Source organism: Clostridium sediminicola (genome assembly GCF_050402865.1).
Taxonomy (GTDB): Bacteria; Bacillota; Clostridia; order Clostridiales; family Clostridiaceae; genus Clostridium_AF; species Clostridium_AF sediminicola.
The window spans coordinates 403701-456927 of sequence record NZ_BAABMF010000003.1 but is presented as its reverse complement, the minus strand read 5'-3'; the positions used below and the strand labels follow the sequence as shown (position 1 = coordinate 456927).

The 53227-nt window shown below is 30.4% G+C and carries 49 protein-coding genes, 2 tRNA genes, 2 rRNA genes and 3 riboswitches (1 of these 56 running past the window's edge); of the genes, 46 read left to right on the top strand and 7 right to left on the bottom strand.

Annotation, left to right across the window (positions count from 1 at the left end; translation table 11 throughout):
• From ACQ3F0_RS08920 to ACQ3F0_RS08900, 5 genes are all read left to right on the top strand, one after another.
• A 23S ribosomal RNA gene (locus tag ACQ3F0_RS08920) occupies positions 1 to 84 on the top strand; the annotation flags it as partial.
• A 59-nt stretch (positions 85 to 143) separates the two neighbouring features.
• Positions 144 to 218, top strand: a tRNA-Asn gene (locus ACQ3F0_RS08915).
• Positions 219 to 233: 15 nt separating this feature from the next.
• Positions 234 to 350, top strand: a 5S ribosomal RNA gene (gene rrf, locus ACQ3F0_RS08910).
• 5 nt (positions 351 to 355) lie between these two features.
• Positions 356 to 431 (top strand) — tRNA-Lys (locus ACQ3F0_RS08905).
• A 254-nt stretch (positions 432 to 685) separates the two neighbouring features.
• Entirely contained in the window at positions 686 to 1018 is a 333-nt protein-coding gene (locus ACQ3F0_RS08900) for a rubredoxin-like domain-containing protein (RefSeq protein ID WP_428864873.1), read from the top strand.
• Positions 1019 to 1141: 123 nt separating this feature from the next.
• Here the strand turns inward: ACQ3F0_RS08900 and ACQ3F0_RS08895 are convergent, their stop codons facing one another.
• Positions 1142 to 1303 carry an aspartyl-phosphate phosphatase Spo0E family protein gene (locus ACQ3F0_RS08895; RefSeq protein WP_428864872.1) on the bottom strand — a complete coding sequence of 54 codons (162 nt, stop codon included), beginning with the start codon at positions 1301 to 1303 and terminating at the stop codon, positions 1142 to 1144.
• A gap of 478 nt (positions 1304 to 1781) precedes the next feature.
• On the opposite strand from ACQ3F0_RS08895, the gene ACQ3F0_RS08890 reads away from it, so the two are divergent.
• From ACQ3F0_RS08890 to ACQ3F0_RS08865, 6 genes are all read left to right on the top strand, one after another.
• Positions 1782 to 2924, top strand: a complete 1143-nt coding sequence (locus tag ACQ3F0_RS08890; protein WP_428864871.1) for an ABC transporter substrate-binding protein — start codon at positions 1782 to 1784, stop codon at positions 2922 to 2924.
• Between the two features lie 302 nt (positions 2925 to 3226).
• Positions 3227 to 4369, top strand: coding sequence for an ABC transporter substrate-binding protein (locus tag ACQ3F0_RS08885; protein ID WP_428864870.1), 1143 nt, complete (start codon positions 3227 to 3229; stop codon positions 4367 to 4369).
• A 71-nt stretch (positions 4370 to 4440) separates the two neighbouring features.
• The gene (locus ACQ3F0_RS08880) at positions 4441 to 5322 is read left to right on the top strand and encodes a branched-chain amino acid ABC transporter permease (protein ID WP_428864869.1); all 882 of its coding nucleotides are present in this window, start codon (positions 4441 to 4443) and stop codon (positions 5320 to 5322) included.
• A 9-nt stretch (positions 5323 to 5331) separates the two neighbouring features.
• A complete protein-coding gene (locus ACQ3F0_RS08875) occupies positions 5332 to 6297 on the top strand; it encodes a branched-chain amino acid ABC transporter permease (RefSeq protein WP_428864868.1) in 966 nt (321 codons plus the stop codon).
• Between the two features lie 2 nt (positions 6298 to 6299).
• Positions 6300 to 7058, top strand: a complete 759-nt coding sequence (locus ACQ3F0_RS08870) for an ABC transporter ATP-binding protein (protein WP_428864867.1) — start codon at positions 6300 to 6302, stop codon at positions 7056 to 7058.
• Positions 7059 to 7069: 11 nt separating this feature from the next.
• Positions 7070 to 7774 (top strand): ABC transporter ATP-binding protein, encoded by a 705-nt coding sequence (locus tag ACQ3F0_RS08865; RefSeq protein WP_428864866.1) that lies wholly within the window; start codon positions 7070 to 7072, stop codon positions 7772 to 7774.
• Between the two features lie 107 nt (positions 7775 to 7881).
• Here the strand turns inward: ACQ3F0_RS08865 and ACQ3F0_RS08860 are convergent, their stop codons facing one another.
• Positions 7882 to 8373, bottom strand: coding sequence for a MogA/MoaB family molybdenum cofactor biosynthesis protein (locus ACQ3F0_RS08860; RefSeq protein WP_428864865.1), 492 nt, complete (start codon positions 8371 to 8373; stop codon positions 7882 to 7884).
• A 263-nt stretch (positions 8374 to 8636) separates the two neighbouring features.
• Between ACQ3F0_RS08860 and moaC the strand changes: the two genes are divergently transcribed.
• Together moaC and moaA are read left to right on the top strand one after the other, a co-directional pair.
• Positions 8637 to 9122, top strand: a complete 486-nt coding sequence (moaC, locus tag ACQ3F0_RS08855; RefSeq protein ID WP_428864864.1) for a cyclic pyranopterin monophosphate synthase MoaC — start codon at positions 8637 to 8639, stop codon at positions 9120 to 9122.
• Between the two features lie 219 nt (positions 9123 to 9341).
• Positions 9342 to 10328, top strand: coding sequence for a GTP 3',8-cyclase MoaA (gene moaA / locus ACQ3F0_RS08850; RefSeq protein ID WP_428864863.1), 987 nt, complete (start codon positions 9342 to 9344; stop codon positions 10326 to 10328).
• A gap of 47 nt (positions 10329 to 10375) precedes the next feature.
• On the opposite strand, the gene ACQ3F0_RS08845 is transcribed toward moaA, so the two are convergent.
• Positions 10376 to 11059, bottom strand: a complete 684-nt coding sequence (locus ACQ3F0_RS08845) for a hypothetical protein (RefSeq protein WP_428864862.1) — start codon at positions 11057 to 11059, stop codon at positions 10376 to 10378.
• A 198-nt stretch (positions 11060 to 11257) separates the two neighbouring features.
• Between ACQ3F0_RS08845 and ACQ3F0_RS08840 the strand changes: the two genes are divergently transcribed.
• From ACQ3F0_RS08840 to mocA, 16 genes are all read left to right on the top strand, one after another.
• The gene (locus tag ACQ3F0_RS08840; RefSeq protein ID WP_428864861.1) at positions 11258 to 11917 is read left to right on the top strand and encodes a nitrite/sulfite reductase domain-containing protein; all 660 of its coding nucleotides are present in this window, start codon (positions 11258 to 11260) and stop codon (positions 11915 to 11917) included.
• A 76-nt stretch (positions 11918 to 11993) separates the two neighbouring features.
• Complete coding sequence (locus ACQ3F0_RS08835) at positions 11994 to 12347, top strand: carboxymuconolactone decarboxylase family protein (RefSeq protein ID WP_428864860.1); 354 nt, start codon at positions 11994 to 11996, stop codon at positions 12345 to 12347.
• A gap of 285 nt (positions 12348 to 12632) precedes the next feature.
• Positions 12633 to 14198: a ClC family H(+)/Cl(-) exchange transporter gene (locus tag ACQ3F0_RS08830; protein WP_428864859.1), complete on the top strand. Its 1566-nt coding sequence runs from the start codon at positions 12633 to 12635 to the stop codon at positions 14196 to 14198.
• Between the two features lie 404 nt (positions 14199 to 14602).
• Positions 14603 to 15934 carry an FAD-dependent oxidoreductase gene (locus tag ACQ3F0_RS08825; RefSeq protein WP_428864858.1) on the top strand — a complete coding sequence of 444 codons (1332 nt, stop codon included), beginning with the start codon at positions 14603 to 14605 and terminating at the stop codon, positions 15932 to 15934.
• 380 nt (positions 15935 to 16314) lie between these two features.
• Complete coding sequence (locus ACQ3F0_RS08820; protein WP_428864857.1) at positions 16315 to 17580, top strand: Glu/Leu/Phe/Val family dehydrogenase; 1266 nt, start codon at positions 16315 to 16317, stop codon at positions 17578 to 17580.
• Positions 17581 to 17760: 180 nt separating this feature from the next.
• Positions 17761 to 19827, top strand: a complete 2067-nt coding sequence (locus tag ACQ3F0_RS08815) for a sigma-54 interaction domain-containing protein (RefSeq protein WP_428864856.1) — start codon at positions 17761 to 17763, stop codon at positions 19825 to 19827.
• Between the two features lie 61 nt (positions 19828 to 19888).
• On the top strand, positions 19889 to 20884 hold the full coding sequence (locus ACQ3F0_RS08810; RefSeq protein ID WP_428864855.1) for a D-cysteine desulfhydrase family protein: 996 nt from the start codon (positions 19889 to 19891) through the stop codon (positions 20882 to 20884).
• Positions 20885 to 21087: 203 nt separating this feature from the next.
• The gene (locus ACQ3F0_RS08805) at positions 21088 to 22260 is read left to right on the top strand and encodes a MalY/PatB family protein (RefSeq protein ID WP_428864854.1); all 1173 of its coding nucleotides are present in this window, start codon (positions 21088 to 21090) and stop codon (positions 22258 to 22260) included.
• A 105-nt stretch (positions 22261 to 22365) separates the two neighbouring features.
• Complete coding sequence (locus ACQ3F0_RS08800; RefSeq protein ID WP_428864853.1) at positions 22366 to 23796, top strand: Na+/H+ antiporter NhaC family protein; 1431 nt, start codon at positions 22366 to 22368, stop codon at positions 23794 to 23796.
• Positions 23797 to 23937: 141 nt separating this feature from the next.
• Positions 23938 to 25143 (top strand): methionine gamma-lyase, encoded by a 1206-nt coding sequence (gene megL, locus ACQ3F0_RS08795; RefSeq protein ID WP_428864852.1) that lies wholly within the window; start codon positions 23938 to 23940, stop codon positions 25141 to 25143.
• A 147-nt stretch (positions 25144 to 25290) separates the two neighbouring features.
• A complete protein-coding gene (locus tag ACQ3F0_RS08790) occupies positions 25291 to 25668 on the top strand; it encodes a RidA family protein (protein WP_428864851.1) in 378 nt (125 codons plus the stop codon).
• Between the two features lie 468 nt (positions 25669 to 26136).
• Entirely contained in the window at positions 26137 to 26925 is a 789-nt protein-coding gene (locus tag ACQ3F0_RS08785) for an FAD binding domain-containing protein (protein WP_428864883.1), read from the top strand.
• Positions 26916 to 27365 carry a (2Fe-2S)-binding protein gene (locus ACQ3F0_RS08780; protein WP_428864850.1) on the top strand — a complete coding sequence of 150 codons (450 nt, stop codon included), beginning with the start codon at positions 26916 to 26918 and terminating at the stop codon, positions 27363 to 27365. The genes ACQ3F0_RS08785 and ACQ3F0_RS08780 overlap by 10 nt, the downstream gene beginning before the upstream one ends.
• Entirely contained in the window at positions 27366 to 29654 is a 2289-nt protein-coding gene (locus ACQ3F0_RS08775) for a xanthine dehydrogenase family protein molybdopterin-binding subunit (RefSeq protein WP_428864849.1), read from the top strand.
• An 18-nt stretch (positions 29655 to 29672) separates the two neighbouring features.
• Positions 29673 to 30413, top strand: coding sequence for a selenium cofactor biosynthesis protein YqeC (yqeC, locus tag ACQ3F0_RS08770; RefSeq protein WP_428864848.1), 741 nt, complete (start codon positions 29673 to 29675; stop codon positions 30411 to 30413).
• A 15-nt stretch (positions 30414 to 30428) separates the two neighbouring features.
• Positions 30429 to 31004, top strand: a complete 576-nt coding sequence (gene mocA, locus ACQ3F0_RS08765; RefSeq protein ID WP_428864847.1) for a molybdenum cofactor cytidylyltransferase — start codon at positions 30429 to 30431, stop codon at positions 31002 to 31004.
• A gap of 182 nt (positions 31005 to 31186) precedes the next feature.
• Here mocA and glpK read toward each other — a convergent pair whose 3' ends face one another.
• From glpK to ACQ3F0_RS08750, 3 genes are all read right to left on the bottom strand, one after another.
• The gene (gene glpK, locus ACQ3F0_RS08760; protein ID WP_428864846.1) at positions 31187 to 32677 is read right to left on the bottom strand and encodes a glycerol kinase GlpK; all 1491 of its coding nucleotides are present in this window, start codon (positions 32675 to 32677) and stop codon (positions 31187 to 31189) included.
• 71 nt (positions 32678 to 32748) lie between these two features.
• Positions 32749 to 33453, bottom strand: a complete 705-nt coding sequence (locus tag ACQ3F0_RS08755; RefSeq protein ID WP_428864845.1) for an MIP/aquaporin family protein — start codon at positions 33451 to 33453, stop codon at positions 32749 to 32751.
• 330 nt (positions 33454 to 33783) lie between these two features.
• The gene (locus ACQ3F0_RS08750) at positions 33784 to 35010 is read right to left on the bottom strand and encodes a cofactor-independent phosphoglycerate mutase (protein WP_428864844.1); all 1227 of its coding nucleotides are present in this window, start codon (positions 35008 to 35010) and stop codon (positions 33784 to 33786) included.
• 162 nt (positions 35011 to 35172) lie between these two features.
• Here ACQ3F0_RS08750 and glgB point away from each other — a divergent pair, with 162 nt between their 5' ends.
• The 14 genes from glgB (at position 35173) to thiI (ending at position 49223) form a co-directional block, all read left to right on the top strand.
• Complete coding sequence (glgB, locus tag ACQ3F0_RS08745) at positions 35173 to 37137, top strand: 1,4-alpha-glucan branching protein GlgB (protein WP_428864843.1); 1965 nt, start codon at positions 35173 to 35175, stop codon at positions 37135 to 37137.
• Positions 37134 to 38036: a metal ABC transporter solute-binding protein, Zn/Mn family gene (locus ACQ3F0_RS08740; protein ID WP_428864842.1), complete on the top strand. Its 903-nt coding sequence runs from the start codon at positions 37134 to 37136 to the stop codon at positions 38034 to 38036. The genes glgB and ACQ3F0_RS08740 overlap by 4 nt, the downstream gene beginning before the upstream one ends.
• A gap of 64 nt (positions 38037 to 38100) precedes the next feature.
• Positions 38101 to 38198: riboswitch (SAM riboswitch) on the top strand.
• A gap of 65 nt (positions 38199 to 38263) precedes the next feature.
• Positions 38264 to 38362: riboswitch (SAM riboswitch) on the top strand.
• 84 nt (positions 38363 to 38446) lie between these two features.
• A complete protein-coding gene (locus tag ACQ3F0_RS08735; RefSeq protein ID WP_428864841.1) occupies positions 38447 to 39454 on the top strand; it encodes a methionine ABC transporter ATP-binding protein in 1008 nt (335 codons plus the stop codon).
• On the top strand, positions 39455 to 40117 hold the full coding sequence (locus ACQ3F0_RS08730) for a methionine ABC transporter permease (RefSeq protein ID WP_428864840.1): 663 nt from the start codon (positions 39455 to 39457) through the stop codon (positions 40115 to 40117).
• A 16-nt stretch (positions 40118 to 40133) separates the two neighbouring features.
• Positions 40134 to 40961: a MetQ/NlpA family ABC transporter substrate-binding protein gene (locus ACQ3F0_RS08725; RefSeq protein ID WP_428864839.1), complete on the top strand. Its 828-nt coding sequence runs from the start codon at positions 40134 to 40136 to the stop codon at positions 40959 to 40961.
• Positions 40962 to 41125: 164 nt separating this feature from the next.
• Complete coding sequence (locus ACQ3F0_RS08720; RefSeq protein WP_428864838.1) at positions 41126 to 41473, top strand: DUF1292 domain-containing protein; 348 nt, start codon at positions 41126 to 41128, stop codon at positions 41471 to 41473.
• Positions 41474 to 41677: 204 nt separating this feature from the next.
• Positions 41678 to 42346, top strand: coding sequence for a DUF2726 domain-containing protein (locus tag ACQ3F0_RS08715; protein ID WP_428864837.1), 669 nt, complete (start codon positions 41678 to 41680; stop codon positions 42344 to 42346).
• A 70-nt stretch (positions 42347 to 42416) separates the two neighbouring features.
• A riboswitch (TPP riboswitch) is annotated at positions 42417 to 42523 on the top strand.
• Positions 42524 to 42575: 52 nt separating this feature from the next.
• Entirely contained in the window at positions 42576 to 42866 is a 291-nt protein-coding gene (locus tag ACQ3F0_RS08710) for an MTH1187 family thiamine-binding protein (RefSeq protein WP_428864836.1), read from the top strand.
• Entirely contained in the window at positions 42838 to 43593 is a 756-nt protein-coding gene (locus tag ACQ3F0_RS08705) for an ABC transporter permease (protein WP_428864835.1), read from the top strand. Before ACQ3F0_RS08710 ends, ACQ3F0_RS08705 begins: the two co-directional genes overlap by 29 nt.
• 22 nt (positions 43594 to 43615) lie before the next feature.
• Positions 43616 to 44626: an ABC transporter substrate-binding protein gene (locus tag ACQ3F0_RS08700; protein WP_428864834.1), complete on the top strand. Its 1011-nt coding sequence runs from the start codon at positions 43616 to 43618 to the stop codon at positions 44624 to 44626.
• Positions 44627 to 44638: 12 nt separating this feature from the next.
• Positions 44639 to 45400, top strand: a complete 762-nt coding sequence (locus ACQ3F0_RS08695) for an ABC transporter ATP-binding protein (protein WP_428864833.1) — start codon at positions 44639 to 44641, stop codon at positions 45398 to 45400.
• Positions 45401 to 45694: 294 nt separating this feature from the next.
• The gene (gene asnA, locus ACQ3F0_RS08690) at positions 45695 to 46705 is read left to right on the top strand and encodes an aspartate--ammonia ligase (protein ID WP_428864832.1); all 1011 of its coding nucleotides are present in this window, start codon (positions 45695 to 45697) and stop codon (positions 46703 to 46705) included.
• 233 nt (positions 46706 to 46938) lie between these two features.
• Positions 46939 to 48072: a cysteine desulfurase family protein gene (locus ACQ3F0_RS08685; RefSeq protein ID WP_428864831.1), complete on the top strand. Its 1134-nt coding sequence runs from the start codon at positions 46939 to 46941 to the stop codon at positions 48070 to 48072.
• Between the two features lie 2 nt (positions 48073 to 48074).
• On the top strand, positions 48075 to 49223 hold the full coding sequence (gene thiI / locus ACQ3F0_RS08680) for a tRNA uracil 4-sulfurtransferase ThiI (protein WP_428864830.1): 1149 nt from the start codon (positions 48075 to 48077) through the stop codon (positions 49221 to 49223).
• A 233-nt stretch (positions 49224 to 49456) separates the two neighbouring features.
• Here the strand turns inward: thiI and ACQ3F0_RS08675 are convergent, their stop codons facing one another.
• A complete protein-coding gene (locus ACQ3F0_RS08675; protein ID WP_428864829.1) occupies positions 49457 to 50248 on the bottom strand; it encodes an alpha/beta hydrolase in 792 nt (263 codons plus the stop codon).
• A 144-nt stretch (positions 50249 to 50392) separates the two neighbouring features.
• Here ACQ3F0_RS08675 and ACQ3F0_RS08670 point away from each other — a divergent pair, with 144 nt between their 5' ends.
• The 3 genes from ACQ3F0_RS08670 to ACQ3F0_RS08660 all read left to right on the top strand — a co-directional run.
• Positions 50393 to 51262 carry an AraC family transcriptional regulator gene (locus ACQ3F0_RS08670; protein WP_428864828.1) on the top strand — a complete coding sequence of 290 codons (870 nt, stop codon included), beginning with the start codon at positions 50393 to 50395 and terminating at the stop codon, positions 51260 to 51262.
• Positions 51263 to 51562: 300 nt separating this feature from the next.
• Positions 51563 to 53056, top strand: a complete 1494-nt coding sequence (locus ACQ3F0_RS08665; RefSeq protein ID WP_428864827.1) for a YjjI family glycine radical enzyme — start codon at positions 51563 to 51565, stop codon at positions 53054 to 53056.
• A protein-coding gene (locus tag ACQ3F0_RS08660; protein WP_428864826.1) for a YjjW family glycine radical enzyme activase crosses the window boundary here: on the top strand, positions 53049 to 53227 show its beginning. The gene runs 658 nt beyond the window's last position; only the first 179 of its 837 coding nucleotides appear in the window; its start codon is at positions 53049 to 53051; its stop codon lies beyond the right edge, outside the window. The genes ACQ3F0_RS08665 and ACQ3F0_RS08660 overlap by 8 nt, the downstream gene beginning before the upstream one ends.

Below are 53227 nucleotides of genomic sequence, written 5' to 3'. Positions count from 1 at the left end.
AAGACTACCAGGTTGATAGGTCAGAGGTGTAAGCGCAGTAATGTGTTAAGCTGACTGATACTAATAGGTCGAGGGCTTGATCAAATAAAAAATAAAATTCACTATGCAATTTTGAATGAATAATTCATTCAGTAAACAAATATTCCGCGGTAGCTCAATGGTGGAGCACTCGGCTGTTAACCGATAGGTTGGAGGTTCAAGTCCTCTCCGCGGAGCCAATTATAAATTATATATCTGGTGATTATAGCTTGAAGGTAACACCCGTTCCCATTCCGAACACGAAGGTTAAGCTTCAACACGCTGATGGTACTGCACGGGAGACTGTGTGGGAGAGTAGGACGTTGCCAGGTAATATGATTCACTAGCTCAGTCGGTAGAGCACTTGACTTTTAATCAAGTTGTCCGGGGTTCGATTCCCCGGTGGATCACCAAAAAGCATCTCTTATGAGATGCTTTTTTAATTATAAGTTGTAAGTGATAATAGTATTTCAGTTGAAAATTCTATAATGCTTATATTTATTTTTTAGTCTTTAATCGATAATAATTATTAAAAAATATTAATTGCACAAAAAGTTTTAGTATGTTATAATAATTATAATATTTTATTACCATTATTTGTGACATATATTTATTATGAATATATTTAGAGTAAAATAACAATAATACTTTATAGGAGGGTTAAACTATGAAAACATTTAAGTGTTCTATTTGTAATTATGTTTATGAAAGTGAAGAAATATATGAGAAATGCCCAATATGTGGTGCGCCAAAGGAAAAAATGCAAGAATTAAATGAGGAATCCAAAGATAAAATATATAAATCTGATTTAACAAATGATATTCATATGGATATTATTAATATGGCAGCTAGAATTGCAGAAATGTGTGAAGAAGGGATAGAAGAAAACTTAGATCCTACTTGTGTTAGAGCATTTAACATTTCTAAAAACTTAGCATGGCAAATAAAACAAATTTCTAAAGCTGAGCTAGAAAGTCATGTAAAAAAAGAAAAATGGTAATACATTAAAACATAATAATATTTATTATTAAAAAAGAGACTATCTTAGAATAAATTCTGAGGTAGTCTCTTTTTTAATTGTATAGAAATATATAAATTTTATCTTTAAGTGGGTAGAAGAAGATTAATTAAACTTTAAATGGTTATCAATGTACTTATAAATAAGTTTGTCCAATTCTTGACTAGCTCTAATTATCTTTGGAGATAATAGATTAAATGAATTTTGTTCTATAAGTTTGTTTAATTCGTCTTTCTTTTGATTTAATATTAAAAGGTTTCTTTGCATGTTTAAAATCCTCCCAAGAAAAGCTAAGTTTAAAATGAATTAGATACTAACTTTACTTATAATAAATACTACATAAAAGAGTCCAGTAGTAGATTTAATAATTAACAACATACAATATATTACAATAAATGATACTTAAAATCAATATTTTTCTCAAAAAAAAAAATATTTACAAAATAAAAAATTTATATGAAGAAAAATAGGTTTTACTATGAATTTATAGATAGCTAAAGAAGGTTAATTATATTTAAAAAAAGCTAAAATTAATTTATGAATAAGTTGCTAATGAAAGTGAAAAACTGAATAAATTACAAAAAAAATGCGTAAATAAAACAAATAAAGCTTAATAATTAATGAATTGCGAAAAAGTTGTTGGATAAATTTATTATTAAGCAATATTTATCGTTGAATTTTATATATTTAATATGTATAATTAACAAAATAACATATTGATTAAGAAATAAAAGGGGGAAATAGTATGTTTAAAATGAAGAAGGTAATAGCAATTATGCTTGCATTGGGATTATTAGGATCACTTTCAGCTTGTGGTAAAAAAGAGGATGTAGAAAAAGAGTCCGAAACAATAAAGTTAGGGGCGGTACTTCCAGAAACGGGAGATGTAGCTGTTTATGGATTAGCTGTTAAACATGGTTATGAGTTAGCTATAAAAAAATACAATGATGAAGGCGGAGTATTAGGCAAGCAAATAGAATTAATTGCTTATGATAATAAAGGTGATAACAGTGAAACTGTTAATGCTTATAATAAATTAGTAAGTAGCGATAAGATAGATGCATTATTAGGTGCTGTTATTAGTACAAATAGTTTAGCAATAGCACCACTGGCTGCAAAAGATGGAATTCCAATGTTGACACCTACCTCTACTGCTTGGGATGTAACATTAGCAGGAGAAAATGTTTTCCGTTCTTGTTACACTGATCCATTCCAAGGTGGAACAATGGCAAGATTTGCATCTGAAGATTTAAAAGCAAAAACAGCAGCAGTTATGTATGATACAGCTAATGATTATGCAGTTGGATTAGCTGAAGAGTTTAAGAAAGTATTTGAATCAAATGGTGGAGAAATTGTAAACTTTGAAGGATTCAATGCTAAAGATAAAGATTATAAATCAGTATTAACTAACATAAAAGGAAATAGTCCTGAAGTTTTATTTATTCCAGATTACTATAATACAGTTGCTTTAGTTGGTAAACAAGCTAAAGAAGTAGGTATAGAAGCTACTTTATTAGGTGGAGACGGATGGGATGGAGTTTTAGGTGTAGATAAAACTGCTGTAGAAGGTGGATACTTTGCAAATCATTTCGCTACAGATGATGAAGCAGAATTGATTCAAAATTTTGTGAAAAGTTATAAAGAAGCATATGATGGAGAAGTTCCAAATGCTTTGGCTGCATTAGGTTATGATGGTGCTATTACAATGATTGAAGCAATAAAAGCTGCTGGTAGTACTGATGCAGATAAGATTGTTGAAGCTATAAATAATACAAAATTAGACTTAGTGTGCGGATACACAGAATTTGATGAAAATAGAAACCCAGTTAAGAAAGTTGCTATTATAACTATCAAAGATGGAGAATATAAATTACACACAAAGAAATAGTTGTAATTTATAATGAAAAACAAGAATTTAGAAAAGAATATATAAAATTTATTGAAAGGTGTTCCTAAAAGGAGCATCTTTTTTTATCTACTAAAGAAAAATACAAAAAAATTGCTAATATAATATAATTTAGTATGAGAATTACGAAAAAATTGTTAAATACTTAATATTACATTATGAATTGCAAAAAAATTGTTCATAAGATTGACTATTGAGCAATATATATTATTGAATTTTACGAATTTAATATGTATAATTAACAGAACAATTAATACGTTGACAAAATAAAAGGGGGAAATAATATGTTTAGGATGAAGAAAATGGTGGCTAGCATGTTAGCATTAGTGGTGTTAGTATCACTTTCTGCATGTGGTAAAAAAGGTGGAGCAGAAACAGAGTCTGAAATAATAAAATTAGGAGCGATATATCCAGAAACTGGAGCAGTAGCTGTTTATGGAAATGCGGTGAAAAATGGTATTGATTTAGCAATAAAGAAGTACAATGAAGATGGGGGAGCGTTAGGTAAAACTATTGAATTAAAGGCCTATGATAATAAAGGTGATAATAGTGAAACAGTAAACGCTTATAACAAATTAATAAGTAGTGATAAAGTAGATGCTATTTTAGGTGCAGTTATTAGTACAAATAGTTTGGCTATTGCACCACTTGCAGCAAAAGATGGAATTCCAATGATAACAGCAACTTCAACAGCTTGGGATGTTACTTTATCAGGAGAAAATGTATTCCGTTCTTGCTATACTGATCCATACCAAGGTGGAATTGCGGCAAAGTTTGCAGCTGAAGATTTAAATGCAAAAACTGCAGCAGTAATGTATGACCCTGCTAATGATTACGGAGTAGGATTAGCTGAATCCTTTAAGAAAGAATTTGAGGCAAATGGTGGAAAAGTTATAAGCTATGAAGGTTTTAATGCAGCTGATAAAGATTATAAGTCAGTGTTAACTAATATAAAAGCAAAATCACCAGAAGTGTTGTTTATTCCAGATTATTATAATACTGTAGCTTTAGTTGGTAAGCAAGCTAAAGAAGTAGGAATAGAAGCTACTTTGATAGGTGGAGACGGATGGGATGGAGTAATTGGTGTTGATAAAACGGCTGTAGAAGGTGGCTATTTTGCAAATCACTATTCTACATCTGATGAAGATCCATTGATTCAAGATTTTATCACATCTTATAAAGAAGAGTATGATGGAGAAATGCCTAATGCATTTGCTGCCTTAGGATATGACTCGGCTGTAACTATGATTGAAGCAATAAAGACTGCTGAAAGTACTGATAGTGAAAAAGTAGTTGAAGCTTTAAAGAATACGGACTTAGATTTAGTGTGTGGGCATACTAAATTTGATGAAAATAGAAACCCAGTTAAAGAAGTTGCAATTATTAAGATTGAGAATGGAGAATATATATTATCTACCAAAAAGTAAATTTTTTAAGAGAAAGTTTATTAAAGAAAGGGAGATAATCTCCCTTTTTTCATATGAAAGGAAGATGTTTTATGGATATAGGAAGGTTTATTCAACAGTTATTCAATGGATTACATGTTGGAAGTATATATGCACTAATTGCATTAGGCTATACTATGGTTTACGGTATAGTTAAACTTATTAACTTTGCTCATGGAGATATTTTAATGATGGGAGCATTTTCTGTATATATGTTAATGGGCATGGGACTACCTTTTTGGTTAGTAATCATTATAACTGCACTTCTTACTGCACTAGCAGGTATTACTATTGAGAGATTTGCCTATAAACCACTTAGGTCGGCGCCAAGAATTTCTGCACTTATAACTGCTATTGGAGTTAGTCTTGCTCTTGAAAATTTATTTATGATTATTTTTAAGCCCAATCCTAGACCTTTTCCAGAAATTTATAAATTCAAGTCTATTATGTTGGGAAAAGTTACAATAAGTGGATTGACTATAGTGACTATATTTTTAGCTATAGTATTAATGATTCTTTTGGAATTATTTGTAAAGAAAACCAAAACAGGTAAAGCTATGAGAGCAGTTTCTCAAGATAAACAAGCAGCAATGCTTATGGGTATAAATGTTAATAGAACAATATCAATAACTTTTGCATTAGGGTCTGCACTAGGTGCTATAGGTGGAGTTTTATATAGTATGGCATATCCATTGATAGATCCATATATGGGAATCATGCCAGGGCTTAAAGCCTTTATTGCCGCAGTATTAGGAGGTATAGGAATTATTCCTGGAGCCATGATTGGTGGATTTATTATGGGGGTAGCTGAAAGTTTTACAAAAGGCTACATATCTAGTCAATTATCAGATGCTGTTGTATTTGGAATACTTATTCTTGTTCTTATTATAAAACCGTCGGGTATATTGGGTAAAAATGTTAGAGAGAAAGTGTAGGTGCAATAGATGAAAGGAAAATTAAAAGGATATTTAATCAATATATCTTTAATGATTGCATTATATGTAATATTTTTCGTGCTTATCAATACAGGTGTTGTTAATAGATATTATGAAGGAATTTTAATTTTAATAGGAATAAACATTATACTAGCAACTAGTCTTAATCTTGTGACTGGATTTTTAGGACAACTAGCTTTAGGACATGCTGGATTTATGGCAGTTGGAGCATATGCATCAGCTTTAGCAACTATTAATATGAATTTACCTATACCTTCAGGATTACAATTTGTAATTTCTTTGATAATAGGGGGTTTAGTAGCAGCATTATTTGGACTCATAATTGGGATACCTGCGCTAAGGTTACGTGGTGATTATTTAGGAATCATAACTTTAGGATTTGGTGAAATGATTCGTGTAATAATAATAAACCTTAAGTTTACAAATGGTGCAAGAGGTCTTAAAGGGATTTCTATGTTATCAAATTTTAGTAACGTATATTGGATAACAATAATAACTGTTGTAGTAATATATACTGTTATTCATTCACGTCACGGAAGAAGCATTCTTGCTATAAGAGAAAATGAAATTGCAGCTGATGCTGTTGGGGTACCTACAGCATTTTACAAAGTTTTTGCTTTTGTTTTAGCAGCTTTTTTTGCAGGAATAGCAGGTGGTCTTTTTGCACATTACATGTCAATAATAGATCCTAAAAAATTCACATTCATTTTTTCAGTTGAGATATTAGTTATAGTTGTTTTGGGTGGAATGGGTAGTTTAACTGGCTCTGTTATTGCAGCTGTTTTATTAACATTACTTCCAGAAGCATTGAGAGATTTCGCAATATATAGAATGCTTATTTACTCAGTATTGCTAATAATTATGATGTTATTTAGACCTTCTGGAATATTTGGTACAAAGGAACTATCAATTCAGAAACTACTAAATCGGCTAAAAGGTAAAAGGAGTGAGTAGACATGGCATTACTTGAAGCAAAGAATGTAGGTATAAGCTTTGGAGGACTTAGAGCAGTAGATGACTTCAATTTAACAATAAATGAAGGTGAATTAGTTGGCCTTATTGGACCTAATGGAGCAGGAAAAACTACTACTTTTAATATGCTAACAGGTGTATACTTACCCACTGATGGTGATATTTTAATAGATGATAAAAGTATAGTTGGAGATAAGCCATATCAAGTTGTAAATAAAGGTGTTGCAAGAACATTTCAAAACATAAGGTTATTTAGTAATTTGAGTGTTTTGGATAATGTAAAAATTGCATTCCAAAAACAAATGAAATACAGTCCATTAGCTGGGATACTTAGGCTTCCAAGTTATTGGAAAGAAGAAAAAGAAGTAGACAAAAAAGGAAGAGAATTATTAGCTCTTTTTGGTATGGAAGATCTTGCTGATGTTACGGCTAAAAACTTACCTTATGGTAAACAAAGAAAATTAGAAATCGCAAGAGCTCTTGCTACTAATCCTAAAATTCTCATGCTTGATGAGCCAGCAGCTGGGATGAATCCTCAAGAAACTAGTGAGTTAATGGATACTATTCATTTTATAAGAGATAAATTCGATATTTCAATATTGCTTATTGAACATGATATGCATTTAGTAATGGGAATTTGTGAAAGAATAGTTGTTCTTAACTATGGTGTGATTCTTGCTAAAGGAACTCCTGACGAGATAAAAAATAATCCTGAGGTTATCAAGGCATATCTTGGAGAATAGGAGGATGAGAAATGTTAAAAGTTAATGATTTAAATGTATATTATGGAGTAATACATGCGATAAAAGGAATTAGTTTTGAAGTTAAAAAAGGTGAAATTGTTACACTAATAGGTGCAAATGGAGCAGGGAAAACTACAATACTTCAGACTTTATCAGGTATGATAAAACCAAAGTCAGGAGAAATAGTATATAATGATATGAATATAAATACTATTGATTCACACAAAATAGTCGGTAAAGGACTTGCTCATGTACCAGAAGGTAGAAGAGTATTCCCTGAAATGACAGTTAGGGAAAACTTAGAGATGGGTGCTTTTTCAAGAAAAAGCAAAAGTGAAATTGAAGAAAGTTTACAAAATGCATATAAGAAATTTCCAAGATTGTATGAACGAAGAAAGCAAACGGCAGGAACATTAAGTGGTGGAGAACAACAAATGCTAGCAATAGGAAGGGCATTGATGTGTAAACCAGACATATTGCTTATGGATGAGCCTTCAATGGGATTAGCTCCTATATTAGTTCAGGAAATATTTGATATAATAAAAGAAATCAATGATTTAGGAACTACAGTATTGCTTGTAGAGCAAAATGCAAATAAAGCATTATCTATAGCGGACAGAGCTTATGTATTAGAAACAGGTAAAATAATTTTAGAAGGAAATGCTAAAGAACTTCTAGGAAATGAAGATGTTAAGAAGGCTTATTTAGGTGCTTAAAGTAAAAAGAAATTAAGAATATTACGATGTATAATCGAAATATTCTTTTTTTATTGATAATGAATTTTTAAAATATCTACTTTAATAATTTTTTGCACAAATCTGAGTTATTTAACTGCACACTCAGAAGCTTCCCCTTTTAAAATTTCAATTCCATGCTTTAAAGCAGGAAGAACAAAGTTTAAATTCTCTATCGCAGCTTTGGGACTTCCAGGTAGATTTATAATAAGAGTGTTGTTTCTAATTCCAGATATTCCTCTTGATAACATTGCTTTTGGTGTAATATCTAAAGATTTCATTCTCATTGCTTCACTTATACCAGGAACATATTTTTCGATTACTTTTTGAGTTGCCTCAGGTGTTATATCTCTTTTAGAAAAACCAGTACCTCCATTTGTTAATACTAGATCCACTTTTGAATTATCACATAAGTATTGTAGTTCTTTTACAATTATATTTAATTCATCTGGTATTATTTTATAATAATCTACATAATATTCATTTGGAGATAGAGTTTTTTTTACAGAAGGGCCTGTTACATCCTCTCGTTCTCCTTTTGAGCCTTTGTCACTTATGGTTAATATTGCTGTTTTTATCATATATATACCCTCCTCGAATTTGAATCACTTAGTTTAAATAATTATATCATGATTGAAGGATATAAGTAAATTAAATACAAATATATAACCATACTACATATGTATTTATTAAAATACCATTTATTTGACAAAAAAATAGAGGCTGATATAATAAATGTAATGAATAGTAAATAACAAAATGAAACGTGAAAGATGAATTTGTATGATTTTAATAAATAGTTACTTTAATTAGTTGAAAACCGCATGGAGAAGGGAAGAAGAGCATGAGTGATGAAATGAATCTTAACCATTTTGATGATGAAGGCAAAGCAATAATGGTAGATGTGAGCGAAAAAAAGGATACTGTAAGAATTGCTATTGCCCACGGAAAGGTATGTATGGAACCAGAAACTCTTGAATTAATTGAAAATGGTGAAATGGGTAAAGGGGATGTTTTAGGTGTTGCTAGAGTTGCAGCGATTATGGCAACAAAAAAAACACATGACTTAATTCCTATGTGCCACCCACTGATGTTATCGGCATGTACCGTTGAATTCAAAGTGAATAGAGAAAAGTCCGAGATACATATAGAAGTAACAGTTAAGACAACAGGAAAAACTGGGGTAGAAATGGAAGCTTTAACGGCTACATCAATTGCTGGGCTTACTATATATGATATGTGTAAAGCAGTAGATAAAAAAATGACTATAGGAGATATTTATCTTGAGAAAAAAACAGGAGGGAAAAGTGGTATTTTTCTTCGTGAATAAAGATAAGTTATGAAATTAAAGTATGAATGATAACATTTACATTATTTGATAAGGAGTAACTTTTGGAAAACATTAAGTTATGTTACTTTTAACTTATCAAGGGATATTTCCATAATTTTGATAGTATTATCTTTAGTTAATTTTACATTTCTTAAAAGAAATTCAGGTTATAGATGGAAGCAAAATTTGGGATAAAATAATAAGAGAGAAGGTCTAAATATGATCGATAGCCAAGGAAGAAAGATAGACTATTTAAGAATTTCAATAACTGATAGATGTAATTTGAGATGTATATATTGTATGCCGGAAAAAGGCATCGAATTATTAATGCATGATAAGATTTTGACTTTTGAAGAAATACTAAGAATAGTAAAAAATGTTGCAACACTTGGAATATCAAAAATTCGTATCACTGGTGGAGAACCTTTAGTACGGTTAGGTATTGTTAAATTAATTAAGGATATTAAACAAACGCCAGGAATTGAAGAAGTAAGCATTACTACGAATGGAATTCTTTTAGAAGATTATATAGATGAATTTATAGAAGCAGGATTGGATAGATTGAATATAAGCTTAGATACATTAAAAGAAGACACATATAAAGAGATTACTCGTAATGGCAGCCTAAAAAAAGTACTAACAGGAATTGATTTAGCTATTGAAAAGGGAATAAATAGAGTTAAATTAAATACTGTAATTATAAAGGGAATTAACTTCTCAGAGATAATGGATTTTGTGAGGTTTTCCGAAGAAAAACATATTGATGTTAGATTTATAGAATTAATGCCAATAGGAGAAGGTAGTAAATTTACTCCTGTATCTAATGATGAAATTAAAAAAGTTATTTCTAAAGAGAGAAAGTTAACACCATTTAATAATAAAATTGGTTCAGGTCCGGCTACTTATTATAAAAGTCCATTAAGCAAAGGAAGCGTAGGATTTATTAGTGCTATAAGTCATGAATTTTGTAGTAATTGTAATAGAGTGCGCCTAACAGCAGAAGGATTTTTAAAGTTGTGTTTATTTTGGGACAAAGGTATAGATTTAAAGAAATTGTTGAGAAATGGTATTGATGATGAAAGATTATTAGAAATTCTTACTCAGGCTATATTTAATAAACCAGCTAAACATGAAATGAATGGAATTAGTTTAAAAGAAGAAGATCTTGATTTAGAAAAAAGAAAAATGTTTCAAATTGGAGGGTAAAAAATTCAAATCTATTTACTGGTTTTATGTAAATAGATTTGAATTTTTTATTTGAATTCTATTCCGCTATTTTTAGTGATATCATCTGAAATTATTGCAGTACCTTGAATTTTTGTACCCTCTTTAACTTTGGGTTGAACAGAAGGATTCAGTGGATAAGTATAATTATCATATTTTAGCTCTGAAAAGAATCTTTCAATCCCTCCACCATATACATCCATAATAATGTCATTCCATCCATTAGTTTTATTTTTACTTATTATTATAGGATTGTTTACTAACGTAAATCTAGAAACAGGTTTGTATTCATCTTTTTGAGATTCAAAAATCAAAGCGCTACAGCCGCCTGTTCCACATACAGAAGGACCAACAAGGTATACAAAGGTTTCAGGTTTTTCATCTCCATTTAGATCAATTCTATTATAATAATATCTAAGTTTGTCAACACCTGGTTTTAAATCATAAACTTTAGCAAAAGCTTCTTCTAGTTTTGGATCTCTAGTCATTTCTGAAGGGATATAATTTAGTTCTGTAAGATCTAGTCCTTGCATACTTTCGAAGTTTAATAAATTATTGTTATTGTCAAGATTCTCATTTGGAGGGGCAGTTGTAGAAACATTATTTTTAACTGAATCTGATTCTGTTGAAGTTGTATTAGCAACGGTTGTTTTATTGCACCCTATAAGAAAAGCACTTAGAAGTAGTAATAGTAAATAGTTGTATTGTTTCATTTTAAAATCTCCTTTTGTCTTATTTTTCTTTATTATTATGTTATCATTAGAAACTTATTAGAGAGTAACAAAGTGGTTACATAAAGATTACATAAAAGTTACAGAACTAAATCTCTTTTCAGGTAACTAAAGTTACTGATAATCTCAAGCCAAAAGGTATATAATAATCAATATAAAGTGAAAGAAAGAGGGATGGCAATGAGTGCACATTTTGGGAATTTACAAAAAGTAAAAGATGGTAAAAGAAAATATGCTATAACTCCTCATATACCAGGTGGATTTATAACAGTTGAAAATTTGGAGAAGATAACTAAAGTAACAAAAAAATATAAAGGTGTCTTGAAAATAACGTCAGGACAAAGAATTCTAATTACTAATTTAGAAGAGAGTGATTTACCATTAATATGGAAAGAATTAGGTATGGAACCGGCGGTAAAATCTCAAAATTCAGTAAAAAATGTAGAGATGTGTCCAGCGGGTTATTGTAAGAGAGCAAAGTACAATACTATAGGTATAGGGATGAAATTATCAAAAAAATACCAATGGATGGAAATGCCATGTAGAACCAAAATAGGGGTAGCGGGATGTAAAAATGCGTGTGGCAGTGTTTATAGTAAAGATATAGGAGTAATTGCAGATAAAACAGGTATTTCTATTACGGCAGGAGGTTCAGCAGGGCACAATCCAAGGTTAGCTGATATCATTGCAACTGAATTGAATGAGGAACAGGCTTTAAAGTTGATAGATACAATTTTTGAGTATTATAAGAAGCATGCAGAAATGGGTGAAAAACTAGGCTTTTTTATAGAAAGAATAGGATTAGAAAAATTTAAGGAAGATGTAAAAAGGTGTTTGTAACATAGGTTACTGATAATTGTTCTCGAAAAGAATATAATTACTACATAAAGAAAATGTTTTGAAGGAGGAAATGAAAATGTTAAATAATAAAGATAAAGATATATTTAAAGAGGAGATTGGATTTGTACCTCCTGGAGTGATGATTGCAGAAAACTTTGGTAAAGAATTTCAAGAAGCTATAGCTGGATACCATCATCAAATATGGGGAGAAGGTGTTATTCCTCTGAAGTATAGATACATGATTGCTCTTGCGACTGCTATATTCGATAATAATGAAAAAAGAGCGAAATTAGAAATGAACAAAGCAATTAAAGAAGGTGCAACTAGGGAAGAACTGTTGGAAGTAATAAAACAACAGATATGGATGAAAGGTGCTCCTACAATAGTACAAGTAGCACCATTAATTGAAGTTTTAAATAAGAAATTTTGAGTTTATAAATGAAAAGCAATGACTACTAAATTTTGCAAAAGTAGTTGTTGTTTTTTTATATTATGTAAAATGGTTATTTATATTAGTTAAAATAGTTATTTTTCTGATTTGCTAGATAATTAGATAATTTTAAAGAAAAACAAAGTTTAAGCAAGTTAAAGAAATATATTAGAGGAATGGTTTAGAGTATACGCATTGTAAAAAATATTTTTATTGATATAATATTTATTGGGGTACATGCCCTATGGTTACAATAAATTTAGAAAGAATTGGGAGTTAAGAGAAATGAGTAATAAAAGTGATACAAGTACAACTTTATTAAAATGGCATAATTTTAGAATAAAAATTATTTTTCAAGGAGTTTTAGTGGGAGTATTCGCAGGATTGTTAATCGTTTTCTATCGATATTTAGTAGAAAAGGCATTTCATGTTACAACGGAAGGATATGCTTTTCTTCGTGAAAATACTCAGTATATACCAATAGGAATTGCTATATTAGTCATATTAGGTATTATAGTTGGTTATTTGGTTGAAAAAGAACCTATGATTTCTGGGAGTGGTATTCCACAAGTGGAGGGAGTATTACTTAGAAAATTAGATATGAACTGGGCTAGAGTTATTACATATAAATTTTTTGGAGGGCTCATAGCTTTAGCAGCTGGATTATCAGTTGGAAGAGAGGGACCTTCTATACAAATGGGTGCAGCTGTAGGAGAAGGATTTACTAAACTTACTAAAAGACCAAAAATCAAAGAAAAATACTTAATAACAGCTGGAGCAAGTGCTGGATTAGCTGCTGCTTTCAATGCACCTTTAGCTGGAGTTATGTTTTCATTGGAAGAAGTTCATAAAAATTTTTCACCTATAGTTTTAACAACTTCATTAGCAGCTTCGATAACTTCAGATTTTGTTTCAAAACATTTTTTCGGTCTTAAACCGATATTCGATTTTAATATTACACATTCTATACCATTAAAGGATTATCCATATCTGTTGGTATTGGGTATAATAATTGGTTTTGGAGGAGTTCTATTTAACAAAGGTATTCTTACGGCACAGAATTTGTATGGCAAGCAAAAGGTGTTATCAAAAAAGTATTGGCCGATTATTCCTTTTATATTAGCTGGAATATTAGGAGTTTATATACCAGAAGTTTTAGGAGGAGGACATGAATTAATTGTATCATTAACTCATAGCACACCGATACCATTGATTTCACTTGTTGTGGTTATTATTGTTAAATACTTGTTTACAATAATTAGTTATGGATCTGCAGCACCAGGTGGTATATTTTTGCCTCTGCTAGTTATAGGTGCTTTAATAGGTGCTATATACGGGATAATTTTAAGTAATTATTTTGGATTTAGTAATACATATATAGTAAATTTTATAATAATAGCAATGGCAGGATACTTTACGGCTGTAGTAAAAGCGCCTATAACTGGTATGGTTTTACTTACTGAGATGACAGGATCTTTTAGCCACTTATTATCTATTGCTTTTGTATGTATAATTGCTTACGTAATAACGGATTTATTGAATTCAGAGCCAATTTATGAATCTCTTTTTGAAAGAGTTTTATCTAAATCAGATAATATTTTCAAAGGAGAGAGCAATAATAAAGTGATAATAGAAGTTCCAGTTTGTGTAGAGTCTTTTCTTGAAGATAAAAAAATATGTCAGGTAGATTGGCCTTGTAGTTGTCTTATAGCAGCTTTAAAACGAGGAGAAAAAGAAATAATACCTAGAGGAGATACAGTTATATATGCAGGGGATTATCTTATAGTTTTAGCGAATGAAGACACCGCTTCCAGCATTCAAGAATGTTTAACAAGTTTTGGAAGTAATTAAAATATATAATCCTTCTGATATTATTGAAAATTTAGCATCCTATTCTGCTCCCTCATATCCTGTCCATGAAGAAGTAATAAATGAAATAGTTTCATTTATAGATAAAACAAAATAATATAACAATGATCTCTTATTAATATAATAGGAGATTTTTTGTATTAAGAAAGCAATATAAGGAGATATTGTTTATGTAAGGACTATTAAATCACAAAAGTTAGTTGAATTTCATCTAAGTTACTTTTCAGGAGGAAATATTATAATATATCAAAAATCAAAATTTTGTTCTGGGTTAACAAATAATAATTATGTATTGATAATAATTATTAAATAAGTTATAATATTATTATGATAAATAAGTAAATTAAATTTGATAAATAAAATTATTTGAAAATAAGGAGGATATTATGAAAGTAGCTATTATAGGTTGTACTCATGCAGGTACAGCTTCAATTGTAAATATTGCAAAACTATACCCAGAGGCAGAGATTACAGTATATGAAAGAAATGATAATATTTCATTTTTATCTTGTGGAATTGCATTATATGTAGGCGGTGTGATAAAAGATCCTAATGGATTATTTTATAGTTCTCCTAAAGCGTTAGCTGAACTTGGAGTAAAGACTAAGATGTTACATGATGTTGTTAAAATTGATATAGACGATAAGAAACTATTAGTTAAAAATTTAGAAACAAATGAAGAATTTCAAGATACATTTGATAAATTGATTATTACAACAGGTTCATGGCCTATTCAACCAAATATCAAGGGAAGTGAGCTCAGTAATATTCTTTTGTCAAAGAATTTCAACCATTCTAATACTATTATAGAAAAAGCAAAAAATGCAAAAAATATTGTTGTAATTGGAGCAGGTTATATTGGGGTAGAATTGGCAGAAGCGTTTAATATGAATGGTAAAAATGTAACTTTGATAGATGCTTTTGATAGAATTTTAAGTAAATACTTGGATAAAGAATTTACTGATATGGCTGAAAAAGCTTTCGAAGATGAAGGTATAAAACTAGCTCTAGGAGAAAAAGTTGTTGAGTTTAAAGGTTATCAAGATAAAGTGAATAAGGTTATCACTGATAAGGGGGAATACCAAGCAGATCTAGTAATTATGTGTATTGGGTTCAAACCAAATACATACTTAGTTAAGGATCAAGTAGATACACTAGAAAATGGTGCGATTATTGTAAATGAATATATGCAAACTAGTAGGGAAGATGTGTTTGCTGCAGGTGATTCCTGTGCTATAGTTTATAATCCAACTGGAAAATATAGATATATTCCACTAGCTACAAATGCAGTTAGAATGGGTACGTTAGTAGCTCAAAATTTAGTTGAGCAAAGAGTAAAATATATGGGTACGCAAGGAACATCAGGTATAAAAATTTATGATTTAAATATCTCTTCTACAGGATTAACTGAACAATCAGCATTAGAAGAAGGATTAAATATTGAGACTGTTTCTGTTAAGGACAATGTTCGTCCAGAATTTATGCCTACGTATGAAGAAGCATTATTAAAAGTGGTTTATCATAAGAAAAGCCGTGAAATTTTAGGGGCTCAAATCATATCAAAGGCTGATATGACACAATCGATAAATACTGTCTCAGTGTGTATTCAAAATAAAATGACTATTGATGAATTAGCTTTTGTAGATTTCTTTTTCCAACCACATTATAACAAACCTTGGAATTTACTTAACATGGCTGGTCAAATGTCACTTCAATAAAATGTTCTTTTATTATTGAAAAAGAAAAAAATCGTCCCAATATATATCATAACTATCGATATGTATTGGGATTTTTATAATATTTACCATTTCTTGTGACTAATAAGATAGAATGTTTTAATATAATAAATTTTTTGGTGATGAATATAATATAGAATAGTAAGGTTTTATTTTATTCTATATAAAAAATATTAGGTTAAAAGGGATAAAAGGGATTAATATTCACTTATCCCTTTTATCCCATAACACACTACATAAAGTAAACGATTACTGCGGTAGGAGGCAGTTTGGAGTAGTGATTATATTTTGATTATTTGGTATAAAAATTGCTTTTGATTTCTGTATCATGTAAATCTTTTTAAATTTTAGGAGGTATTGAAATGATAAAAAATTACGATCCATACAAAAATATGTTGGAAGTTTTAGACAAAGCAGCGGATATGTTGGGATTGAAGGAAAAGGATTATATTGCTCTTAAATCACCTGAAAGGGAACTAAAAGTATCACTTCCTATTGAAATGGATGATGGCTCAGTTAAAGTGTTTGAAGGTTATAGAGTTCAACATTCAAGCTCTAGAGGTCCATGTAAAGGTGGAATTAGATATCATCAAGATGTAAATATTAATGAAGTAAAAGCTTTAGCAGCGTGGATGAGTCTGAAATGTGCTGTTGTAAATATTCCGTATGGTGGTGGAAAAGGTGGAATCAGAATAGATCCTTCTAAATTATCTAAAAAAGAATTGAAACGATTGACAAGAAGATATACAGCAATGATACTTCCTATTATTGGACCAGAAAGAGATATCCCAGCACCAGATGTAAATACTAATGCAGAGGTAATGGGTTGGATGATGGATACTTATAGTATGTTGAAGGGATATACTGTACCTGGTGTAGTTACAGGAAAACCATTGGAAATAGGTGGTTCATTAGGTAGAAGTGAGGCAACAGGGCGAGGAGTAATGTTTGTAGCAAAAGAGATACTTCATAGACTTGGGATACCTGTTTTAGGTACAAAGATTGCAGTTCAAGGAATGGGGAATGTAGGTGGAACTGCTGCTAGGCTATTGAGTAAAGAGGGATGTAAAATTGTAGCTGTAAGTGATATGTCAGGTGGAGTATATTGTGATAGTGGTCTTGAAATTCAGGATATTTCATCATTTCTCTCTAAAAATGATGGAGCATTATTAAAAGATTATTCATTGAAAAATGGTGAGATTCGTATATCTAATGATGAATTATTGAAATTAGATGTGGATATGTTAATTCCAGCAGCTTTGGAAAATCAAATAAATGAAAAAAATGCAGATGACATTAAAGCTAGAATAATTATTGAAGCGGCGAATGGGCCTACAACAACAGAAGCAGATAAAATTTTGCAGAGAAAAGGTATTGTAATTATGCCGGATATTTTAGCTAATGCAGGAGGAGTAGTTGTATCTTATTTTGAATGGGTACAGAATATACAGTCATTAACATGGGATGAAGAAAGAATTAATCGTACATTGGAGAAAAAAATGATACAGGCATTTAATGAAGTGTGGGATAAAGCTAAAGAAAGTGAGACTACTTATAGAATGGGTGCATATATGGTAGCTATAGATCGATTAGTTAAAGCAATGCAGATACGTTCTATTTTTCCATAAAATTAAAAAAAACTGGGATCGATGATTCCAGTTTTTTTATGTAAAGAATAATTAATTACTTCACAATCCACTTTTATTTTATAAATATTTATGTTAGATTTAAGGAAGTGGTAAATATTATAAAGTAGTACATAACAAAATTTATACCTATTTAGATATCTAATAAATGGGAGGAAAACAATGAAAAAGAAAATTGCAGTTATAACTTTTTCTTATAATTCGGCAGTTTTTTACTGTGAACAATTACAGGAATTATTTGGAGAGTATGTTACTCTAGAGAAATATTCATTAGATAATAATAGTTTGAATGGAAGAATTGATGCAGATATAGTTCTGATATCAACAAATGATATTTATGGAACTGTTAAGAAATACATAAAAGATGAGTGTGAAATAATAATTAATAGCGTGACAATGACAAAAAAAGGATTAGAAAAACTAATGAAGATCCCTAAAGGTGAAAAAGTTATGCTGGTGAATTTGAGTTTAGAAATGTCAGTAGAAACAATTTCTTTGCTTTATCAATTAGGGGTGAATCATATTGAATTTGTGCCTATTTACCCAAGGATAAAAGATATTCCTAATTTAGATATCGCTGTTACTCCTGGTGAAGTTAGGTATGTTCCTAAAAATGTAAAACAAATCATAGATATAGGACAAAGAGGATTAGATATAAATACTATAATGGATTTAGCTATAAAACTGAATTTAGATGATCTGCTGAGAAAAGATAAGATTCAGAATTACTTCAAGAGTATAGTAACTAATAGATATGCAGTACAAAAACTAATGGGTTTAACTAATAGGCTTCAAAGTCAATTTAGCATTTTATTGCAAGGATTAGAGGAAGGAATTATAGGAATTGATTTAGATGGGATAGTATATTTTTATAATGAAAGTGCTGAAAGTATTATTGGTTTAAAAAAAGAAAAAGTGTTAGGTAGGCAAATTAAAGATTTAATACCAGAATTACCATTTGAAAAGGTGCTTAATACGTCATCATCAATTAAACAAAAATTGGTACGAATAAATGGTTGTGCAATTTCTGCAAATATAGATCCAATAACAAATGAAAGAACTCTTTTTGGAGCCGCTGCAATAATTAAAAGGTTCAGTGACGCAGAAAAAGAACAGCATAAACTTAGATCACAACTTATAGGAAAAGGACATCGAGCTAAGTATAACTTTGAAGATATTATTGGGCAAAGTGATGAGATTAATAAAGTTAAAGATATAGCAAGAAGGATGGCAAAATCGGATTCTTCAATATTAATTAGAGGCGAAACTGGTACTGGTAAGGAATTGTTTGCTCAAGCAATCCATAATAGTTCAAGTAGAAAGAACTATCAATTTGTTGCAGTAAATTGTGCGGCTTTGCCAGAAAGTTTGCTTGAAAGTGAGCTTTTTGGATATGAAGAAGGTGCTTTTACTGGAGCAAGAAAAGGAGGTAAGTTAGGTCTATTTGAATTAGCTCATATGGGAACTTTGTTTTTAGATGAGATTGGTGAAATGGAGTTAGGATTACAGGCTAGATTATTAAGGGTTGTTCAAGAAAGAGAAGTTATGAGAATTGGTGGTGATAGAGTAATAAATGTTGATGTTAGATTGATAGCAGCAACAAATCGAGATTTGAAAAAATTAGTTCAGCAAGGAAAGTTTAGACAAGATCTATTTTTTAGGTTAAATGTGTTGCCTCTGAAACTTGTACCTTTAAGGGAAAGAGGGGAAGATATTTTATTATTAGTTAATAAAATAAAAGCAAAGCTTGACAAAGATTTTGTTTTATCAGATAATGCTTTAAAAGCTTTATTAAACCATAATTGGGAAGGTAATGTACGAGAGTTAAGAAATTATGTGGAATATCTTGCTCATTTAGAAAAGAAAAATATTGAAGTTGAGGATTTGCCTTTTGAAACATCCAATAATAGCAATTCTGATGATTCGCTTTATTTAAGCGAATCAGAAAACAATATTTTAAGTATCTTTGAGATGCATACTAAGAATAGAATTGATAAATATAAATTTGTATTAAAAGAATTAGAAAATGGATATAGAAAAAGAAAAACAACAGGAAGAAGGAGTATTGCAGATAATGCAAAAGCAAACGGTGTTTTTTTATCAGAGCAGATGATAAGAAGGATATTTGTTGATTTAAGTAGTTATGGATTAGTAGAAATATCTAGTGGAAGAGGGGGAACGAAAATAACTGAATTAGGAATTAAGATTTTAAATCACTTGAGTAAGTAAATATGGCATGATAGTTGCTGGATATATATAGTGAATTTTTATAATATAAGGAGGGTTTTTAGTGTTTAATTATCCAAGAAGAGAAGAACTAGCGTTATTACCTACGCCTATTCACAAATTAGAAAAATTAAGTGAATTGCTAGGTGGCCCAGAAATTTATTTAAAAAGAGATGATATCACAGGTGGGGTTGTTGGTGGTAATAAAATTAGAAAATTAGAATTCGTAATCGCTGATGCGATAGATAAGGGATATGATACTCTTATTACTTGTGGTGGGATGCAGTCTAATCATTGTAGAGCTACAGCTTTTGCAGCTTCTAAATTAGGACTTGATTGTCATTTGATTCTAAGAAAAAATGAAACTCCAGTAATAGAAGCAAATTTGTTTTTGGACAAATTGGCAGGGGCGGACATTCATTATATTGATAATGAAAAATATGAAAATAATCTCCAAGGAATATTGAAGGAAGTACAAGATAAGTTAGAAAAAGAAGGAAAGAAGGCATATATTATTCCTACTGGAGCCTCTTTTGGAATAGGTAATTTCGGATACTTAAAAGCTGTAGAGGAGATAAGTAAACAATGTAAAGAAGAGGAAAATAAGTTTGATTATATAGTGACCGCTATAGGTTCAGGGGGAACATATACAGGTTTATCTTTAGGGAAGAAATTGTATTTGCCTGAAACTAAAATTGTAGGAATTAATGTTTGCGATGATAAAGAACATTTTACTGAAAGAATAAAGAAAATATGGAAAGAAAGTTTTGCTTTTATGGATAAGGAAATTCCATTAGTTGATGGAGATATCAATATTATTGACGGGTATGTTGGTCTTGGATATGCTAAGAGTACACAAGAAGAACTTAAATTTATTACAGAGATAGCTAGATTAGAAGGGGTTGTATTTGATCCTGTTTATACAGGAAAAGCATTTTTAGGTCTTGTAGACCAGATAAAAAAAGGGAGTTTTAAAAAGGGAGAGAAAATATTGTTTATTCATACTGGTGGTATTTTTGGGATATTTCCAAAAAAAGATATGTTTCAGTTTGAAAAGTAAGTAATGTTTTATAAAGATATTTGTATATAAGAAATAGGTTTAATGGGTTAACAAACACCCCATTAAACCTATTTTTTTAGAGAAAAGGGAAAAATAATGACTAAAAAGCAAGCTATATGTAGAAAAAAATATTGGCATGGTAATTGCTTTAAATAATACTGAGGGCGACAAACGTTTACAGAAAATATTGTGGAGGGTTAAATATGAAATATGATTTTGATAAAGTAATTAATAGAATTGGGACAAATACTGCTAAATGGGATGAGGTCGAAACTAAATTTGGAACAACAGATGTTCTCCCAATGTGGGTTGCAGATATGGATATTAGGGTAGCACAACCTATTATTGATGCTCTGAAAGAAAGAGCTGAGCATGGAATATTCGGATATACTAAAATGTCTGATAGTTATAAAGAAGCTGTGTGTAGTTGGATGGAAAAAAGACATGATTGGAAAGTAGAAAAAGATTGGATAATTCATAGCCCTGGAGTAGTTCCAGCTCTTAGTATTATTATAAGAGAATTTACTAATCCTGGAGATAAAATAATTATTCAATCACCTGTATATTACCCTTTCTTTGATGTTGTAAAAGAAAATGGACGTGAATTAATATGCAATTCTCTTAAAGAGGAAGATGGAAAGTATGTTATGGATTATGAAGATTTAGAAAATAAAATAGATGAAAATGTAAAACTTATGATATTATGTAGTCCACAGAATCCTGTAGGAAGAGTATGGACAAGAGAAGAACTTGTTAGACTAGGAGATATTTGTATAAAGAATAATATAAAAATTATAAGTGATGAAATTCACGCAGACCTTGTATATAAAGGTCATAAGCATATACCTTTTGCTTCTATATCTGAAGAATTTGCTCAAAATACAATTACTTGTTTTGCACCTAGTAAAACTTTTAATATTGCGGGATTACAATCAGCTTTATTGGCAATACCAAACAAAAAAGATTACGAAAAATTTGCGGCTGCTTTAGGAACATTAGATGTTCGCAGAGATAATTGTTTTGGAGCGGTTGCTACTGAGACAGCTTATACAAAAGGAGAAGAGTGGCTTGAACAATTATTAGAATATTTAGAGTCTAATTTAGACTTCTTAATTGAATATTTTGAAGAAAAAATCCCGAAAATTAAAGTAAATAAAATTGAAGGAACTTATTTAGTTTGGCTAGATTGTCGTGAGTTAGGTATGAATAGAGAAGAACTATCACAATTTATGATAGAGAAAGCTAAAGTAGCATTGGATTTTGGATTTTGGTTTGGTAATGAGGGTGAAGGATTTGTAAGAATGAATATTGCCTGTCCAAGAGCTACTCTTACTGAGGGAATTGAGAGAATTAAAAAGGCTGTAAAAGAAATTTAATGATTATTACATAAAAGGTATGGTTATTAGCACATATATCACAAATTGTCTTTATAATAACCTAACTTTTATGCTATGATAAAACAAAATTAGGAGGTTTTAATTATGGAATTTGGATTAGTAAGCTTACTACCACCGATTTTAGCAATTATTTTAGCAATTGTAACAAAACAGGTATTTTTATCGTTATTTGCAGGTATATTTCTAGGCGAAATATTGTTACATGGGTGGGCACTTTTTCCAGCACTAAATGCTTCCCTTGGTAGAATCATTGATGTGTTTGCAGAAGGTTGGGTTACAAAAACTGTATTATTCTCACTTCTTGTAGGTGGAGTTATAACCCTTGTTCAAGCTTCTGGAGGTGTTGATGGATTTGTAGATTACTTAACAGAAAAAACTAAGCTTGTTAAAAATGAAAAAGCTGCTCAACTTTTAGCTTTTATCATCGGAATCGTAGTTTTTATTGAATCATCTATAACTATTCTTACATCAGGTACAGTGGCAAGACCATTAACTGATAAGTACAAAGTATCTAGAGAAAAATTAGCATATATAATAGACTCTACTTCAGCACCAATTTGTTCCCTTATACCACTTAATGCATGGGGAGCTACATTGATGGGATTGATAGCAGTTCAAGTATCAAATGGAGTAATTGAAGGAAATCCTACTACTTTACTTATAAAAAGTATTCCTTTTAACTTTTATTCAATAATTGCAGTTTTAGCAGTAGCATACTATATATTTACTGGTAAAGACTGGGGTCCAATGAAAACAGCGGAAGAAAGAGTTAAAACTACAGGAAAGCTTATGAAAGAAGGAGCAGTTCCAGTTGTAGATGTAGAGGCTACTCAAATTCCGACTAAAGATGGAGTTCAACCAAAAGCTTCAAATATGATTTTACCAATAGCAGTTCTTATTGCATGTATGCCGATTTTCCTACTTATTACAGGTGAAGGAAATCTTTTGAATGGTTCAGGATCTACTTCAGTATTCTGGTCTGTGCTTGTGTCATTAACTTTTTCAGCAATATATTATAGAGCACAAAACATTATGAAACTAGAAGAATTTATGGGTTATGTTTATAAAGGAATTGGGTCAATGATTCCAGTAGTTACAATTTTAATATTTTCTATTGCAATAGGTAATGTAGTTAGTGATGTTGGAACAGGGTCATTCATGGCTAGTCTTGTAGAAGGAAGAATAAATGGTGGATATGGACCAGCAATTATATTTGTTATGGGATGTTTAATTGCCTTCTCTACTGGTACTAGTTGGGGAACTTTCGCTCTTATGATGCCGATTGCTATTCAGATGGCAGTAGCAATGGATGCAAATGTATTAGTTAGTATAGGTGCTGTAATCTCAGGAGCTATTATGGGAGATCACTGTTCGCCAATATCTGATACAACAATTATATCATCCATGGCAGCAGCAACTGATCATATTGAGCATGTAAAAACACAAATACCATATGCTTTGGCTAATTCAGTAGTAACACTAGTTTTATTTCTTATTGCAGGATTTTTACTTTAACTATTGTAATTAATTAAAGAATAGAAATAAAAAGTATATGAAATTGTAAAACTGGCTAATTATTAAAGAATCATTATTATGATTAGTCAGTTTTTACTTACGGGAATTGATAATATAATAAAAATTAAAGGGGAGCTATAAATGAATAGAGAAAGTATCGAGAAAATGGGTTTTGGAACACAAACAATACACGGTGGACATATAGGGGATAAACAGTTTGGGTCATTAGCTACGCCGGTATATAGGACTTCTACATTCGTATTTAATTCAGCAGAAGAAGGAGGAAGAAGATTCGCATTAGAAGAGCCTGGATATATATACTCAAGATTAGGAAACCCTACAAATGCTGAAGTAGAAGAAAGAGTAGCTATTCTTGAAAAAGCTGAAGCAGCAGTATCAACAGCATCAGGAATTGGAGCTATATCTTCATGTTTATGGACTGCGTTAAAAGCTGGAGACCATGTAGTAGCATCTGATACTCTTTATGGTTGTACTTTTGCACTATTAAATCATGGACTTACTAGATTTGGAATTGAAGTTACATTTGTAGATGTAAGTAACCTTGAAGAAGTTAAAAATGCTATGAAACCTAACACTAGAGTAGTATACTTAGAGACACCTGCAAATCCAACATTGAAAATAACAAATTTAGACGAAATATCAAAAATTGCTCATACTATTGAAAATTGTTTAGTATTTGTTGATAATACATTTTGTACACCATATATTCAAAGACCAATAGAGCATGGTGCTGATGTTGTTCTTCATTCGGCAACTAAATATTTAAATGGTCATGGAGATGTTATCGCAGGATTCGCTGCTGGTAAAGCAGATTTTATAACACAAGTTAGAATAGTTGGTATAAAAGATATGACTGGTGCTGTATTAAGTGCAGATGATGCTTATTTAGTATTGAGAGGAATGAAAACTTTAGAACTTAGAATGAAGCAACATTGTACTAATGCAATGAAAGTTGCTGAATTTTTAGAAAGTCATCCAGCAGTTGAAAAAGTTTATTATCCAGGACTTAAGAGCTTTGAATACTATGATTTAGCTAAAAAACAAATGGATTTACCAGGAGCTATGATTGCTTTTGAACTTAAAGGTGGAGTAGAAGAAGGAAGAATTGTTATGAATAATGTTCACTTAGCTGCATTAGCAGTTAGTTTAGGAGATGCTGAAACATTAATTCAACATCCAGCTTCAATGACTCACTCTCCATATACATCGGAAGAAAGAGCAGCTTGTGGAATAAGCGATGGACTTGTTAGATTATCAGTTGGTCTTGAAACTGCTGAAGATATTATTGCTGATATGAAACAAGCTTTAGATTTAATTGTTAAGTAGTAGATTATTGTAATAAATTAAAGATTTTGAAAAATAGTGTGAATAACATGTATATTTCGTTTAAACGGAGGGTATGTTAATTACGCAGTTGTTTTAAAAGAATATTCATGTTTTTCATATATCAATATAAAATTGGAGGAAGAAAAAATGGAGAAAAAAATAATATCAACTAATAAAGCACCAGGTGCTATAGGTCCGTATTCACAAGCAATAATGACTGGAAATTTAATATTTACTTCAGGACAGTTGCCTATTAATACTGAAACTGGAGAAATGCCTACTACTATAGAAGAGCAAACAAGAGAATCATTAAAGAATGTAAAAGCAATTCTCGAAGAAGCTGGCAGTAGTATGGATAAAGTAGTAAAAAGTTTAGTTTTATTAAATGATATAAATGATTTTGCTAAAATGAATGAAGTTTATCAAGAATTTTTTAAAGAAAACTATCCTGCAAGAAGTGCATTTGAAGTTGGTAGATTACCAAAAGATGCCCTAGTTGAAATAGAAGTTGTAGCTTTAGTATAATTTTATAAAAAAATAATAATAAGGTCTTTTTAGCTATGCTAAGGAGGCTTTTTTATTGTATTGAATTTATAAATTATTTTAGCAATTTGATGCTTATTAAGTGGAGCGACTTTGTGTAATATATGCCTTTATTCTTATGAATAACTTTATATTTATATTAAATTATAATAACTAAAACAAGAATGCGAATTATACATAGTGAAAATTTGTATTATAGTTCGACACGTGACAAATTATAAACAAAAACAAAAATAAAACATTCACAAACGTAAAGTACTATGTTATACTTTAATTGAAATAATGACAGAAGGTATTTTGTGAGTTGATTTCGATATGTAATTTTGTACCAGTATAAGTAGTTCTTATACTGGTTATGTTTGCGTGTAAGCTGATGTAAAATTTTGGGAAGAATTATTATATTATTAGAAGATAAAAACAAGATTAAAAGGGGGATTTTAATTGTTTACTATGCAGCAATATTTACAGCCTTCAAACTTAGATGAAGCATATAAAATATTAATGGCAAAAAAAAGTAACACTATATTAGGGGGATGTGCGTGGCTTAGGATGGGTAATAAAAGAATAGGAAATGCTATAGATTTATCAGCAATTGACCTTGATTTTATTAAAGAAAATGAAGAATTTATTGAAATTGGATCAATGACTACATTAAGAGAGATTGAAACTAATCAAATATTAAATAATTATTTTAATGGGATATTGCCCATTTCAATAGGGAATATAATCGGTGTTCAGTTTAGAAATGTTGTTACTGTGGGAGGATCTGTATTTTCAAGATTTGGATTTTCGGATTTTATTACACCTTTACTTGCCCTTGATGCTGAAGTAGAACTTTATAATGCAGGTAGGTTATTATTAAAAGATTTCTTAAAGAAACCTTATGAAAAGGACATACTTATTAAGTTAGTTATAAAAAAACAAAACAGTAAAGCTTCATATAAAATGATTAGAAATTCAGCGGGAGATTTTCCGTTATTAAACGTTGCAGTTACAGAAAAAAATGGACAGTGGAATGTAGTAATTGGTGCAAGACCTGCTAGAGCAGAAGTTGCAGAAAAAGCTTCTCTTCTACTTTCAAAAAATGAGATTAATGAAGAAAATATAAATAAAGCAATGAGCACTGCAGTAGGTGAATTGTGTTTTGATAGTAATAAAAGAGCTTCAAAAGAATATCGTGAAGAAGTAGCGAAAGTTTTAGTGAAAAGAGCTATTATGGAGGTTTTATCATGCAAATAGAAGTTAAAGTTAATGGGAATATAATGAAAATGGAAGTAGAAAATAATGAGATGCTTCTAGATGCTCTTAGAAAATATGGTTTTTTCAGTATTAAAAAAGGTTGTGACACAACTAGTTGTGGTTTATGTACTATTTGGCTTGAAGGAAAGCCTATACTTTCTTGCTCTACTTTAGCAGTTAAGGCAAATGGGAAAAATGTTACAACTCTTGAAGGAGTTCAAAACGAGGCTGAAGAATTTGGAACATTTCTTGTAAATGAAGGAGCAGAGCAGTGCGGTTTTTGTAGTCCAGGCTTAATCATGACTGTATTAGCAATGAAACGAGAGCTTTCTAATCCGTCAGAAGAAGATATTAAGCACTATTTAGCAGGAAATCTTTGTAGATGTACTGGATACATGGGACAATTAAGAGCTATCAAGAAGTATATGGGGGTGAAATAAATGAAGGTTGTAGGAAAAGGGATAGATAAAATAGATGGTATGACTCTAGTTACTGGAAAACCTGTTTATACAAATGATATAGTTCCTCCAAATGCGTTGATAGTTAAAATACTTAGAAGTCCTCATGCCTTTGCTAGGATAAAAGACATTAAGGTATCTGAAGCGGAAAATCTAGACGGTGTTGAATGTGTATTAACGTATAAAGATGTACCCAAGAATAGATTTACTCTTGCAGGACAGTCTTATCCAGAACCATCTCCTTATGATAGACTCATTCTTGATGAATATGTAAGATATGTAGGAGATGAAGTGGCAATAGTCGCTGCGGTTGATGAAAAAACGGCAATAAAAGCTATGAAACTTATAAAAGTAGATTATGAAGTTTATGAACCTATTATTAAAATTGAAGATGCAGTAGATCACAAATCTGTTATACATTCGGAAGAAGATTATCATTTGAATTTTGATATAGGTTCACAAGTTAAAAGAAATATTGTATGCTCTGATAGTTATGAGCATGGAGATATAGAGGAAGAATTTAAAAATTCTGACGTGATTGTTGAAGAAACATATTTTACACAAGCGCAAGCGCAAGCAATGATGGAGTCTTTTAGAGCTTACACTTACCTTGATCAGACCGGAAGATTAACATGTGTAAGTTCTACTCAAATTCCATTCCATGTAAGAAAAATTGTTGCTAGAGCTTTAGATATACCGAAATCAAGAGTTAGAGTTGTGAAACCTAGAGTTGGTGGGGGATTTGGGGCAAAACAAACTGCAGCAGTAGAAATATTTGTAGGTATTGTGACCTTAAAAACAGGAAAACCCGCAGCAATAACTTATGATAGAAAAGAAACTTTTAGTTGTACAACTAGCCGTCATGCTATGAAAATAAAAGTAAAGATTGGTGCAGATAAAGAAGGAAACATTAAAGCCATTGATATTAATACTCTCTCTGATACAGGAGCTTATGGTGAACATGCTCCAACTACTATAGGGTTAGTTGCACATAAAACGCTACCTTTGTATAATAAAGCAAAGGCAGTTAAATTTTCAGCAGATGTAGTATATACGAATAAAATGTCAGCAGGTGCTTTGAGGGGATACGGAGCGACACAAGGAACTTTTGCAGTTGAATCTGCAGTAAATCAGTTAGCAGCAAAGCTTAAAATAGACCCAGTTGCTATTAGAGAGAAGAACTTAGTAAAAGAAGGAGAAGTAATGCCTGCTTATTATGGCGAATATCTAGCAAGTTCAGCTTTAGAAAGATGTGTTGCTAAAGGTAAAGAACTAATTGGATGGAATGAAAAATATCCAATGAAGAAAATAAGTGATACAAAGGTTAAATCTGTTGGTATGGCTGTAACTATGCAGGGTTCAGGAATTGCAGGAATAGATATTGCATCAGCAGAAATAAAATTAAATGACGATGGTTTTTATACTTTACTTGTTGGTTCTAGTGATATGGGAACTGGGTGTGATACAATATTATCTCAGATGGCTGCAGAAATACTAGAAACAAGTATGGATAATGTAATTATATATTCTTCTGATACTGATACATCACCATATGATGCAGGTTCATACGCTTCAAGTACAACTTATGTTACGGGAATGGCTGTTGTTAAAGCAGCTGAAGATTTGAGAAATCAAATATTAGCAGAAGGTGCAAAAATATTAGAAAAATCTATAGAAAATGTAGAGTTTGATGGAGAATACATTAAATCTTGTGATGAGAAAAGTTCTATATCTTTAAATGAGCTTGCTCAAACATTAGCTTTTGGAGTAGGGAAAAATCAACTTATTGGTAAAGCAACTCATGGAAGTCCGGTATCTCCACCGCCTTTTATAGCAGGTTTCGTAGAAATTGAAGTTGACAAAGAAACTGGAAAAATTGAGCTTATTGATTATGTAGCTGTTGCTGATTGTGGTACTGTTATTAATCCAAATCTTGCAAGAATCCAAGTTGAAGGTGGAATTGCTCAAGGAATAGGAATGGCGATGTATGAAGAAGTAAGGTATTCTGATAAAGGTAAAATGGATACAGATTCTTTTATGCAGTATAAAATACCTTGCAGAAAAGATGTAGGCAATATAAGAGTTGCATTTGAGAGTAGTTATGAACCAACAGGACCGTTTGGTGCTAAATCTATTGGAGAAGTTGTTATCAATACTCCACCACCAGCTATAGCTAATGCAGTTTATAATGCTGTAGGAGTTAATATAAGGACACTTCCGATAACTCCTGAAAAAGTACTTCTAGCTATGATGGAAAATAGAAATAAATAGGTAAGGGGAGCTAAATAAATGGTGAATGGTAATAGTCTAAACAGTTTTATTAATATTTCCAAGGGCGAGTGTTTAACGTTAGTAGGAGCAGGAGGAAAAACATCCTTTATGTTGAACTTAGCATCAGAATTGAAACATTATGGAAAAGTGGCTGTTACCACTACTACTAAAATCTATCCTCCTTCAGATAAGTTTTTTAATCATCTATATATTGGCGATGAAAAACGCATTTTAAAATGTCCCTATAATAGTAATGGAGTATATGTGGTTGGTTCTTCTATTAATACAGAAGGAAAAATAATATCTGTAAAAGAATGGTTTTTAGACAAACTATTAGAAAAGCTCGATTACATAATAATTGAAGGAGATGGTTCTAAAGGGAAGCCTTTAAAAGGCTGGAAGGATCATGAACCTGTAATTCCAGATGTATCTAACAAAACAGTGGGAATATTAGATATTGAAAGTGTTGGAATGGAAATATGTGAGGAAAATGTTCATAGAAGTGGAATCTTTACATCTATTACTGATTCAAGTATAGGAGATAAAGTTACTATTGAACATCTAAAGAAAATTGTAGAACACCCTAAAGGGCTCTTTAAATTTTCAAAAGGAGAGCGTATATTATTTATAAATAAGGTCGAAAGTATGGAAAGTTATAATTTTGGGATTAAGCTTTCTGAGATGCTTAAGGATAATGTGAAAATTGATAAAATAATAATAGGCAGTATTAAAAATAGAAAGTATAATTTGATTAAATAAATGAAGGTGAGATTAATGATAAATGCAATTATTATGGCTTCTGGACTTTCACGGAGGATGGGTAGTAATAAACTATTGTTAAAATTAAATGGTAAATATTTAGTTCAACATATTATAGATAAAATCAATAATATTAGCTTTCATGATATAATAATAGTAACAAGTTATGATGATGTTTTTAAGATTGCTGAGAAGAGTAATATGAAGTATGTTATAAATAACAATGGAGAAAAAGGTATAAGTGAATCAATAAAGTTAGGTATTGTGAATTCAGCAAAGTGTGATGGATATATGTTTTTCACAGGTGACCAACCATTAGTAAGTGAAGAGACAATCATAGAATTAATGGATAATTTTAATAAGAATGAAGGGAAAATAATTATACCGGTTTATGATGGATTTAGAGGAAGTCCTGTAGTATTTCCGTCTAAATTTAAAGGGGATTTACTTTCTTTGGAAGGTGATAAAGGTGGTAAGAGTGTAATTAATAATAATTTAAAAGATGTAGTATATGTAAGTATTGAAAATGGAATCGAGAATCTTGATATAGATACTGTTGAAGACTATGAAAATATTTTGAAGCATTTATAATGGTTATTCCACAAAAAGTAATTTAGTTGAACTTCGACTACGATATATAGCGTCAGAACGCATCAATTTGCGGTAGATATTGTGGTCGATTTTAGTTCAACTTACTTTTTGTGGTTTAACCCTATAAAGAAAAATAAGAAAAAAGTCTCAAATGGTATTTTGAGACTTTTTTAATAGTTAAATTATTTCAACCATCCTGTAGATCTATTAACTGCTTTCTTCCATCCAGCTAACAATTCTTCACTTTTTTCCTTATCCATATCTGGTGTAAAAGTTCTATCAACTGACCAATTATTAACAACATCTTCTTTACTTTGCCAATATCCAACTGCTAAACCTGCTAGGTAAGCAGCACCAAGAGCTGTTGTTTCAACTACTTCTGGTCTTTGTACAGGTTTTCTTAATATTGAAGCTTGGAATTGCATTAAGAAATTATTTGCAGTAGCTCCTCCGTCAACCTTTAATGCTTCAAGTTCTATTCCTGAATCTTCAGCCATTGCATTTAATACGTCATTTGTTTGATAAGCCATAGATTCAACAGCTGCTCTAACAATATGCTCTTTTTTTGCTCCTCTAGTTAATCCTACAATAGTTCCTCTAGCATAAGAATCCCAATAAGGTGCACCTAATCCTACAAAAGCAGGTACTAAGTAAACTCCATTAGTATCTTCAACTGCTTCACAGTATTTTTCTGATTCTGGAGCACTTTCTAAGAGTTTAACCTCATCTCTTAGCCATTGTATAACAGCACCGCCTATAAAAACACTACCTTCTAGGGCGTATTGAACGTCTTCTGATGTTGATGCTGCAATAGTAGTTACTAATCCATTTTTAGATGCTACTGCTTTATTACCAGTATTCATCAATAAGAAACAACCAGTTCCATAAGTATTTTTAGCCATTCCAGGTTTGAAACATGCTTGCCCGAATAGAGCTGCTTGCTGGTCTCCTGCTACGCCAGAAATTTTAATTGGTGCACCAAAAAGTTCAGAAGCAGTTTCACCAAATACAAAACTGGATGGTTTAACTTCAGGTAACATCGAAGCGGGGATATTCAGTGCTTTATATAATTCTTCATCCCATTTTAATTCATGTATATTAAATATCATTGTTCTTGATGCATTTGTAAAATCAGTAACGTGAACTTTGCCGCCTGTCAAGTTCCAAATTAACCATGTATCAATATTACCAAAAATTAAATTTCCTTTTTCAGCTTCTTGTCTTGCACCTTCAACATTTTCTAAAATCCAATTTATTTTTGTTCCTGAAAAATAAGCATCTAAAACTAAACCAGTTTTATTTCTAACTGGGTCAGCTAACCCTTTATCTTTTAATTCGTCACAATACTCAGCAGTTCTTCTACACTGCCAAACTATAGCGTTATAAACAGGTTTTCCGGTATTCTTATTCCAAACTACAGTTGTTTCCCTTTGATTTGTAATACCAATACTAGCGATATCTTCAGGTTTTGCACCAATTTTTTCTAAGGCTTCTTTAGCAACACCTAATTGAGATTCCCAAATTTCCATAGGGTCATGTTCTACCCAACCAGCTTTAGGATATATTTGCGTAAATTCTTTTTGTGCTACAGTTACTATTTGACCTTCTTTATTAAATAAGATACATCTAGAACTTGTAGTTCCTTGATCCAATGCCATTATATACTTTGCCATAAAAAAAACCCCCTTATATTTGTTAACGATTTCAGCAATTTGAATAAAGTGAATTTAAATATAAATTATTTTTAGAACAACATTACGAAAAGCGAAGCACCCAAGATAGCACCAACTATAGGTCCTAAAGTTGGAACCCAAGAATATGCCCAGTCAGAATCACCTTTCCCTGGTATAGGTAATATAAAATGAGCTATACGAGGACCTAAATCTCTAGCAGGATTCAATGAATACCCAGTTGGTCCACCAAGGGCTAATCCTAATACAAAGATTAACAAACCAACTGCTAAAGCGCTGACACCAGCAACCATTTCTGCTTGGCCTAAACCTAAAATACCGAATAAAAGTAATGCAGTTGCTAATACTTCACATAAAAAGTTAGCTCCGTAGCTTCTTATTGCAGGACCAGTTGCGAATACGCCTAATTTTGCTCCTTTATCTTCAGTTGCTTTAAAATGAGGTAGATAAGAAAGATAAACTAGAACAGCACCTAAAATTGCACCTATCATTTGAGCAGTAATGTATGATGGAACGTCCGCCCATGCAAATTTACCAACTACTGCTAAACTAATTGTAACTGCAGGATTTATATGAGCGCCACTTATTCCACCAAAAATAAATACTGGAAGTGCAACAGCTATTGCCCATGCGGTAGTTATAACAATCCAGCCAGAATCATTACCTTTTGTTTTTGCTAAAACAACATTTGCCACAACAGCATCACCTAACCAAACCAAAATCATTGTACCTAGTAATTCAGCCATAAAATTAGACATATAAGTTCCCCCTTGAATTTAATTAATTTGCGTATACCGGTATATTCACAAATTGTAAACGTTTTACAATGTAGCAGTCAAAAAAACCATTCTAAAATATAACCAATAAGGTTAAGTTTTGAATGGCTCTCTAATCTCTGCCGAATAACATATAGATTTGTAAGTAGGAAAATAGCAGTAATCAAAACACAAAACTGAATGTTTTGCATTTGTTACAATTGCTATGAATCCATAATACTACAATATTCGACAATAAGCAAATGTTTTTTTGAGGTTTTTATATGAAATTCAAATAAATAACGAACGATATAGTAAAAAATGTAATTTATTTTAACTATACCTAATACTTTCTTTCAAAAGATAAGTCATTAACTTTTCACCTGCATCAAAGAAATTACCAGATTCAGTTGCAGACTTTTCAGTAAAATTATTTTTAGGATTATTATTGTTTACACGACTGTCATAAATCACATAGGGTACAGGTTCTGATGAATGAGTTCTTATTTTTATTGGTGTTCTATGATCGGGTAATATTAGTACACGGAAATCTTCACCAGCATCTTCCATAGCTTTTTTTATAGGTTTTACAATCTTCTCATCAATAATTTCAATAGATTTTATCTTTCCATCTAAATCTCCTTGGTGACTACATTCATCTGGTGCTTCAATATGTACATAAACAAAATCATCACCTTGGATTAAAGTCTTTATAGCAGATTCAGCTTTTCCACTAAAATTAGTGTTTATTGTTCCCGTTGCACCAGCTACTTCTATAGTTTTTAATCCAGCAAGTATTCCTATACCGTTGATTAAATCTACTGCAGATATAACGGCACCGTTTAATCCAAACTTACTTTTAAAAGAATCTAGTTTAGGTTTTTTACCTTCTCCCCAGATCCATATAGAGTTAGCAGGATTTAATCCTTTTTCTTTTCGAGCCAAGTTAATTGGGTGATTTTTTAAAAGATCATATGATTTTTTCATCATATTAAAAAGTATGTCTTTATTTGGTCCACTAGGTAGATGAGTTTTGATTTTTTTTTCTAAAATATCATGTGGTGGAGTTAGTTTATAATCAAAAGGCCCTTTATCCCAAACAATTAAATGTCTGTAACTAACACCAGGATAGTATTTTATTAATTCTGTTTCTAGTAGTTCTCGAATATCAAGAATTAATTTTTTTGCTTCTTCAGTTGTAATTTCTCCAGAAGAATGATCAATCATAGTTTTTTCTTCATAAGGTTCTTCTTCGGATAATGTAACAAGATTACAACGGAAAGTAACATCAGTGCTTGATAATTCTACACCCATACTTGCAGCTTCTAGTGGTGAACGTCCTGTATGGTATATTTCTGGAGCATAGCTCATAACTGATAAATTAGCAGTATCACTTCCTGGAGACATACCTATTGGTACAGTTTGTACCAGTCCTACTTCTCCCTTTTGAGCCATTTCTGTAATAGTTGGAATATTAGCTACAGCCAAAGGTGTTTTATTATTTAAGTGTTCAATTTCATAGTCAGCCATACCATCAACTAAAATTGTGATATATTTCAAGTTAAACCCCTCCTTTATTGAATGAAATATAAATTACTTTATTGTATCACAGTAAAAAAGTATATACAAGAAAAGAGGTTTAAGGTATTTATAATAAATAATATTCTAATAAAGGAAGTATATGGTATAATTAATTATCATATAAGGAAAGCAGGTGTAAATATGCAAAATATTTCTTTATCATCATTTGATATACATTGTTTTCATGAAGGAACTAATTATCATAGTTATGAGTTTTTAGGCTGTCATATAAAGGAGAGTGATGAAGTGAAGGGAGCTCTTTTTTCTGTTTGGGCTCCAAATGCTGAGAAAATTCGAGTTGTAGGAAGTTTTAATAATTGGAATGGCGAAAAATATACTATGAAAAAAATTGAAAATTCTGGTATATGGAAGCTTTTTATACAAGATATTCAAGAGGGCGACAGTTATATGTACGAAGTATTTAATAGCAATGAGAAAAATCCAGTTCTAAAAGCGGATCCATGTGCTTTTTATTCACAACTTCGTCCTAAGAATGCATCTATTGTGTATAATTACAAAGGATATAACTGGAAAGATGATAAATGGTTAAAAAAACGTGAAAAAAGTAATATTTATTCTGAACCAGTTAATATTTATGAAGTTCATTTAGGTTCTTGGAAAACACATGATGTTGAGACTAAAGACGAGGATTCAAAAAAACAATTTTATACATATAGAGATATGGCAGAAGAACTTCCAGAGTATGTAGCATCTATGGGGTATACTCATGTGGAACTACTTCCAATTATGGAGCATCCTTTAGATGCTTCTTGGGGGTATCAATCAACAGGATATTTCGCTGTTACATCAAGGTATGGGACACCTAAGGATTTTATGTATTTAGTTGATAAATTTCATGAAAAGGGATTAGGAGTTATTTTAGACTGGGCTCCTGGGCATTTTTGTAAAGATGCTCATGGGTTATATAACTTTGATGGTACACATCTTTATGAACATCCAAACCCTTTAATAGGTGAAAATTATGATTGGGGAACATCAAACTTTGATTTTGAAAAGTTAGAAATACATAGTTATTTAATATCAAATGCTATTTTTTGGTTTAAAGAGTATCATATTGATGGAATAAGAGTAGATGCAGTCGCTAATATGTTATATTTAACTTATGGAATGAAATCTGATTTAAAAATAAAAAATAAATATGGTGGAGATGAGAAGATTGAAGCTGTAGATTTTCTTAAAAAACTTAATGAAGCAATATTTAAGTATGTCAAGAATCCTTTGGTAATAGCGGAAGATTCAAGCACTTGGCCAATGCTTACAGCTCCTACATATATAGGGGGAATGGGGTTTAATTACAAATGGAATATGGGATGGATGAATGATATGTTAAAATATATGCAACTAGATCCCATATATAAAAAATGGCATCATGATAAAATAACATTTTCATTACTCTATGCTTTTTCAGAAAATTTCGTTTTGCCACTATCCCATGATGAAGTAGTTCATGGAAAAAAATCTCTTTTAGATAAGATGCCAGGAGATTATTGGCAGAAATTTGCGAATTTAAGATTATTTTATGGTTATATGATGGGTCATCCAGGAAAAAAATTGTTATTTATGGGTGGAGAGATTGGTCAATTCATAGAATGGAATTTTGACCAACAGCTGGATTGGTTTTTACTTTTATATCCTCCACATAAAAAACTACAACACTATGTTAAAGAGTTAAATATGCTTTATAAGAAAGAAAGTGCTTTTTGGGAAAAAGACCATGGATATGATGGGTTTGAATGGATAGACCATTCAAATTATGAACAAAGTATTATATCTTTTATTAGGAAGGGTAAAACAGATAGTAATTATCTAATATTTATATGTAATTTTACTCCTGTTGTTTACTACGATTATAAGGTTGGGGTTCCAGAAAATATTGAATATGTAGAAATTTTCAATAGTGACGAAGACGATTATAATGGATCAGGGCAAATAAATGAGGGCATTATGAAAGCAAACCAAGAAAAATGGAATAATCAACCATATCATATAAAAACAAAAATTCCACCTTTGGCTATGTTGGTCCTAAAACCTAAACAGAAGAAAGAAAAAGTTAAAAGTTTAATATTAGAAGGAGAAAAGATATGAAGCAGGTTAAGAATATAATATTCTTAATTATAATTACTATTGTGATTAGTTTAAGTGGTTGTAAAGAGAGTACATCAAATAAATCTAATAAAAAAGTTAGTAATGAAGAAAAAATTACAGTTGCAGTTTCTATTGTACCAGAAGAAACATTTGTTAGGGCTGTGGCAGGTGATAATGTAAATATTATCACTATGATTCCTCCTGGATATAGTCCAGCAAATTACCAGCCAACACCTAAACAAATGGCTAAATTAAGTGAAGCTAAAATGTATTTTTCTATTGGAGTATCAACTGAAGAAGTTAATATTTTGCCTAGTATCAGAGACTTTAATAAAGACATATTGATAATTTCACTAGATAACAAAGTTGAGGAGGTTTATCCTCATCTATATTTCCAAAGTGTAGAACATAGTGCTAAAGACCCTCATATATGGCTATCACCTAAAAGAGTTATACTTATGATAGAATGTATAAGAGATGAGTTAATTAAAGTAGATTCCAATAATAAAAATTCTTATATTAAAAATTCTGAAGAATATATAGCTAAAATCAAAAAAATAGACGAAGAAATACGAGAATCATTAAATAATATAAAGAACAACTCATTTATTATTTATCATCCATCTTTTGGATATTTCGCAAAAGATTACGGGTTAAATATGATTGCAATAGAAGATGATGGTAAGGAGTCTACTGTTAGGAAAATACAAGAAGTTATTGATTTTGCAAAAAAAGAGAAGATAAAAGTTGTTTTTTACCAAGAAGAATTTGATAGTAAACAAGCAGAAACTATTGCTGAAGAAATTGGGGGAGTAACAGTTAAAGTAGCTCCTTTAGCAAAAAATTATTTGGGAAATTTAGAAGAAATAAAAAATAAATTTAGAGAAGTGCTCCAATAATAAATTAAATGTTGACATTTTGTTTTATGTTTAATATAATACTCTATGTACTTAAATTGAATATTAATTATCAAGAGAGGTGGAGGGATAGGCCCTGTGAAGCCCGGCAACCAGCATTTTGCAACGGTGCCAAGTCCTACAGCATTTGCTGAGAGATAATGTGATTTGAATCCAACTTCTTTCGGTGAAATGAAAGAAGTTTTTTATTGTTCAAAAATTAAATAATAAAATTATCAAGAGAGGTGGAGGGATAGGCCCTGTGAAGCCCGGCAACCAGCATTTTTGTAATGGTGCCAAGTCCTACAGCATTTGCTGAGAGATAATGTTAAGATATATTGACTTCTTTCGGTATGAAAGAGGTCTTTTGTTTTAATGTAAAAAGTAACATGATAATCAAGGGGGAGAATGGATTGATAGAAATTAAGAATTTATGTAAAACATATATATCCAAAACCAGTACATTGGATGCCGTAAAAAATGTGAGCTTGAAAATTGAAGATGGAGATATATATGGAATTATAGGGCTAAGTGGTGCGGGAAAATCATCACTTGTTAGATGCATTAATATGCTAGAAAAACCTACAAGTGGAGAGATATTAATAAATGAAAAAGATATAACAAAGCTAAATCCAAAGGAGTTAAGAGAAACAAGAAAAAAAATTGGGATGATATTTCAGAATTTTAATCTGTTAATGAATTCCACAGTTTATGAAAACATTGCTTTTCCTTTAAAAATATCTGGGCTAAAAAAAACAGAGATAGATAAAAAAGTAAAAGAACTTTTGGAAGTCGTAGATCTTTTTGATAAAAAAGATGTATATCCTTCCCAATTATCAGGTGGACAAAAACAAAGAGTTGGTATAGCTAGAGCACTAGCAAATGATCCGAAAATAATTTTGTGTGATGAGGCTACTTCGGCACTTGACCCCAATACTACACAATCTATATTGAATCTTCTTAAAAGTATAAACAAAAGATTTAGTATAACAATTATTGTTATTACACACGAGATGAATGTTATTAAAAATATATGTAACAAGGTTGCAGTAATGGAAAATGGACAAATAGTAGAAGCCGGTAGCGTTATAGAAGTATTTTCAAATCCTAAAACTGAAACTTTAAAAAGTTTTCTAGAGGATGATATTCTCTATGTTCCTAAAGAGATTCTAATCAAAAATAAGGAGATTTATGAAAATGTACTAAAAATATCTTTTTTGGGAAATAGATCCGAAGAACCGATTATTTCCAATATGGTAAAAAAACATGATGTTGATGTAAATATATTAGCTGGAAATATTGAAAATATCCAAGATACTAATTTAGGACATCTTGTAGTAAAAATTTCTGGACAAGAAAAAGATGTTCTATCTTCAATAAAGTATTTAAATATGAATAATTTGAAGGTTGAGGTGATTTAATTGTTATACAATATTGTTAATTTATTTAATTTAATATTACCATCACTATTTGACACTATATATATGGTATTTTTCTCTACAGTATTTTCTCTTGTATTAGGATTGCCTTTAGGAGTAATACTTGTGATTACAGAAAAAAATCATATATGGGAACATAAGAAAGTAAATGGATTTTTAGGATACATCATAAATGTAATGAGATCTCTACCTTTTATAATTTTAATAATAACTATATTTCCACTGTCAAGATTGATAGTGGGTACTGCAATTGGTTCTACAGCAGCAATTGTTCCTTTGTCTATAGCAGCAACGCCTTTTGTTGCAAGAATAGTTGAATCCTCCTTAAAAGAAGTGCCATGGGGGATAATAGAAGCATCTTTATCCATGGGAGCAACAAATAAAGAAATAATATTTAAAGTATTAATTCCAGAAGCAATGCCATCCTTAATTTTAGGGTTGACACTTACAATTATAAATTTACTTGGATATTCTGCTATGGCAGGAGCCATTGGAGGAGGTGGTCTAGGAGATTTAGCAATAAGATACGGTTATCAAAGATTTAGAACTGATGTATTGATAGGAACTATAATTATATTGATAATTTTTGTTCAAATCATTCAAAGTACAGGGAATTTTATAGCAAAACGAATAGATAAAAGATAAATAGGGGGTATTTATAATGAAAAAATCAGGATTATTATTAATTATTTTATTAGTTTTTACTTTAGTATTGGGAGGCTGTTCATCTAAAAGTGATAAGGGGCAACAAGCAAGCGGAAGCGAAAAGAAAAAAATAGTTATTGGTGCAACACCTGTGCCACATGTAGAAATCCTTAATGTAGTAAAACCTTTGCTAGAGGAAAAAGGAATAGAATTAGAAATAAAAGAATTCACAGATTACGTAACACCAAATATGGCATTAAATGATAAAGAACTAGATGCAAACTTCTTTCAACATGTGCCATACATGGATGAATTTTCAAAGAGTAATAATGTAGAATTAGTTTCAGTTGCAAAAGTTCATGTAGAACCTTTAGGAGCATATTCGCAAAATATTAAATCAAAAGATGAAATAAAAGATAATGCAATAATAGCAATACCAAATGATGCAACTAACGAGGGGAGAGCATTACTACTTTTACAAAAACAAGGTTTAATAAAATTAAAAGATGAAAATGGACTTACTCAAACACCACTTGATGTTATAGAAAATCCTAAGAATTTGCAGTTTGAAGAGTTAGAGGCTGCTCAATTACCAAGAGTTCTTATAGATGTGGATTTTGCAATAATAAACACAAACTTTGCATTAGAAGCAGACTTAAATCCAACAAAAGACGCAATTTTTATAGAAGATGCTGATTCTCCTTATGCTAATATAGTTACAACAAGACCTGATAATAAAGATAAGGAAGAAATAATAGAATTGATAAATGCTATAAATTCTGAAGAAGTTAAGGATTTTATTACTAAAGAATATAAGGGAGCAATAATTCCAGCGTTTAATTAAATAAAGAAAATTTTATTTGCCTATTGCAATTTATAGATATATCAACTAATATAGTAATGATTAAGCCAAGAAGTCAGTTGAAAAGAAACTATTTCGTGGCGTGATTTAATAGCATTGTAATAGAAAATAAGTTTAATTTAAGTTAAACAAAAGGAGAACTAAAAATGGATAAACATAATTGTAATTGTAACGAACATAATCATGATCATGACTGTAACTGTAATCATGAAAGTGAAGACATGTCAATAATGACTTTAATTTTAGACGATGACAAAGAATTAAAATGTAATGTAGTAGGTATTTTCCCTTGTGATGAGAGAGAATATATAGCATTGCTTCCTATGGAAGAAGAAGATGTTTTATTATACCGATATGAAGAAAATGGAGAAGAAGTAGCTTTAAATAATATCGAAGATGATGCTGAATTTGAAAAAGTTAGTGATGCTTTTTGGGATATGGTAGATGAAGAAGCGGATGAAGAAATGTTTGAAGAAGCAAATAAAGAAAAATAACATTAAATTTAGAATATCTAATTAAAAAGGACTGGAAATAGATTTGTAATTATAAAATCTATTTTCAGTCTTTTATTAGTTTATTTAATAGTAAGCAGAAGCACGAAATATAAAATATACCAATATATAGAAAAATATGGTATAATATTAACTGAAGTTTGATAATGTATTAAAGTTTTTTGATAATAAAAAAGGAGAATAGATATGATGTTTATAAACAATAAAAAGCACATGTATGTTTCTAAAAAACAGTTATTATCTCAAACAGAATTAGCCTTTTACAGTAGTTTAAGAAAAGTTATCCAGGACGATACTATGATATGCCCTAAAGTGGCAATTAATGAAATTTTTATGGAAATATTTGAAGAAAAAAAAGGTAATTATAAAAATATAAACAAGATAACTATGAATCCTATAGACTTTTTAATATGTAGCTCTAATAATTTAATACCTATTTTGGGAATAGAATTAGAAGAGGAATCGTATAACCGTATGAATAGAATAGAAAGAGATCGCATACTAAATACACTTTTTAATGAGGCCAATTTGCCTTTATTAAGATTTAAGAAAAAGGAAAAGTATGAAATACAAGAGATAAAAGAAAAATTAGATTTGATATTTGTTCAAAGTGAAAGAAGTATCGATTGTGTAGTTGCCACCATTGAAACTGATTCATTGATAAAAATGGACAAAAATCAATCCAATATAAAGCGAAATAAAAATGTTAAACTATTATGTCCTGTTTGTGGAGCTGAGATGATACTTAGAAAAACAAGAAGAGGGCGTAATAAAGGAAAAGAATTTTATTTATGTTCTAATTATCCAAAGTGCAAGGAAGTTTTAAAAAGAACCTATAAATTGAGTGTTTTATGATGAAAAAGTTAAATTTTTGTAAGTACAATCTTGATTAATTACAAAAAAGAGTATATAATAACAATTGAAAAAATAATAATCTGGGAGCTAATGTTTTTGGCTGAGAGGGGATACGAAAATTCCGACCATGAACCTGATCTGGATAATGCCAGCGTAGGAAAAAGTTAGTAGTATACTGGTGCCTATTCAAGGTAGCAGTTTTTTTGTTTTAGAAAAGGGAGGATTTAATATGTCAGTTGTAAATGTAAGTCTACAAATATTACCTGTTGTTCCAGAAGAAAGAATTTACCCAGTAGTAGACAAGGTAATAGAATTGATACAAAAAAGTGGGGTAAAATATGAAGTAGGACCAATGGAAACAACTATGGAAGGCGAGTTAGATGAATTGTTGAATATTGTAAAAGAAGCTCAAAGTATATGTGTCAATGAAGGCGCTAGTAGAGTGGTTTCCATGGTGAAAATTGACTATAAACCTGAGGGTGTGACTATGAATGAGAAGGTTGGAAAATACAGAAAGTAAAGTTTTACCTAGTCTTTTCATTATATTTCTTATTGTTTTATGGGAAGTAATTATTAATAAATTTGAGGTACCTAAGTATATACTTCCAGCTCCAACGATAATAATAAATTCACTAATAGAAACAAAAACTGTATTATTAATGCATGCTAAGACTACGCTGATTGAAGCATCAATGGGGTTTATAATGGCGACTATTTTTGCTGTTGTATTAGCAGCTTTAATTAACAAGTTCAAATTATTAAAAAGAATTTTATATCCAATTTTTATTATTTCACAAACTGTACCTATTATTGCATTAGCACCATTATTTATGATTTGGTTAGGATTTGATATTCTTCCTAAAATAGTAATTGTTATGTTAGTATGCTTCTTTCCAATAGTTATCAGCGTTACTGAGGGATTGGAAAGAGTTGATAAAGACATGGTAAATATAATGAAAGTAATGAAGGCTAGTGAGTGGGATATTTTCACAAAAGTACAATTGCCAGCTACCTTACCATCTTTTTTTTCAGGGCTTAAAATTGCAGCTACATACAGTATTATGGGAGCCGTAATTGGAGAATGGATAGGAGCTAAAAGCGGTTTAGGGGTTTATATGACACGTGCTATGAGTTCTTTTAAAACCGAAGCTTTATTTGCAGACATAGTAATAGTTGTTTTCATTAGCATAATCTTTTTTAAGTTAATAGAACTTTTAGAAAAAATAATAATGCCTTGGAATAGGTAAGATAAACAGAGGAGAGAAAAAAATGTTAAAAAAAATAAGTTATTTAGTAACAACTGTATTGTTATCTACAATGGTATTAGCAGGATGTGCTGCTAATAATAATGAACCTGAAACTGTAGAAAAAGAAAAAGAATTACAAAAAATAACTGTTACTTTAGATTGGACACCAAATACAAATCATACTGGACTATATGTAGCTAAGGATAAAGGGTATTATAAAGAAGTGGGATTAGAGGTTGAAATTGTTCAGCCATCAAGTGGAACAGCAGAGCAATTAGTTGCAGCAGATACTGCACAATTTGGAATTAGTTATCAGGAAGCAGTAACATTGGCTAGATTGGAAGGTGTACCAGTGGTTTCTATTGCAGCTGTTATCCAGCATAATACTTCTGGCTTTGCTTCTATTAAAGATAAAGGGATAGAAACTCCAGCAGATTTTGAAGGAAAGAAATATGGCGGATGGGGTTCACCAATAGAACAAGCAACATTAAAGGCTTTGATGGAAAAGCATGAAGCTGATGTTGATAAAGTAGAGATTTTAACTAGTGGAGCAACAGACTTCTTTGCTTCTAGCGAAAATGATATAGATTTTGCATGGATTTTTGAAGGATGGACTGGGGTTGAAGCTAAATTAAAAGGCATAGAATTAAATTATGTTGATTTAGGTAAGGAAGAAGCTGCACTAGATTACTATACTCCAGTAATTATTACTAATGAATCAAATATAAATAATAATGAAGAATTAGTTGAAAACTTTATGGCTGCTACTGCGAAAGGTTATGAAGAAGCAATACAAAATCCTAGTGAAGCTGCTACTATTTTAATCGCTAATGCACCTGAATTAGATAAAGATTTAGTAATTGCAAGCCAAGAATTTTTAAGCAAAAAATATAAAGATGATGCTGCACAATGGGGAGTGCAAAAGAAAGAAGTTTGGGATAACTATACAAACTGGCTTTTTGATAATGAATTAATTTCTGAAAAAATTGATACAGAAAAAGCATTTACTAATAAGTTTTTGCCTAAAAAATAAGGAGTATTTTAAATGGATAAACCTAAAATCCTTTTGAAGAATCTACATAAAGATTTTATTTCTAATAATGATAAGCTGAGTGTGTTAAAGGAGATTAATTTATTTGTAGATGAAGGTGAATTTATTTCAATTATAGGTCCAAGTGGATGTGGAAAGAGCACAATCTTTCATATATTGACGGGATTACAGCAAGAATATAAAGGAAGAGTAGAAATTGGTGGAGAGCCGTTACAAAAAATAAAGAAGAAAATGAGTTATATGCATCAAAAGGATCTTTTAATGCCTTGGCGTACTTTAATAGGAAATGTAAGGCTACCCCTTGAATTACAAGGATATAGTAAAAAAGAAGCTTCAAATAAAGTTAAAGAGTTGTTGCCCATATTTGGACTTGAGGGATTTGAAAATGCGTATCCAAAGGAATTATCAGGAGGAATGAGGCAGAGAGCAGCGCTTCTACGGACAGTATTGATAGATAGTGAGATAATGCTACTGGATGAGCCTTTTGGAGCATTAGATGCAATAAACCGATCTAAAATGCAAGAATGGCTTTTGGATATATGGAATCAGTTTAAAAGAACAGTAATGTTTATTACTCATGATATTGAAGAAGCTATATATTTATCAGATAGAATTTACGTCTTGAGCGAAAGACCTGCACAAATAATAGAAGAATTAAATATTGAATTTTCTAGACCTAGGGAAAAAGACATTGTAGTGACTCCAGAATTTTTAAAGTATAAAAAAATATTGATGAATGCTCTTGGAGAAATATAAATTTACATACCGATGAAGTTAATTTTAACTTTATCGGTATTTTTTTTACGTTTAGTAGCATTAAAATAAAAAAATGATACTGTAGTCGATTTTAGTTCAACTTACTTTTGTGGTTTAACCATACAATTATAAAATAATAAAAAAAATAAAAATTAAGTTATAAAATTATCAAAAAATGTTGACATATATGTTATAATTGATTAAGAAATAAGAATATTATTGCTAAATTAGAACTAAAGGGGGTGAATCTTTATTAAGGTTAGTAATTTTAACTATATCCTTAGTAAAGAAAGCATGGAAAATAAAATACAATTAGGGGATTACAATCCTGTTTTAAATTTAAGAGAAACTGAAATAGGTATAAAAAAAACTAAAGATTATTTTGAAAAAAGTTTATCTGAAGCATTAAACTTAATGAGAATTTCGGCACCATTATTTGTTAGAAGGAATACTGGGATAAATGATAATTTAAACGGAATTGAAAGACCAGTAAGTTTCGATGCCCTTGATGTTAAAGATTCAGATTTAGAAATTGTACAATCACTAGCTAAGTGGAAAAGAATGGCTTTATATAGATATGGATTCAATGTTGGAGAAGGTTTATATACTGATATGAATGCTATAAGAAGAGATGAAGAATTAGACAATTTACATTCTATTTATGTTGACCAATGGGATTGGGAAAAAGTGATTAACAAAAAAGATAGAGATTTAGAATTTTTGAAGAATACTGTAAATAAAATTTATAGTGTATTTAAAGAAACAGAAAACTATGTTAATAGTTTATATCCTGAAATTGAAAAGTTTTTACCTGAAAATATTACTTTTGTAACATCACAAGAACTTGAAGATAAATATCCTGAATTAAGTCCAAAAGAAAGAGAAAATGAAATTACTAAGGAAAAAGGTGCAGTTTTTGTTATGCAAATCGGAGGAACACTAAACTCTGGTTCTAAACATGATGGTAGATCACCAGATTATGATGATTGGAATTTAAATGGGGATATATTATTCTGGTATCCGATATTAAACTGTGCACTTGAATTATCATCTATGGGAATAAGAGTTGATGAAAAGGCTTTAAGAAATCAACTTGAAATAAGCGGTTGTAGTGATAGAGAAAGTTTAGATTTTCATAGAATGTTATTAAATGGTGAATTACCTTATACTATTGGTGGAGGTATTGGCCAATCAAGAATATGTATGTTCTTTTTAAGAAAGGCTCATGTTGGAGAAGTTCAAGCTTCTGTATGGTCAGATAAAGTAATTGCGGAATGTAAAGAAAAAAATATATTATTATTATAATTTCAATATGGAATAAAATAAACGGCGCATTAATGTGCCGTTTATTTTATTCCATTTTATTATATAATCAAAACTACTAACCGCTCTGAATTAAAACCTAGTAAATGTATAGTAAAAGTAAATATTGCATAATAAAATATTTATAAGCATATTTCAAGGGTAATTAATATAAATAGTGTTTTAATGTACAGAATAATGGAAACAATAAATAGTAGTAGAAAGGGTGTGCTTTTATGGAAGTTTACTTTGATAATGCAGCAACAACGAAACCATATGATGAAGTAATCAACGAGGTAGCCGATGTTATGAGGAATTATTATGGTAATCCATCTTCCGCTCATAAGCTTGGAATTATTGCTGAACAAAAAATGGAACAAAGTAGAATAGAAGTTTCAAAAGTTCTAAATTGTAGTAAAGATGAAATTATTTTCACATCTGGTGGAACTGAGTCAAATAATCTTTTAATAAAAGGATTTGTTGGAAATAATGGACATATAATTACAAATGATATTGAACATCCTAGTGTATTGAATACTTTTAAAGAATTAGAAAAAAATAATTGTAGTGTTACATATATTAAGGTGGATAGGAATGGACAAATAGATTTAAAAACCTTAGAAGAAAGTATCACAGATAAAACAACATTGCTGAGCATAATGCACGTAAATAATGAAATAGGTTCTGTTCAAGATATTGAGACTATTGGGAACATTTTAAAGAAAAAAAGTAGAAGAGCAAAATTTCATGTTGATGCGGTTCAGAGCTTTGGTAAATATACAATAGATGTTAAAAAATCTAAAATAGATTTGCTTTCTGCAAGTGGACACAAAATTCATGGACCAAGAGGTGTAGGAATTGCATATATAAAAAAAGGGCTCATACCAAAGTCTATTATATTAGGAGGAGGACAAGAAAGAAACTTTAGGGCGGGTACGGAAAATCTTCCTGGAATTGCTGGATTTGCAAAGGCTACAGAAATGATATATAAGGATTTAGAAAGCAATTATCAAAAAGTACTTAATCTTAAATCATATTTTATTGAAAAACTGTCTAGTATAGAAGACATAAAAATCAATAGTAAATTAACAGATAATTTTTCTCCCTATATATTAAGTGTATCGTTTAAAGGAATAAGAGGGGAAGTGTTATTGCATTTATTGGAAGAAAAAAATATTTTTGTATCAACAGGCTCAGCTTGTTCTTCAAAAAATACTAAAGGTAGTCACGTGCTAAAAGGAATAGGTATAGGAAGAAAAGAAATTGAAGGTACTATAAGGTTTAGTTTTAATAGTAAAAATACCATTGAAGAAGTTGATTATTTATATGATATTTTAAATAATAGCTTGAAATTTTTAAGGAGAGTGTAAAGATGAGAAAATTGTTATTAGTAAAGATGGCATCAGAAATCTTTCTTAAAGGTTTAAATAGAAATAAATTTGAAAAAAAATTAAAGAATAACATTAAAGCTGTACTAAAAGGCATTGAATATGGATTTATTGTAGATAGAGGTAGGTGGTTTATACATTCTGAGAATGTTGAAGAGTTAGTTCATAGAGTTAGTAAAGTATTTGGGGTATCTGAGGTTTGTATAGTATATCAGGTAGATGTGGATATGGAATTGATAGGTAATCTTGCTGTTAAATTAGTGAAAGAAGGAAAGTGTAATACTTTTAAAATTGAAGGTAAAAGAGCAGATAAATCATTTCCATTGAATTCTATGGAGTTAAGTAGAGATATTGGTGCCTACGTATTAGAAAATGTGGATGAAATTAAAGTTGATGTTCATAATCCTCAATGCAGGGTAAATATTGAAATAAGGAATAGTGCTTATGTTTATTCTGAAAGGATAAAAGCCATTGGAGGATTACCTTATGGCATGAATGGAAGTACAATGCTTATGCTTTCAGGAGGAATTGATTCGCCAGTTGCAGGATATTTAATGGCTAGAAGAGGTGTAGAGTTAAAATGTGTATACTTTCATAGTCATCCATATACAAGTGAAAGAGCTAAAGAAAAAGTTAAAGAACTTGCTAGAATTCTCAAGAGTTATACAGGAACAATAACTCTATATGTAATACCTTTCACTGAAATACAACTAGATATTAGAGATAAATGTAGAGAAGATGAGCTTACTATAATAATGAGAAGATTTATGATGAGAGTGGCCTGTGAATTGGCAGAGAAATATAATGTCAATTCTATTACTACAGGCGAGAGTATTGGTCAAGTAGCAAGTCAAACAATGGAAGGACTAATGGTTAGTAATGATGTGGCGGATAGGCCAGTATTTAGGCCTTTAATTGCTATGGATAAAATAGATATCATGGATATTTCCAGGGAAATAGATACATATGAAACATCTATACTTCCTTATGAAGATTGCTGTACAATATTTTTACCAAAGCATCCAAAAACAAAACCAAGAGTAGAAAACATTAGAAAATCAGAAGCTATACTAGAAATTGATAAGTTAGTTGATGAAGCTGTTGAGAATGTTGAGATTTATAAGGAACTTTAAAAGAGCTTGGTATGTTTATTGTGTAGTGGGATTGATGTTTTATGGGGATTTGAAATAAAAGGCGAATCAAGATTCGCCTTTTAAATAGATTTGTATTCAGAAATTGAGTCGAAAAAAACAAACAGTTCTGCAGTATTTAATGATGCGAAAGTCGCCGTATATATTAATCTATAGAAAGTGGTTTATTATTTTTTTATACCTGTATAAATTAAACAAGACCTTTCCACAATATATTAACATCCATAAAATTTCAAATATTTTTCAATATTTGATTGTATATATTCAGCACTATGATTACCAGTGAATACAAAATTTTGAGAATTTATTCCTTTTTCTTTCAATATTTTATGTAAAATTGAACAGCCTTCATAAAATCTCCCTTCATCCTTATTTCCAGCATCAAGATAAACATCAATATCAGAAGAAATATTATTGTTTCTTGCAATATATATTGGATCATATTTTTCCCATGAATACATGTCTTTATAATATGACTTGTCTTCATCTTCAAGTTCCAGTTCTAAAGCAGGCATATGCCCTCCTACTTTTGAAAACATATGCTGATGTCGAAATGTATTGTGAAGAGCTATATAACCACCAGCAGATAAACCTCCTATATATCTTCCTTTTCTATCTTTTATAGTATTAAAAGTTTTATCTGTTAAAGGTACTAACTCTTTCATAAAGTAATCTTCATACATTCCTAAATTTATAATTCTATTATTATCTCCAGGATCAAGTACCTCTTTACATATTAAAGATGAATTCAAGCCACGGCTGTTTTCAATTCTTGGACATACAATTATCATAGGTTTAATTTCTCCACTTTTTATCATTTGATCAGCTTTAGTGTTTATATCCAATTCAAACATTATATTTTCTTTCCCACTTCTTCCATGTAGAAAATATAATACAGGTAGAGAAGTTAAATTATTATAACATTCAGGTAAATACACCAACATTGACATCTTTTTACCAAGTACATTGCTATAAAAATTCACTTTTTCTACTTTTGATTTATTCATTTTTGTACCACCTCATTTGAAATTTTGAACTTAAATTGTTATGTTTACAATAGAAAGTACTTGTATTATAATAATTATATTTGCAATATTATTCAAGAATTGTATTGCTGAAATTTAGCACAATTTTGATATAAGGATATAGATATGAAAAATTTGCAAACTTATTATTATAAAAAAATGCCAAATTCAAATTTGGGTATAGATATATTTCTGTCAGAAAATTTCAAGAAAGGAAGAAAATTTAATACACATTGGCATGAAAATATGCAGCTATATTTTTTTACTGAAGGCAAGGCTTTAGTTGAATGTAATAAAAAACGTTACTATGTTACAATTGACAGTATAATAGTCATTAACAATAATGAACTACATTCACTTGAAAGTTTAAGTGACGATCTGAAGTTTTATACAATTCGTATCGATTCTTCATTCTTGTTCAGTAATCAAGTTGATTTATGCCAGACAAAATTCCTTTCACCACTGTCACGAAATCAAATATCTTTTCAAAATTTAATTGAAAATGATAAACAGATATTGGACTGTGTCACCACAACAATACAAGAATATTTTTCGAGGAAAATCGGATACGAACTTGCTGTAAAGTCTTTAATTTACCAATTAATTGTCCTTATGTTAAGAAAATACATTGGAAAATATTTTACAAGAAAAGAACTTATTTCAAAAGCAAATAATTTGAAACGTTTTGATTTGATATTTAAATATATAGACAGGAATTACTCTAAAAAAATATACACTGAGGATCTTTCAAATATTCTACATATTAGTACCTATCATTTTTGCAGACTTTTTAAGCAAATGACAGGGAAGACAACTACAGATTATATTAATGGAATAAGATTGGAAAAGGCTGTTGAATATTTTAATAAAGGCGATCTGAATATAACTGAAGTAGCATTAAGATGTGGATTTGATAGTATAAACTATTTTAGTCGTTTATTTAAAAAGTATTATAATGTTTCACCAACAAAATTTAAAGAAACTCATTGCAAATAATAAAATGGTTAGCTTCTTCAGCTTTGCTAACCATTTTATTATTCAATTTTTAATGAATATTATTCGTACTTTTAATTTTAATAGTTACGACGTCTCTTATACACATTATGAATTAAATGGAGGAATATAAAACCAAAGGGTTAACTGTTGCAAAAGATATTAAAAATTGATATATTGTAATTAACAGCATACAATTTATAATTATTGAGCTTTATTTGTAATAGTACAAATAATCAATTGTATGTTAAATAACCAACAAGCTCATGGTTAAAAACCAATTTTGAGAGTGAGGTTGTTTAAATGAATGAAATTTTACAAATCATTAAAGCTGAAACGTTGACTTTTGAGCAACGAGTTAATGCTTTAGCAAAGGCCGCAGAAAATTCATTGAGTGTTTTAGATTACAGTGAGGATTTTATTAAACTAAAAGATGAAGGTATAATATGTGATTTATTTGAGGGTAATGCTCCATATAGACCTAGATATATTGTTCCTGATTATGAAAAGCTGATAAAGGAAGGTTGCGATTTTTTGAAATTGACACCACCTTCTGATATTTGGGAAGCTGTTAATGCTCTTTTAATATTTTATAAGCATGTACCATCAATAACTAATTTCCCTGTCTATATAGGGAATATAGATAAGTTATTGGATCCATTTATAAAAGATGAAGAAGAAGCGTATAAAGCTATAAAACTTTTCTTAATGCATATTGATAGAACGATTACTGATTCTTTTTGCCATGCTAATATTGGACCAGACACTAATAAAGCTGCAATGCTTATTTTAAAGGCTACTCGCGAGTTAGAAACTTCTATACCAAATATAACTTTAAAATATAATAGTAATACTCCTGATGAATTAGCTATTGAAAGTATAAAAACTGCTTTAGTTACAGCTAAACCATCTTTTGCAAATGATAAGATTTTTATTGATGATTTAGGAGAAAATTATGCTATTGTTAGCTGTTATAATGGATTATATATTGGAGGAGGAAGTTATACTCTTAGTAGATTAAATTTGGCAAACTTAGCTAAAAGTGCTGATAGTATTGATGATTTTATGAACAATAAGCTTCCACATGCTGTAAAAGTTATGAATGAATATATGGATGAGAGAATAAAATTTATTGTTGAAGAAACTCCTTTCTTCAAAACACATTTCTTGGTAAAAGAAGGTTTTATAAGCAAAGATAAATTCACTGCAATGTTTGGATTGGTTGGATTAGCGGAATGCGTTAATGAACTTTCTAATGCAGTTGAACTTAATGATAAATTTGGGCATAGTGATAAAGCTAATAAATTTGGATATGAAATAATTGAAAAGTTATATAATGAGGTTAAAAAACATGTAAATCCTTATTGTAAAGTTTCTGAAGGAAATTTTTTACTTCATGCTCAAGTAGGAATTGATACAGACCTTGGTGTTAGCCCAGGATGTCGTATACCAATTGGTCAGGAGCCAGAACTATATGATCATATAATTCAATCAGCAGAATTCCATAAATTTTTTCCTTCGGGAATAGGAGATATTTTTGCTTTTGATGAGACATCAAAGAAAAATCCGGAATTTATTCTTGATATAATTAAAGGTGCTTTTAGTCAGAAAATGAGATATTTTTCACTCTATTCTTCAGATTGTGATGTTATTAGAATAACTGGTTATTTAGTTAAAAAATCTGAAATGAAAAAATTAGAAAGAGGAGAAGCAGTTCTTAGAGATACAACAGTCTTAGGAATGGGAGCTGCAAACAACTGCAATGTTCTAAATAGAAAGGTTAGAAAAAATGACTAAGGGCTATATAAATCGTATTATACCCTTTAGTTCTGTAGATGGACCAGGTAATCGAGTAGCAATATTTTTGCAGGGTTGCAATTTTAATTGTTTATATTGCCACAATCCTGAAACAATAAATCATTGCATAAATTGTGGGGCATGCGTAGAAGCATGTCCTTCAAATGCACT

Bases quoted from the DNA above. Each gene is read 5' to 3' on its own strand.
- ACQ3F0_RS08865 (WP_428864866.1), top strand. From the start codon at position 7,070: ATGTTAAAAGTTAATGATTTAAATGTATATTATGGAGTAATACATGCG.
- moaA (WP_428864863.1), top strand. From the start codon at position 9,342: ATGATCGATAGCCAAGGAAGAAAGATAGACTATTTAAGAATTTCAATA.
- ACQ3F0_RS08710 (WP_428864836.1), top strand. From the start codon at position 42,576: ATGTCAGTTGTAAATGTAAGTCTACAAATATTACCTGTTGTTCCAGAA.
- yqeC (WP_428864848.1), top strand. From the start codon at position 29,673: ATGGTGAATGGTAATAGTCTAAACAGTTTTATTAATATTTCCAAGGGC.
- ACQ3F0_RS08665 (WP_428864827.1), top strand. From the start codon at position 51,563: ATGAATGAAATTTTACAAATCATTAAAGCTGAAACGTTGACTTTTGAG.
- ACQ3F0_RS08755 (WP_428864845.1), bottom strand. From the start codon at position 33,453: ATGTCTAATTTTATGGCTGAATTACTAGGTACAATGATTTTGGTTTGG.
- ACQ3F0_RS08860 (WP_428864865.1), bottom strand. From the start codon at position 8,373: ATGATAAAAACAGCAATATTAACCATAAGTGACAAAGGCTCAAAAGGA.
- ACQ3F0_RS08705 (WP_428864835.1), top strand. From the start codon at position 42,838: ATGAGAAGGTTGGAAAATACAGAAAGTAAAGTTTTACCTAGTCTTTTC.
- ACQ3F0_RS08675 (WP_428864829.1), bottom strand. From the start codon at position 50,248: ATGAATAAATCAAAAGTAGAAAAAGTGAATTTTTATAGCAATGTACTT.
- ACQ3F0_RS08880 (WP_428864869.1), top strand. From the start codon at position 4,441: ATGGATATAGGAAGGTTTATTCAACAGTTATTCAATGGATTACATGTT.
- ACQ3F0_RS08715 (WP_428864837.1), top strand. From the start codon at position 41,678: ATGATGTTTATAAACAATAAAAAGCACATGTATGTTTCTAAAAAACAG.
- ACQ3F0_RS08830 (WP_428864859.1), top strand. From the start codon at position 12,633: ATGAGTAATAAAAGTGATACAAGTACAACTTTATTAAAATGGCATAAT.
- ACQ3F0_RS08815 (WP_428864856.1), top strand. From the start codon at position 17,761: ATGAAAAAGAAAATTGCAGTTATAACTTTTTCTTATAATTCGGCAGTT.
- asnA (WP_428864832.1), top strand. From the start codon at position 45,695: ATGGAAAATAAAATACAATTAGGGGATTACAATCCTGTTTTAAATTTA.
- glpK (WP_428864846.1), bottom strand. From the start codon at position 32,677: ATGGCAAAGTATATAATGGCATTGGATCAAGGAACTACAAGTTCTAGA.
- ACQ3F0_RS08740 (WP_428864842.1), top strand. From the start codon at position 37,134: ATGAAGCAGGTTAAGAATATAATATTCTTAATTATAATTACTATTGTG.
- ACQ3F0_RS08825 (WP_428864858.1), top strand. From the start codon at position 14,603: ATGAAAGTAGCTATTATAGGTTGTACTCATGCAGGTACAGCTTCAATT.
- glgB (WP_428864843.1), top strand. From the start codon at position 35,173: ATGCAAAATATTTCTTTATCATCATTTGATATACATTGTTTTCATGAA.
- ACQ3F0_RS08835 (WP_428864860.1), top strand. From the start codon at position 11,994: ATGTTAAATAATAAAGATAAAGATATATTTAAAGAGGAGATTGGATTT.
- ACQ3F0_RS08785 (WP_428864883.1), top strand. From the start codon at position 26,137: ATGCAGCAATATTTACAGCCTTCAAACTTAGATGAAGCATATAAAATA.
- ACQ3F0_RS08890 (WP_428864871.1), top strand. From the start codon at position 1,782: ATGTTTAAAATGAAGAAGGTAATAGCAATTATGCTTGCATTGGGATTA.
- ACQ3F0_RS08900 (WP_428864873.1), top strand. From the start codon at position 686: ATGAAAACATTTAAGTGTTCTATTTGTAATTATGTTTATGAAAGTGAA.
- ACQ3F0_RS08700 (WP_428864834.1), top strand. From the start codon at position 43,616: ATGTTAAAAAAAATAAGTTATTTAGTAACAACTGTATTGTTATCTACA.
- ACQ3F0_RS08775 (WP_428864849.1), top strand. From the start codon at position 27,366: ATGAAGGTTGTAGGAAAAGGGATAGATAAAATAGATGGTATGACTCTA.
- ACQ3F0_RS08885 (WP_428864870.1), top strand. From the start codon at position 3,227: ATGTTTAGGATGAAGAAAATGGTGGCTAGCATGTTAGCATTAGTGGTG.
- ACQ3F0_RS08780 (WP_428864850.1), top strand. From the start codon at position 26,916: ATGCAAATAGAAGTTAAAGTTAATGGGAATATAATGAAAATGGAAGTA.
- ACQ3F0_RS08820 (WP_428864857.1), top strand. From the start codon at position 16,315: ATGATAAAAAATTACGATCCATACAAAAATATGTTGGAAGTTTTAGAC.
- ACQ3F0_RS08870 (WP_428864867.1), top strand. From the start codon at position 6,300: ATGGCATTACTTGAAGCAAAGAATGTAGGTATAAGCTTTGGAGGACTT.
- megL (WP_428864852.1), top strand. From the start codon at position 23,938: ATGAATAGAGAAAGTATCGAGAAAATGGGTTTTGGAACACAAACAATA.
- ACQ3F0_RS08725 (WP_428864839.1), top strand. From the start codon at position 40,134: ATGAAAAAATCAGGATTATTATTAATTATTTTATTAGTTTTTACTTTA.
- ACQ3F0_RS08875 (WP_428864868.1), top strand. From the start codon at position 5,332: ATGAAAGGAAAATTAAAAGGATATTTAATCAATATATCTTTAATGATT.
- ACQ3F0_RS08695 (WP_428864833.1), top strand. From the start codon at position 44,639: ATGGATAAACCTAAAATCCTTTTGAAGAATCTACATAAAGATTTTATT.
- ACQ3F0_RS08800 (WP_428864853.1), top strand. From the start codon at position 22,366: ATGGAATTTGGATTAGTAAGCTTACTACCACCGATTTTAGCAATTATT.
- ACQ3F0_RS08790 (WP_428864851.1), top strand. From the start codon at position 25,291: ATGGAGAAAAAAATAATATCAACTAATAAAGCACCAGGTGCTATAGGT.
- thiI (WP_428864830.1), top strand. From the start codon at position 48,075: ATGAGAAAATTGTTATTAGTAAAGATGGCATCAGAAATCTTTCTTAAA.
- ACQ3F0_RS08670 (WP_428864828.1), top strand. From the start codon at position 50,393: ATGAAAAATTTGCAAACTTATTATTATAAAAAAATGCCAAATTCAAAT.
- mocA (WP_428864847.1), top strand. From the start codon at position 30,429: ATGATAAATGCAATTATTATGGCTTCTGGACTTTCACGGAGGATGGGT.
- ACQ3F0_RS08845 (WP_428864862.1), bottom strand. From the start codon at position 11,059: ATGAAACAATACAACTATTTACTATTACTACTTCTAAGTGCTTTTCTT.
- ACQ3F0_RS08685 (WP_428864831.1), top strand. From the start codon at position 46,939: ATGGAAGTTTACTTTGATAATGCAGCAACAACGAAACCATATGATGAA.
- ACQ3F0_RS08805 (WP_428864854.1), top strand. From the start codon at position 21,088: ATGAAATATGATTTTGATAAAGTAATTAATAGAATTGGGACAAATACT.
- moaC (WP_428864864.1), top strand. From the start codon at position 8,637: ATGAGTGATGAAATGAATCTTAACCATTTTGATGATGAAGGCAAAGCA.
- ACQ3F0_RS08720 (WP_428864838.1), top strand. From the start codon at position 41,126: ATGGATAAACATAATTGTAATTGTAACGAACATAATCATGATCATGAC.
- ACQ3F0_RS08895 (WP_428864872.1), bottom strand. From the start codon at position 1,303: ATGCAAAGAAACCTTTTAATATTAAATCAAAAGAAAGACGAATTAAAC.
- ACQ3F0_RS08840 (WP_428864861.1), top strand. From the start codon at position 11,258: ATGAGTGCACATTTTGGGAATTTACAAAAAGTAAAAGATGGTAAAAGA.